This window comes from Viridibacillus sp. d25.2, from assembly GCF_055456015.2.
In genome coordinates this window covers 3748231-3805901 of record NZ_CM196652.1, presented here as the reverse complement: position 1 = coordinate 3805901, position 57671 = coordinate 3748231, and the positions used below count along the sequence as shown (strand labels likewise).

54 protein-coding genes, 1 tRNA gene and 1 pseudogene (2 of these 56 only partly in view) are annotated in these 57671 nt (G+C 34.2%); 39 read left to right on the top strand and 17 right to left on the bottom strand.

Annotation, left to right across the window (positions count from 1 at the left end; genetic code table 11):
• From ACZLO7_RS18750 to ACZLO7_RS18740, 3 genes are all read right to left on the bottom strand, one after another.
• Positions 1-1018, bottom strand: the 5' portion of a protein-coding gene (locus tag ACZLO7_RS18750) for an ABC transporter permease (protein ID WP_464938324.1). Its footprint begins 20 nt before the window's first position; only the first 1018 of its 1038 coding nucleotides appear in the window; it begins with the start codon at positions 1016-1018; the stop codon falls past the left edge of the window.
• Positions 1015-1737: an ABC transporter ATP-binding protein gene (locus tag ACZLO7_RS18745; RefSeq protein ID WP_464938325.1), complete on the bottom strand. Its 723-nt coding sequence runs from the start codon at positions 1735-1737 to the stop codon at positions 1015-1017. The genes ACZLO7_RS18750 and ACZLO7_RS18745 overlap by 4 nt, the downstream gene beginning before the upstream one ends.
• A 928-nt stretch (positions 1738-2665) precedes the next feature.
• A complete protein-coding gene (locus tag ACZLO7_RS18740; RefSeq protein ID WP_464938326.1) occupies positions 2666-3649 on the bottom strand; it encodes a diaminopimelate dehydrogenase in 984 nt (327 codons plus the stop codon).
• A gap of 419 nt (positions 3650-4068) precedes the next feature.
• Here ACZLO7_RS18740 and ACZLO7_RS18735 point away from each other — a divergent pair.
• From ACZLO7_RS18735 to ACZLO7_RS18725, 3 genes and pseudogenes are all read left to right on the top strand, one after another.
• A pseudogene (locus ACZLO7_RS18735) lies at positions 4069-4201 on the top strand (IS1595 family transposase); the annotation flags it as partial.
• Positions 4202-4385: 184 nt separating this feature from the next.
• Positions 4386-4814: a MarR family winged helix-turn-helix transcriptional regulator gene (locus ACZLO7_RS18730; protein ID WP_464938327.1), complete on the top strand. Its 429-nt coding sequence runs from the start codon at positions 4386-4388 to the stop codon at positions 4812-4814.
• Between the two features lies 1 nt (position 4815).
• Entirely contained in the window at positions 4816-5202 is a 387-nt protein-coding gene (locus ACZLO7_RS18725) for a rhodanese-like domain-containing protein (RefSeq protein ID WP_464938328.1), read from the top strand.
• A gap of 243 nt (positions 5203-5445) precedes the next feature.
• Here the strand turns inward: ACZLO7_RS18725 and ACZLO7_RS18720 are convergent, their stop codons facing one another.
• Complete coding sequence (locus ACZLO7_RS18720; RefSeq protein WP_464938329.1) at positions 5446-6708, bottom strand: exosporium glycoprotein BclB-related protein; 1263 nt, start codon at positions 6706-6708, stop codon at positions 5446-5448.
• An 831-nt stretch (positions 6709-7539) separates the two neighbouring features.
• Between ACZLO7_RS18720 and ACZLO7_RS18715 the strand changes: the two genes are divergently transcribed.
• From ACZLO7_RS18715 to ACZLO7_RS18700, 4 genes are all read left to right on the top strand, one after another.
• Complete coding sequence (locus tag ACZLO7_RS18715; protein WP_464938330.1) at positions 7540-8511, top strand: S66 family peptidase; 972 nt, start codon at positions 7540-7542, stop codon at positions 8509-8511.
• Positions 8512-8757: 246 nt separating this feature from the next.
• A complete protein-coding gene (locus ACZLO7_RS18710) occupies positions 8758-9315 on the top strand; it encodes an NAD(P)H-dependent oxidoreductase (protein WP_464938331.1) in 558 nt (185 codons plus the stop codon).
• Positions 9316-10079: 764 nt separating this feature from the next.
• The gene (gene cls, locus ACZLO7_RS18705; RefSeq protein WP_464938332.1) at positions 10080-11597 is read left to right on the top strand and encodes a cardiolipin synthase; all 1518 of its coding nucleotides are present in this window, start codon (positions 10080-10082) and stop codon (positions 11595-11597) included.
• Between the two features lie 48 nt (positions 11598-11645).
• Positions 11646-12179, top strand: a complete 534-nt coding sequence (locus ACZLO7_RS18700; RefSeq protein WP_464938333.1) for a DUF1572 family protein — start codon at positions 11646-11648, stop codon at positions 12177-12179.
• A 158-nt stretch (positions 12180-12337) separates the two neighbouring features.
• On the opposite strand, the gene ACZLO7_RS18695 is transcribed toward ACZLO7_RS18700, so the two are convergent.
• Positions 12338-13099 carry a hypothetical protein gene (locus tag ACZLO7_RS18695; RefSeq protein WP_511261361.1) on the bottom strand — a complete coding sequence of 254 codons (762 nt, stop codon included), beginning with the start codon at positions 13097-13099 and terminating at the stop codon, positions 12338-12340.
• 280 nt (positions 13100-13379) lie between these two features.
• On the opposite strand from ACZLO7_RS18695, the gene ACZLO7_RS18690 reads away from it, so the two are divergent.
• Positions 13380-14453: a CotH kinase family protein gene (locus ACZLO7_RS18690; protein WP_464938336.1), complete on the top strand. Its 1074-nt coding sequence runs from the start codon at positions 13380-13382 to the stop codon at positions 14451-14453.
• A 186-nt stretch (positions 14454-14639) separates the two neighbouring features.
• Here the strand turns inward: ACZLO7_RS18690 and ACZLO7_RS18685 are convergent, their stop codons facing one another.
• The 5 genes from ACZLO7_RS18685 to ACZLO7_RS18665 all read right to left on the bottom strand — a co-directional run bounded on the left by ACZLO7_RS18685 (position 14640) and on the right by ACZLO7_RS18665 (position 18599).
• Positions 14640-15323, bottom strand: coding sequence for a YwrJ family protein (locus ACZLO7_RS18685; RefSeq protein WP_464938337.1), 684 nt, complete (start codon positions 15321-15323; stop codon positions 14640-14642).
• A gap of 130 nt (positions 15324-15453) precedes the next feature.
• The gene (locus tag ACZLO7_RS18680) at positions 15454-16542 is read right to left on the bottom strand and encodes a hypothetical protein (RefSeq protein ID WP_464938338.1); all 1089 of its coding nucleotides are present in this window, start codon (positions 16540-16542) and stop codon (positions 15454-15456) included.
• Positions 16543-16594: 52 nt separating this feature from the next.
• On the bottom strand, positions 16595-17113 hold the full coding sequence (locus tag ACZLO7_RS18675; RefSeq protein ID WP_464938339.1) for a hypothetical protein: 519 nt from the start codon (positions 17111-17113) through the stop codon (positions 16595-16597).
• Between the two features lie 351 nt (positions 17114-17464).
• Positions 17465-17968 (bottom strand): ImmA/IrrE family metallo-endopeptidase, encoded by a 504-nt coding sequence (locus tag ACZLO7_RS18670; protein WP_464938340.1) that lies wholly within the window; start codon positions 17966-17968, stop codon positions 17465-17467.
• A gap of 271 nt (positions 17969-18239) precedes the next feature.
• On the bottom strand, positions 18240-18599 hold the full coding sequence (locus ACZLO7_RS18665; protein WP_464938341.1) for a helix-turn-helix domain-containing protein: 360 nt from the start codon (positions 18597-18599) through the stop codon (positions 18240-18242).
• 368 nt (positions 18600-18967) lie between these two features.
• Here ACZLO7_RS18665 and ACZLO7_RS18660 point away from each other — a divergent pair, with 368 nt between their 5' ends.
• The 25 genes from ACZLO7_RS18660 to ACZLO7_RS18540 all read left to right on the top strand — a co-directional run bounded on the left by ACZLO7_RS18660 (position 18968) and on the right by ACZLO7_RS18540 (position 44819).
• Positions 18968-20152, top strand: a complete 1185-nt coding sequence (locus ACZLO7_RS18660) for an IS256 family transposase (RefSeq protein ID WP_464941454.1) — start codon at positions 18968-18970, stop codon at positions 20150-20152.
• A gap of 232 nt (positions 20153-20384) precedes the next feature.
• Positions 20385-20651 (top strand): hypothetical protein, encoded by a 267-nt coding sequence (locus ACZLO7_RS18655; protein ID WP_464937900.1) that lies wholly within the window; start codon positions 20385-20387, stop codon positions 20649-20651.
• 204 nt (positions 20652-20855) lie between these two features.
• Positions 20856-21035, top strand: a complete 180-nt coding sequence (locus ACZLO7_RS18650; protein WP_464937899.1) for a hypothetical protein — start codon at positions 20856-20858, stop codon at positions 21033-21035.
• A 102-nt stretch (positions 21036-21137) separates the two neighbouring features.
• Positions 21138-21344, top strand: coding sequence for a hypothetical protein (locus ACZLO7_RS18645; protein WP_464937898.1), 207 nt, complete (start codon positions 21138-21140; stop codon positions 21342-21344).
• A gap of 90 nt (positions 21345-21434) precedes the next feature.
• Entirely contained in the window at positions 21435-21914 is a 480-nt protein-coding gene (locus tag ACZLO7_RS18640) for an RNA polymerase subunit sigma-70 (protein WP_464937897.1), read from the top strand.
• Positions 21915-22230: 316 nt separating this feature from the next.
• Positions 22231-23064, top strand: a complete 834-nt coding sequence (locus ACZLO7_RS18635; protein ID WP_464937896.1) for a chitobiase/beta-hexosaminidase C-terminal domain-containing protein — start codon at positions 22231-22233, stop codon at positions 23062-23064.
• Positions 23065-23108: 44 nt separating this feature from the next.
• Positions 23109-23531: a hypothetical protein gene (locus tag ACZLO7_RS18630; RefSeq protein WP_427753382.1), complete on the top strand. Its 423-nt coding sequence runs from the start codon at positions 23109-23111 to the stop codon at positions 23529-23531.
• A 32-nt stretch (positions 23532-23563) separates the two neighbouring features.
• Complete coding sequence (locus tag ACZLO7_RS18625; protein ID WP_464937895.1) at positions 23564-23935, top strand: hypothetical protein; 372 nt, start codon at positions 23564-23566, stop codon at positions 23933-23935.
• Entirely contained in the window at positions 23925-26858 is a 2934-nt protein-coding gene (locus ACZLO7_RS18620; protein WP_464937894.1) for a hypothetical protein, read from the top strand. The genes ACZLO7_RS18625 and ACZLO7_RS18620 overlap by 11 nt, the downstream gene beginning before the upstream one ends.
• Complete coding sequence (locus ACZLO7_RS18615) at positions 26855-27577, top strand: hypothetical protein (RefSeq protein WP_464937893.1); 723 nt, start codon at positions 26855-26857, stop codon at positions 27575-27577. The genes ACZLO7_RS18620 and ACZLO7_RS18615 overlap by 4 nt, the downstream gene beginning before the upstream one ends.
• Positions 27574-29220: a hypothetical protein gene (locus ACZLO7_RS18610; RefSeq protein ID WP_464937892.1), complete on the top strand. Its 1647-nt coding sequence runs from the start codon at positions 27574-27576 to the stop codon at positions 29218-29220. The genes ACZLO7_RS18615 and ACZLO7_RS18610 overlap by 4 nt, the downstream gene beginning before the upstream one ends.
• Before the next feature lie 11 nt (positions 29221-29231).
• Complete coding sequence (locus ACZLO7_RS18605; RefSeq protein WP_464937891.1) at positions 29232-29717, top strand: hypothetical protein; 486 nt, start codon at positions 29232-29234, stop codon at positions 29715-29717.
• Complete coding sequence (locus tag ACZLO7_RS18600; protein WP_464937890.1) at positions 29717-30115, top strand: DUF8551 domain-containing protein; 399 nt, start codon at positions 29717-29719, stop codon at positions 30113-30115. Before ACZLO7_RS18605 ends, ACZLO7_RS18600 begins: the two co-directional genes overlap by 1 nt.
• 4 nt (positions 30116-30119) lie before the next feature.
• On the top strand, positions 30120-31502 hold the full coding sequence (locus ACZLO7_RS18595) for a hypothetical protein (RefSeq protein ID WP_464937889.1): 1383 nt from the start codon (positions 30120-30122) through the stop codon (positions 31500-31502).
• Between the two features lies 1 nt (position 31503).
• A complete protein-coding gene (locus tag ACZLO7_RS18590) occupies positions 31504-33225 on the top strand; it encodes a hypothetical protein (protein WP_464937888.1) in 1722 nt (573 codons plus the stop codon).
• 14 nt (positions 33226-33239) lie between these two features.
• Positions 33240-36728 carry a hypothetical protein gene (locus tag ACZLO7_RS18585; RefSeq protein WP_464937887.1) on the top strand — a complete coding sequence of 1163 codons (3489 nt, stop codon included), beginning with the start codon at positions 33240-33242 and terminating at the stop codon, positions 36726-36728.
• An 11-nt stretch (positions 36729-36739) separates the two neighbouring features.
• Positions 36740-37777 (top strand): hypothetical protein, encoded by a 1038-nt coding sequence (locus ACZLO7_RS18580; RefSeq protein WP_464937886.1) that lies wholly within the window; start codon positions 36740-36742, stop codon positions 37775-37777.
• Between the two features lie 10 nt (positions 37778-37787).
• Positions 37788-38366 carry a hypothetical protein gene (locus ACZLO7_RS18575; protein ID WP_464937885.1) on the top strand — a complete coding sequence of 193 codons (579 nt, stop codon included), beginning with the start codon at positions 37788-37790 and terminating at the stop codon, positions 38364-38366.
• 39 nt (positions 38367-38405) lie between these two features.
• Complete coding sequence (locus ACZLO7_RS18570; RefSeq protein ID WP_464937884.1) at positions 38406-39542, top strand: hypothetical protein; 1137 nt, start codon at positions 38406-38408, stop codon at positions 39540-39542.
• A 671-nt stretch (positions 39543-40213) separates the two neighbouring features.
• A complete protein-coding gene (locus ACZLO7_RS18565; protein WP_464937883.1) occupies positions 40214-40771 on the top strand; it encodes a hypothetical protein in 558 nt (185 codons plus the stop codon).
• A gap of 45 nt (positions 40772-40816) precedes the next feature.
• On the top strand, positions 40817-41902 hold the full coding sequence (locus ACZLO7_RS18560; protein ID WP_464937882.1) for a hypothetical protein: 1086 nt from the start codon (positions 40817-40819) through the stop codon (positions 41900-41902).
• A gap of 74 nt (positions 41903-41976) precedes the next feature.
• Positions 41977-43071: a hypothetical protein gene (locus tag ACZLO7_RS18555; protein ID WP_464937881.1), complete on the top strand. Its 1095-nt coding sequence runs from the start codon at positions 41977-41979 to the stop codon at positions 43069-43071.
• A 338-nt stretch (positions 43072-43409) separates the two neighbouring features.
• Positions 43410-43766 carry a hypothetical protein gene (locus ACZLO7_RS18550; RefSeq protein WP_464937880.1) on the top strand — a complete coding sequence of 119 codons (357 nt, stop codon included), beginning with the start codon at positions 43410-43412 and terminating at the stop codon, positions 43764-43766.
• Between the two features lie 11 nt (positions 43767-43777).
• Complete coding sequence (locus ACZLO7_RS18545) at positions 43778-44029, top strand: phage holin (RefSeq protein WP_464937879.1); 252 nt, start codon at positions 43778-43780, stop codon at positions 44027-44029.
• Between the two features lies 1 nt (position 44030).
• On the top strand, positions 44031-44819 hold the full coding sequence (locus ACZLO7_RS18540; RefSeq protein WP_464937878.1) for an N-acetylmuramoyl-L-alanine amidase: 789 nt from the start codon (positions 44031-44033) through the stop codon (positions 44817-44819).
• A 67-nt stretch (positions 44820-44886) separates the two neighbouring features.
• On the opposite strand, the gene ACZLO7_RS18535 is transcribed toward ACZLO7_RS18540, so the two are convergent.
• Both ACZLO7_RS18535 and ACZLO7_RS18530 read right to left on the bottom strand, forming a co-directional pair.
• Complete coding sequence (locus ACZLO7_RS18535; RefSeq protein ID WP_464937877.1) at positions 44887-45354, bottom strand: DUF2691 family protein; 468 nt, start codon at positions 45352-45354, stop codon at positions 44887-44889.
• 167 nt (positions 45355-45521) lie between these two features.
• The gene (locus ACZLO7_RS18530; RefSeq protein ID WP_464937876.1) at positions 45522-46553 is read right to left on the bottom strand and encodes a YdcF family protein; all 1032 of its coding nucleotides are present in this window, start codon (positions 46551-46553) and stop codon (positions 45522-45524) included.
• Between the two features lie 585 nt (positions 46554-47138).
• Here ACZLO7_RS18530 and ACZLO7_RS18525 point away from each other — a divergent pair.
• Positions 47139-47459 carry a hypothetical protein gene (locus ACZLO7_RS18525; RefSeq protein WP_464937875.1) on the top strand — a complete coding sequence of 107 codons (321 nt, stop codon included), beginning with the start codon at positions 47139-47141 and terminating at the stop codon, positions 47457-47459.
• Between the two features lie 19 nt (positions 47460-47478).
• A complete protein-coding gene (locus ACZLO7_RS18520) occupies positions 47479-47616 on the top strand; it encodes a hypothetical protein (protein ID WP_464937874.1) in 138 nt (45 codons plus the stop codon).
• Between the two features lie 52 nt (positions 47617-47668).
• Here the strand turns inward: ACZLO7_RS18520 and ACZLO7_RS18515 are convergent, their stop codons facing one another.
• The 4 genes from ACZLO7_RS18515 to ACZLO7_RS18500 form a co-directional block, all read right to left on the bottom strand.
• Positions 47669-48229, bottom strand: a complete 561-nt coding sequence (locus ACZLO7_RS18515; RefSeq protein ID WP_464937873.1) for a DUF5067 domain-containing protein — start codon at positions 48227-48229, stop codon at positions 47669-47671.
• Between the two features lie 257 nt (positions 48230-48486).
• Positions 48487-48559: transfer RNA gene (locus ACZLO7_RS18510), tRNA-Val, on the bottom strand.
• 142 nt (positions 48560-48701) lie between these two features.
• Entirely contained in the window at positions 48702-50870 is a 2169-nt protein-coding gene (locus tag ACZLO7_RS18505) for a YhgE/Pip family protein (RefSeq protein ID WP_464937872.1), read from the bottom strand.
• Positions 50871-51342: 472 nt separating this feature from the next.
• Complete coding sequence (locus tag ACZLO7_RS18500) at positions 51343-51495, bottom strand: hypothetical protein (RefSeq protein ID WP_464937871.1); 153 nt, start codon at positions 51493-51495, stop codon at positions 51343-51345.
• Between the two features lie 191 nt (positions 51496-51686).
• Between ACZLO7_RS18500 and ACZLO7_RS18495 the strand changes: the two genes are divergently transcribed.
• Positions 51687-53078: an aldehyde dehydrogenase gene (locus ACZLO7_RS18495; protein ID WP_464937870.1), complete on the top strand. Its 1392-nt coding sequence runs from the start codon at positions 51687-51689 to the stop codon at positions 53076-53078.
• 105 nt (positions 53079-53183) lie between these two features.
• On the opposite strand, the gene ACZLO7_RS18490 is transcribed toward ACZLO7_RS18495, so the two are convergent.
• Positions 53184-54761, bottom strand: a complete 1578-nt coding sequence (locus tag ACZLO7_RS18490; protein WP_464937869.1) for a two-component system sensor histidine kinase NtrB — start codon at positions 54759-54761, stop codon at positions 53184-53186.
• 101 nt (positions 54762-54862) lie between these two features.
• Here ACZLO7_RS18490 and ACZLO7_RS18485 point away from each other — a divergent pair, with 101 nt between their 5' ends.
• From ACZLO7_RS18485 to ACZLO7_RS18475, 3 genes are all read left to right on the top strand, one after another.
• On the top strand, positions 54863-55930 hold the full coding sequence (locus ACZLO7_RS18485) for a M42 family metallopeptidase (RefSeq protein ID WP_464937868.1): 1068 nt from the start codon (positions 54863-54865) through the stop codon (positions 55928-55930).
• Positions 55930-57408, top strand: coding sequence for a UDP-N-acetylmuramoyl-L-alanyl-D-glutamate--2,6-diaminopimelate ligase (locus ACZLO7_RS18480; RefSeq protein WP_464937867.1), 1479 nt, complete (start codon positions 55930-55932; stop codon positions 57406-57408). The genes ACZLO7_RS18485 and ACZLO7_RS18480 overlap by 1 nt, the downstream gene beginning before the upstream one ends.
• 251 nt (positions 57409-57659) lie before the next feature.
• A protein-coding gene (locus ACZLO7_RS18475; RefSeq protein ID WP_464937866.1) for a muramidase family protein crosses the window boundary here: on the top strand, positions 57660-57671 show its beginning. 1851 nt of this gene lie beyond the right edge of the window; 12 of the gene's 1863 nt are visible here — the first part of the coding sequence; the start codon lies at positions 57660-57662; its stop codon lies beyond the right edge, outside the window.

Genomic DNA, 57671 nt, shown 5'->3' with positions numbered 1-57671 from the left:
TTAATGCGACGAAATTTAAGGTTATGAATAGGATTGAGAATAATAGTAATACACCTAGATCAATAGAGATATCTGTAAAAGTAAAACCTTTATACATAACGCCTGTTAGTGCATCTGCGGCGTAGTAAAGAGGCATAATTTTGCCAACTGAAAGCAACCAATCGACCATGCCATCCAATGGAAATAATCCTGTAAAGAAAATTTGCGGAACAATAACGAGCGGTATAAACTGTACCATTTGGAATTCTGAAGATGCAAAGCTAGATAATAGAATGCCTAATGATAAGGCAACTAGTGCAAGTAATAAATTAATTAGTAGCACATACCATATGGAGCCGATTAGAACAATATCAAGTATTTTCACCGCATATAAAACGACGATTGATGTCTGAATGATTGCAAAAAGTCCGTAGCCTATTAAATAGCCAAGTACTACTTCGTGACGTCGAATTGGTGTAGCTAATAATCTTTCTAATGTACCTGTTGTCCGTTCCTTTAATAGTGCAATTCCTGCAATGAGAAATACGAAAAAAAATACAAAGAAGCCGACTAGAATCGGACTAATAATATCAAATAACTGTGTATCTTCATCTCCATATACATAATTTGTAGTCACGGCTAGCTCTGGGATTTTACTGGGAATACTGGTTATTTGAAGAGATGTTAGTGCTTGTTTTACCTGCATTTGTAATGCTTTTGCTTTACTAGGTGAATCATTTTGTAATGTTAAAGAAAGCCGCTTATTTTCAATCGTTAGCCAACCATCTAAGTTTTCGGCAAGTGCCTCTTTTTGAGTTAGTTGGTCATACTTTTCTACTTCTATATTTGCTTTTTCTAAGGTTTTAATAATTGTCGTCTCAACACCAACTACTCCAAGTTTTGGAGAGCTATCTTCAGTGTGAAAGATAAAATACATTAAGCTCAAGATGAGTAAAGGTGCAAGGAATAAGAGGGCGAGTGTTCGTTTATCTCTTAGCATTTGCTGAATAATTCTATTCACTAAAGCAATAATTCTCATATCTTGGCACCTCCAGCTCGTAAAAACACTTCATCAAACGTGTCTGCGCCATAAAGTGTTTTTAATTCAGAAGGCGTGCCAGTAGCAATAATTTTACCCTCTCTCATTAAAGAAAGTTCATCACATTTTTCTGCTTCATCCATAACATGGGTTGTTATTAGGATGGTTTTCTTTTCTACTTTTTTCAGGCGTTCGAGCTCTTGCCAAATAGTGAGTTTTAATGCAGGATCAATTCCAACAGTAGGTTCATCTAAAATAAGAATATCTGGATTTTGAAGAAGTGCAATGGCCAGTGATAATCTGCGTTTCATACCACCAGAATAGGTCTCTACCTTTTGGGAAAGAGCATTTGTAAGTTGGACAATATCTGCTGCATAAGCAATGCGTTTGTACCTTTCTGCTTTATTTAAAGAATATAGCTTAGCGAAAAATTGCATATTTTCCATTCCTGTTAAATCGCTATATAGTGCATCAGATTGTGCCATATAGCCAATTTTTTTGAGTAAATTGTAGTTCGGTACAGTTTGCTGCAAAACTTCTATTTGACCTGCATCAGCTTTTAACATTCCTACTATTAGTTTGATTAATGTTGTTTTACCACAACCGGATGGCCCGATTAGACCAAAAATTTTCCCTGAATCAATTGACAGACTGACATTTTGAATAATGGATCTTTTTTGAAAGTGCTTTTGCACATCTGTTAATTGGATTGAAGACATAAGATTCACTCCCTTTTACACATAAATGAATTGAGTTGATTGTACACATAGTCTAATGTAGGATGGAAGATATTACAATGTTAATCTTTGAGTCTAGGGATACTAAATGGATGGAAAAATAATAGAAGAAATTGTGAGCTAAATGGCCATATATGGTGACGTTCGTACAATTAAAATAATCCAAACTAAGCATCGTCTAAAGTTAAGGTAACAAGTATTAGACAATATCCTCATCTATTACCAGTATTAATTCAAGCTCAATATGAAGTATTTAAAGTAACGAGTTTCTCAAATATACGCATATAATTTAAAGCAGGGGATATTAAGAAAATCATAAAGCAAACCGGTTGGGAAATCCAAAGGGAGAATACTATTTATTTTCCTGAATTACTGGATGAAGAATGGGAAGTGAATTTTACTGTAAATGACTATGTTAAGGCGCTTACGGTTGTTGATAGTATCCCAGAAAAGTTTGTCGAATTACTGCAAATAGAGTTTTTAATACTTAAAGAGGTATCAAAAAAACACCATTAAACCAATGCCTTTGAACTTATCCTTCAACTGTACATGACATAAATAGCATCGTCAATAATGATTGAGTTGTCAGTCATTCCAATTCGGTGGAATAACAAAAAACCTTATGAGCCCTTCATTTGATAGAATGGTAGCACAAGGTTTTTTGTTTGAGATTATTGAGTCTTTTGTAAGAATCACTATTCATCATAGTTGTCGAGCGAATAAAAGTCAATATGACTGAACACTTTTAGTGGATTTTGATATTATAAATAATTTAAAACCTCCGGCGGATGTCACTGAATCGGAAAGGAGTTCTTTGTACAAGTACAAAGCCGATTCCGGACGCAATTATGCCGAGGTAAAATTGATTAAAGGCTGACTTGTTATGAAGACAGGGCCAGCCTTTTGTATCTTATAATAATTCTTTACGAAGTTCTGCTGCTGATTTTGGTGACAACAAACCAAATGGGACATCAAATACTGTTTTAGCTCCTCGGTCGCCTGCTTTATTTAATTTGTAAGCGGCACGAGCAAAGGCTACCAATACGCTTGATGTAAAGTATGGATTACTTTCTAAGTTCAAAGAGAACTCCATAATTTGCGTATCCAGCGAATTGGATTCACCACTTCTAATAACGAATCCGCCATGTGGCATACCACCATGATTTAAAGCAAGCTCATCTTCAGAGATGAAATTTACAGTTGTAACAAAATCAGAGAAATAGTTTGGCATTGTTTTTATTTGTTCTTCGATTTGCACTGCATCTGCGCCTTCTCCTAAAACAACGAAACATTCACGAGTATGTTTTTCACGTATAGTCAGTTCAGGATTCTCACCATTACGTACTAGATTTACTGCCTCTTCGATTGGCAAAGTATATTGCACCGCATTTTTGACGCCTTCAATACGGCGAACTGCATCTGAGTGTCCTTGGCTTAGGCCGTTACCCCAAAAAGTATAAGTATTCCCAACAGGTAAAACGGCTTCTCCTAAAAGACGGTTTAATGAAAATAGGCCTGGATCCCATCCAACTGAAATAATGCTCACTTTATTTGCAGGTTCGGCTATTGCATTTACTGCGTCAAAGAAATCGGGTATTTTGGCATGTGTATCAAAACTGTCAATAGTATTAAACCATTGGGCGAAATGCGGTACCTGTTCCGGTAAGTCCATAGCAGATCCACCACATAGAATCATAACATCAATGGCATCTTTAAAGTTTTCTGCATCGTTCACAGCATGTACTGGCACATTAGCACTCGCGATTTTTAAAGAAGAAGGGTCTCGACGAGTGAACACTGCCACTAGTTCCATATCGGGATTTTGTGCAATGGCCCCTTCAACACCACGTCCTAAATTACCATAACCAACAATACCAATTCGAATTTTGCTCAAAGTTGTTCCTCCTAAAAATATGTATAGTACTATCAAATATAATCCCAATTGTACTTTTATTTTTGAAAATTCACAATCATCTAAATAGATTAGTAGTGATTGGTAAGGAAGGTAGTACTTCTAGAGAAGAGAACTTTGATGGAAAAAATAGTGAAAAAGGAGCGTGGATAAAGGCAACTTTCTATTCAATTATGAACGAAAAGTTGCCACTATCCATTTATTTTTAATCTACGGTACTAGGAGTGTAAGTATGTTGCGGTCTAGCTTAACGCCGAAGTCAGTTGATCGTAGCTTAGACAGTATAGATACTTTTTTAACTATCTATTTTCAAGGGGACACTATAATGTAGTGAAGGATCTGCTTTTCAAATCATATATGTTTGTATTATTTAAATTCATCCAGATTTGCTGAAAGATTATTATTTGGATAGTTACCTCTACTGGTATCGTTGGCTTGAGTTACATAAAAGTTTGACATTTGAAAATCGAGTTGAGCAAATGCTTATTTCAGCTTGTAAAAAAATCTAACTATTTTACTGTAGCATCATTACGAGAAAACAAAATCAACTGTTTTCAGTATATGCAACAGATTCATTTGTTGGAAAATGGCTATAAAACATCTGTAAGAAGGGAATGTAAATAATTTACTCGATTTATTATTCAAAATATTTACATTTGCCATATAGTCAGTTATACTGATTATCATATCAGTTGACTATTCGATGGGAGGTATAAAATTGAGTGATATATTTAAATCATTTGGTTTTTTAACTGGAAAAGTAGAACAAATGTTAGAAGAAGATTTTATAGAACAGTTGAAGCCTTATGGTATAAATGCAAGACAATTCGGAGTCCTGATTAGAATAAAGGAACGTCCTAACACATCTCAGAAAGAAATTGCAGAAGATTTAAAAATAGACAGGACATCTATGGTGGATCACGTAGATCGTTTGGAATCTCTTCACTATATAAATAGAGACAAAAACTCAAATGATAGAAGGTCTTACTGTCTTAATCTTACGGAAAAAGGTAAAAAAACCGTAGATGATTGTTTGGAGTTAATGAATCAGTCTGAGCGAGAAGTATTGTCAGCATTAGAAGATGAGGAAAAAGATGCGTTTAAAAAGTATTTAATAAAAATAGTGAAAAGAATAGGAGAAAAATAAAATGAATCAAATCTCATATTTTAAAAATCGCGTTGAATCAACGTTCAGTCCTATGGATTATATGACGGAGAAAAAAAGCCAACCAGAAAATTATTTATTAATTGATGTTAGGAATGGTGCTCCTGCTTTGAAAAAAGAAAAAATACAAGGTGCTTTAGAAATCCCACTTTCAGAATTAGAAATTCGGTTAGATGAACTACCTAAAGACAAAGAAATCGTTTTGTATTGTTGGGATGTTTGGTGTAATACAGCTGCAAAGGCTTCTATAATATTAATTGAAAACGGATACTCAGTAAAAGAGTTGAATGGTGGTATAGCTGCTTGGAAGACTATGGGGTTCCCCTTGATTCCATTGATAAATAATGAGGAACAGAATTGTGGTTGTTAAAGGATACTAAAGTTTTGATTTTTTCTTTAATCAACTAAAAAAGAGATTTAACTAAACAAACATTAAGTTAAATACTTGAAATAAAATAGAGGTTTAATCTACACAATTTGTGGATTAAACCTCTATTCTTATTTTAAATCTTAATAGCAACAATCTTTGAGAAAACAGCCTTAAAAAAAACTGCTGGCAAAATAATGTATAAGGTAAGCTTCAAGATATTTAAGGCGAGAATTTTTTTATAAATTAACTAATTGATAGTCCTGCGTTTGCATAACCCTCAATAGTATTAATAAGAGAAACACCAGTAGCGGTTACAGTAAAGACCATTAATAGTCGTGTTTGTGCAGTTATTGGTATGTTTAATCCTGTAACGATACCACTGCTCGTGGTACCAATGGAGAGAATACCTGTTAGAGATGGAGCCAATGTTACAGAAGCTCCTGCAACTGGACTGAAAATAGTACTTGTTGGGGTTGATTCATATAATTGAGCTGTAATTGTTGCTGTTGATCCAATAAGGGATAGCGCTAATGTAGTACTGAAGAAAGCATCCATCGAAGTAATTGTTCCAGCACGAGGAACCGGAATTGCAAAGTTAGTAAGCGTGCCAGCAGGATTTGTTAAATCTATTGTTCCTCCTACTATACTAATACCTGGTGCAGAGCTTCCAAACCCAATAAAACTTGGCGTACCAACATGGCCCCCTGCAATAGTCGTGAGTGAAACAGGGATTCCTGATGCGAATGGAATTATTACACCAGATCCAGCAACGCCCTGAGGTCCTTGAGGTCCAACAGCCCCGTCAGCGCCAGCAGGTCCTTGAGGCCCAATAGCCCCGTCAGCGCCAGCAGGTCCTTGAGGTCCAACAGCTCCGTCAGCGCCAGCAAGTCCTTGAGGTCCAACAGCCCCGTCAGCGCCAGCAAGTCCTTGAGGTCCAACAGCCCCGTCAGCACCAGCAGGTCCTTGAGGTCCAACAGCCCCGTCAGCACCAGCAGGTCCTTGAGGTCCAACAGTGCCGTCAGCACCAGTAGGTCCTTGAGGTCCAATAGCGCCATCGGCACCAGCAACCCCTTGAGGTCCTTGAGCCCCATCAGCGCCAGCAGGTCCTTGAGATCCGATAGCGCCATCAGCACCAGCAGGTCCTTGAGGTCCGATAGCGCCGTCAGCACCAGTAGATCCTTGAGGTCCAACAGCTCCGTCAGCGCCAGCAGGTCCTTGAGGTCCAACAGCCCCGACAGCACCAGCAGGTCCTTGAGGCCCGACAGCCCCGACAGCACCAGCAACCCCTTGAGCACCATCAACGCCAGTTGGCCCTACAACCCCCTGAGGTCCTTGAGGTCCGATAGCGCCATCAGCGCCAGCAGGTCCTTGAGGCCCGATAGCCCCGTCAGCGCCAGCAGGTCCTTGAGGTCCGATAGCGCCATCAGCACCAGCAACACCCGGAATACCAATAAAACCTCTTGGTCCGCGTTCACCCCTCGGTCCGGTTACGCCTCGGGGACCCACATAACATCTACGTCTTCGCGTAATGCTTTTATTGCAAGTACAGAGGTATTTCCTACACTTGCAACATCTTTCTTTTTTATTATCCATTTTTCTCCTCCTAACTAACATACTATTCATACCAAAATAATTGATAAGGGGCAGATTCCATGCTTATCTTAAATTTTATGAAAAAGTTATTTTATTTGTACCTAGAACTAAAGTTTATAACTTAGATTTTTGTAAAAGTACTTTTTGTTGTAGAGGAAATTTAAATCAAATGGCATATGTTTTCTTATTTCTTTGTAATGTCCATAGAATATTAATCGAAGAGAATACGAAGTTAAAGATGGGGGAAAACAACAATTAAAACTTCGGATAATAATTGAGCTTTAAAGTATCTCAATTATTATGTTTCAGTCTTTACAATCTAGTTTTAATAGGATGGACTCCATGTGAAGATTGCTTTTATTTTAATTACTAAATTTTCCATTAAATGTTGTGGCACCTTGCTTTTACAGTCAAAGAACAATCAGCAAGCATATATAATATAAATATTTTAGTAAAACTGACAAAAGGTATATAATTACATTTGTGTGGGTTTTCTGTATTATCAACCCCATTATTCAGATGATTGAAACATAGGGAAGAAAAGGACTATTTCTTTTTTATAGAGAGAATCGGCTGTTGAAAGACTTTATGAAAAAAAGCTAAATACTTCCTATTAGGGTGATTTTGAAAGAAAACTTGGCAGCAGTAGTTAACATGTATGTGTGTAAGTTTGTATCTTGAAATATAGGGAATGTGTTTGTGAAGTAGGACTTTTTATTTTAAAAATAGAAAGAAGGTTAAAGAATGATAGCACCTAAATTAAAAAAAGGCGATGAACTGCGTATTATTGCACCTAGTCGTAGTATGCAAATTTTATCAGAAGAAGGTATTAAAGGAGCAATTGAGCAATTAAAAAAGCTTGGTTTAAAAGTAACATTTGGAGAGCATGTATCAGATTGTGATTTGCATTACTCATCTTCTATTCAGGCCCGAGTAGAGGATTTACACGATGCTTTCCTAGACCCACAAGTGAAAGGGATCTTGACCGTCATTGGGGGTTTTAATCTTAATGAAATCTTGCCTTATGTTGATTATAAACTCATAAAGGACAATCCAAAAATCGTTTGTGGATATAGTGATATTACTGCGCTAGCGTGGGCTATTACTGCCAAAACGGGTTTAGTTACATATTCAGGACCACATTTCTCAAGCTTCGGTATGCAGAAAGAGCAGGATTATCAAACCGCTTATTTTAAAAAATGTTTAATGGAAGATGGAGCTTTTGACGTGGAACAATCAGTAGTTTGGAGCGATGATGCATGGTTTATAAATCAGGAGAATCGTAATTTGATTCTAAACGAAGGATTGAAAGTTTATAACGCTGGGCGTGCTCAGGGTGAATTATTTGGTGGTAATTTATGTACATTCAATTTGCTACAAGGTACCCAATTTATGCCGGATTTAAATGATGTGATTTTATTTATAGAAGATGACGAATTAACAGATCCACTGACATTTGCACGCGATTTAACATCATTACTACAGCAGGAGAAATTAAAAAATCTAAAAGGAGTCGTCATTGGCAAATTCCAAAATAAATCTGAAATGACAGAGGAGCATTTGCATTTTATTTTTGACAAACATCCAACTTTAAAAGACATTCCTGTAATGTATAATGCAAGCTTTGGTCATATACAGCCAATGTTTACATTCCCAATCGGAGGATTTGTAGAGATTGATACGGAGTCGAAATTGATTAGAATTATTGAGCACTAGTATAGTGAATGAAATAAAGAAATTACTAAAACAAATCAAAAACCTTTTCGTTAGCATACTATGTATGATGTATGTTAACCAGTTAGCATAGTGTTAGAGGCGAGTGAATTTGCCCAAAAGATGTGAAGAAAATTTAGTACTGTAATCCCTCTGTTCTCTTTGGTTATCTGGTTAGGGTTTTAATTGTTTTTCCAAAAAGTTAAAAAACGTCGGTACATTATTATGAATAATGTGAGGAGATTGTAAATGGATAAAATACTACTAATTGATGGCCATGATCAATTTGAACGCGCGCCTGGAAATTTAACACAAAGTCTTGCTCAAGTCATACAGAGTGACTTAAGTGAAAAGTATGAAATTCAGACAACTATTGTTAAAGAAGGGTATGAAGTTGATAAGGAAATTGAAAAGTTCCTTTGGGCAGATTGTATTGTTATACAAACTCCAATTTATTGGTTTAGTATTCCGGGGGTTTTGAAAAAATATTTTGATGATATTTTCCTCCCTAAAATCTTTTTTACGAAAGGGACTGAATTAGGAAGAGGCGGATTATTGAAGGAGAAGAAATATATGTTTTCTGTTACATGGGGAGTTAAGAAGACCTCCTTTGCATCTTCCGAACCTACAGCATTTTTGGAAGGGAAGTCAGAAGACGAGGTACTGTTCCCAGTACATAAAACCTTCGAATACTGTGGCATGCAGCAATTGCCTACCTTTTCTTTATATGGTGCGATGAAGGAACGTATATTTGAAGAAGATTTGGAGCAAATACAGGCACATATTAAAAAAATATTTATAAAGTAAAAGATCACCCGATTCGATTGTCTACTGACAATTTATTCGGGTGATCTTATTTTTACTATTCAATACGTCCTATTTCAACGAAGCCATACATTCTCCTAGCAAAAAACATATGATTTGGTATTTGCCTTTGTTTTTTCGCTAACTGAGTTTAGTAGCTTGCTTCGAGAAGTTGTGGAAAGTAAACAAGTTAAGGACTAAGGTTGGTGAATATTTCCTGTTTGAAAATCATATACAGCACCACCTGAATTAGTCCTTTCATTATAAAGGGGTATGTGTGACTCGGAGAGAATGGAAAACTCAGAAAAACGATAAAACTAGTTGATTGGAGTGCAGGCGGCGACTCCTTGGGGAACTAGCGAACATCTTGAGACCCCGCAGGAGCGTTAGCGACGAGGAGGCTCAAGGTTCGTCCCCAGGAAAGCGTCCGCCGGAGCGGAAATTAACGGCATCGAAGAAAAAGCCATGGCAAAAACGATTAATCGCTTCCACCATGGTTAGAATTCATTTTATGGACTTTTTCAGTGCCCTCCTACTTGACAGAGTTTTTTTATTGTTCATAAAACATTTTTTATATTGATTGGAATCATACCTCTAGTTGAGACTTTTTTAGTTTTGGTTTGTGTCGCATTTTTAGAGTTGTTCGTGATGGATTTTTTTAATGTTCAAATTCTCTTAAGAAATAGGAGCTATTTATAAAAAAAATCACATAAGTTGTAAGTATAAATTTATTTTGTATTAGGGGAAGGGAATGTGGAGGGGATATTATGCAGAAGGTTTTCCAATTTATAGCTATTTCAACAGTCGTAATCGGCATTGGATATATGTTTTCTATTTGGAATATGAAAGTTACATATGTAATAGGCATAGCGATTGAATTATTTGGACTTTCAATCGTTATTAAGTTGATTTTCTTTGATATACGTAATACTTCATCGAAAGTCGTGTGGATTACAGTTATTTTAGGTCTCCCAGTCATTGGAACGGCGTATTATTTATACTTTGGGAGAAATCCCATAACACGTAAATTCTCACTTTCACAAATACAAGAAACAGCTAAAGTAGTTAAAGTATCACATGCGATACAAAAAAAATATCATTCTAGAGATACTCCTCGTTTATCAAAACGTATTGCTAATTTATCGAATATCAAGTCACTGAAGGGTAATAAGATTGATGTTTTAACAAATGGCGCTGCAACTTTTTCAGCTATTATGGAAGCGCTAAAAAATGCCAAATGTCATATTCATATGCAATTCTATATTTATAAAAAAGATAATATTGGTACTGAAATTAGAGATTTATTAGTTCAAAAGGCAAAAGCGGGTATAGAAGTACGTTTTATGTATGATGCAATAGGTGCGAAGTGTTTAAACTCGACTTTCCTTAAACCCCTGTCTGATGCAGGAGCGGAGGTCATAGCGTTCGAGCCAATATTATCATTGTGGTTCTTGCATAAGGCAAATTTTCGAAATCACAAAAAGGTAATAGTTGTAGATAGTCATATTGGCTTCACTGGAGGTCTGAATGTTGGTGATGAGTATTTATCTAATACGAATACCTTTAAAATTTGGCGTGATACACATCTTCGTATTGAAGGATTATCAGTTTGTGAATTACAAGAATCTTTTATAAATGATTGGGTTTTTATGAAAAATGAAAAGGGTGCTGCTACTCCTTTTATAAATGAGCAGGGAGTACAAAAGTACTTCTCCCCAATTGAACAAGGTGATGATTGGGCTCAAGTGATTTATGGTGGACCATATGATAAAGAAAATATCATACGTGATGCCATGCTCAATCTAATCGAATCAGCAAATGAAAATGTATGGATTGCAACTCCTTATTTTATCCCAGATGCTGAAGCTTTAGCCGTGGTAAGACGGGTAGCAATGAGTGGTATAGACGTACGAATTATTCTTCCAGGAAAAGGAGATATGGGTATTTCTTATCATGGTAGTAATGCTAATATTAAAACTTTACTTGAAGCTGGTGTCCGCGTATTTGTCTATGATGAAGAATCGTTTTTGCATTGCAAAATTATTACTGTAGATGGTATGAATGCTACTATTGGAACCGCCAATTTTGACATTCGTAGCTTCCGCCTTAACCATGAACTCATGGTTTTTTTATACGAGGCTTGTGATGCAATTCATCACTTATTGCATGATTTCAAAATAGATTTCCAAGCGAGTAGAGAGCTGACAATGGCTGATATGAAGAATAAGAGTTTAGGGAAACAATTAAAAGAATCAATAAGTAGCTTGTTTTCACCAATCTTGTAGTTGGTAATGGGTTACTGTATGTTTAGATAAACTTAGGGGGGATTTATAATGAATGTGGGTGAAACTTATTTAAACATAATAAATAAAAAATTTTCGGAAATAAAGAAGCTAGGAGATCAAACTTTTCAACAACTAGATGATAAGCAATTAAATTGGTCAAATCACGAGGAATGCAATAGTATTGCTGTTATTATAAAACACGTTGGGGGTAATATGATTTCTCGATGGAGTAATTTTCTTTCTACAGATGGAGAAAAGCCAACAAGAAATAGGGATTTAGAGTTTGAAGCTTCGTATTTGTCAAAAGTGGAATTATTTCAAGTTTGGGAACAAGGCTGGCAAATTGTTTTTACTACACTCGGCGAATTGACAGAACAGGATTTACTGAAAAAGGTTAAAATACGAGGGGAAAATCATCTTGTAATGGATGCGATTGAGAGACAAGTTTCACATTACTCTTATCATGTTGGCCAAATTGTGTACATTGGCAAGCTTTTAAAGACTTCCGAATGGGAATCGCTAAGTATTCCAAGAGGATATTCTGAACAATTTAATAAACAAATGTTTAATAAGAATAATTAGTTAACGTTAAAATTAGAATTAGTATATGAATTAATAAATATTAGAAATTGAAACGCCCTTTAAAATAGATTGGCATTGAAGGTATTCATATAAGTTTAACTTTTAGTAGCTAAAAAACAATATCCCTCCAATTGTTAATTTCGCCTAACAATTGGAGTTCACATCTTTCTATTGCGAGACTTATACAAGTCTAAAGAAAATAACTCCAGCGCAATGCCGAAGTTATTTTTTTGCTGCAATATGGAAGGTTTAAATTCTAGATATTCTTTAAAAACGTTTTCTTCTACAGCCGCAATTTCCTCTTCTACGAGAACCTCTGCTACCACGAGAACCCCTGCTACCACGAGAACCCCTGCTACCACGAGAACCTCTACTACCGCGAGAACCTCTGCTACCGCGAGAACCTCTGCTACCGCGAGAACCTCTGCTACCGCGAGAACCTCTGCTACCGCGAGAACCTCTGCTACCGCGAGAACCTCTGCTACCACGAGAACCCCTGCAACCACAAGAACCTCTGCTACCGCGAGAACCTCTGCTACCGCGAGAACCCCTGCTACCGCGAGAACCTCTGCTACCACGAGAACCCCTGCAACCACAAGAACCTCTGCTACCGCGAGAACCTCTGCTACCGCGAGAACCTCTGCTACCGCGAGAACCTCTGCTACCGCGAGAACCTCTGCTACCGCGAGAACCTCTGCTACCGCGAGAACCCTTGCTACCGCGAGAACCTCTGCTACCGCGAGAACCTCTGCTACCGCGAGAACCTCTGCTACCGCGAGAACCCCTGCTACCACGAGAACCTCTGCTACCACGAGAACCCCTGCTACCGCGAGAACCCCTGCTACCACGAGAACCCCTGCTACCGCGAGAACCCTTGCTACCGCGAGAACCCTTGCTACCGCGAGAACCTTTTCTACCACGAGAACCTCTATTTATGATTGTATCAAATTCTTCAGGTTCATCTGTCGGATTGTTAGTCATATAGTGTAAAACACCATTTGTTTCTGCAATTGATGAAAGTCTTTTTACATCCTCAAGTAAGGTATTATTCACTTTTATCCCTCCTTACATTTGACATCCATATAATTTATGCAAAGGAGTGTTAGAAGGAATGGGGAAAATGATTACTATAATATACAATATTTTCTTTTCTACTACGAAAAATCAAAGTGTATAAAAAATTGGAGGGAATAAATATAAATGAAAAAGTATTATATTGAAGTACCCGAAAACGAACTTTTAAGAATACATCATGATATTTGGGAGCATGATTATGTCGATGCAAAATTAAAAACAGCCAATCAGAGACTCTCAATTAAAATAGCCCTACGAGGAAACCAATTACGAAAACATAAAAAAAAATCCTATCATATTATATTTGAAAAGCCTTATTTTATGGAAGGACAGCACGAAATTCATTTAAATGCTGAGTATAACGATCCCTCTATGATACGAAATAAGCTCTCTTTTGATTTTTTTGAAAGTATGGGTGTCCTTGCGCCACAATCTACTCATATTCTTCTTTATATTAATGATGTTTGCCATGGGGTGTATTTGCAGCTGGAGTCGTTTGATAAGTATTATTTGCGCAATAGAAATTTACCAGATGGAGCCATTTACTATGCAACGAACGACGATGCAAATTTTTCATTATATACCCCTGATCACAAGTTAAAGTTAACATTAGAAGATGGTTATACAAAGAAGTATGACTTCCAGCGTGATAGCTCTCTTAAAAAATTACTTATTGTAGTTAATACATTTCAAAAAGAGAAATTCGATGAAGAAATAGAAAATATTTTAGATGTTCCAAAATATTTAAAGTGGCTTACAGGTGTCGTCTGTACTCAAAATTTCGACGGATTTATACACAATTATGCACTGTATCATAATAGTGATAGCGAGTTAATCGAAATCACACCATGGGATTATGATGGAACGTGGGGGAGAGACTTACATGGTAGGCCTCTTGATCATGATTATATCCCAATTGAAGGGTATAATACATTGACAGCTAGATTACTAGATTGCACTAAATTTAGACTTATGTATGGAGCGTTTCTTGAAGAGGTTTTGCATACACAATTCACTGAACAATTTCAGAAACCTCTTATAGAAAACCTCTATAATACTATTCGACCATATATCCATAAGGATCCAAATTTAAAAAATAAGATAACAATCTTTGATGACGAACCACAATATATACTACGATTTATTCGAGCACGAAATATGTATTTGGAAAGTAAGTTAGATGTACTAATTAAAAAGTAAGGTATTTATCCTTTATGAAGCTAAATTATTCCTAGGTTTCAAAATTAAATTTTTTAGCTCATATTATTAATATAAGTACCCTATAAAAAATAGAATTATTTTAGTAGTTATTCTATTTTTTATAGGGTACATTTTAAAATTGAAATAGATTCTTTACTGTGAAAATCAGCTATGGGAACAAATGATTTACACTCTGTGTATGGTTTTAATATGAAGTAGGTTAAGAAAAATAGAAACATTCCTTGCTGTTTCAACCTCAACGACTAGCCCGTTAATGTTCTTTACTTTTCCTACATGATGAAGCTTTTCACCAAGGTTAAACACCACAAGTTCATTTTGCATTTTTTCTACTTGTTCTTTTATTGTCTTTAATAAAGGTTTAGTAAAAGGTTTAACTGAAAAATTTTGATCAGTTAATCCGAAAGGACTTTGATTATGGGAGTAAGGAATCAGCCATTTCAAATGCTTTGTTGCAATAATCATCGTTTTATAGATTGGGGAATGGAATACGAAATAGTCATCCATGATATGAGAGATATAACCGTGAAGCGGTTGGTTATTTGTTACATAGATTTCGACAAATATTCCTTGTGCTTGTGTAAGAACGTTTGTTAGAGTCAAATCATTTTTGTTTTCTTTTGATGTTATACTAGGCGATTCTAAAGGCTTGGAAATTGCATCTTTATGATCTTTATCAATAGCTATAGCTAAATTTAAAATATGCTCAAAGGGAATATAAATATAATCAGTTCCATTAAATAGGACAATCAAATCATTGCCGAGTTCAATGATATTACCAACGTGATGATTTTTCCCTGATAAATCCAATTTCACAATTTCGTTATTAAAATCTTGAAATGTAGTATTCAAGTTTACCCTCCTATTTAATTAAATAGCAGTTTAATCTATTACCTGAAAAGAGATGTTAGAAATAATTTAAAAAAGTTAGTTTATTACTGAAATAAATATCTCTGCAAGCATTTCTCTTTATGTTTAAATATTACTTTTTTAATCGTTCATCTCTTATTTTATGATACATCTTTTCAGCATGTTTCATTAAAGCAAAGTATTGCTTTTCTAAAATTATTTTTTCTTCTTTTGAATTCATTTCTTCGGATGGTAGTTGAGCAAATTTTCCATTGGCAGAATCATTTTCGACTAAGGTTTCAAAATCTCTTTTAAATGGAGTTAGTTCATCACTTATTGATTCCGTATCATTAATTGGAATGTTTTCTTTAGTATTTGAAAGTGGATCATTAAAAATAGTATTGAATGTAATGGGTACTCTTTTTTTGTTCGTTTGTACCACATTCGAAATTTTCCCTTCACCCGTATAATCGACATTAGAGCGAAGTAAAGAAGATGGATTTAAATCGATAGAAGAATCAACCTCCGAGAACAGCGAAGGAGGTTGATCTACATCGATAGATAATGTTTTATCTAACAAATATTTATTATTTGGAATTGTAACATTAGGTTCATTTATAAAATTAACCATTGGACTGGATTCAGGATTATCAATTTGGAAATCATCCACATTTGCCTTTTTGCTATTTGTCTGTACGCTAATTTTATCTTCAAGAGGATGTTCGTGTTCTTTTTCAATAGTGGATAATGATGCTTCTTCATCATTTGATTGTATAAGGGGGATTTGAGAAACTTCTTCAATTTTATAATTACCTTTATATATATTTGATATAAATGAATTCTGAATATATAATTGCTCTCCATTGCTTATTAAGATGATATGATCATCCGCGATTCTACTTAGTAATCCGACAAAAAATTGTTGACTCAAACTATTAATTGTGACCCAGTTGTATTTTAAGTCTTTTAATACATCAGTCAAACGATCCCTATCAAAATAAGGAATCGTTTTGGGGAAATTACGAATGTCGGTAGCGTCTTTTGAAAGTACATGGATTTGGTGAAGTGAAAAATAATGCACAATGTCATTCACATCAACAACAAGGTGGTCTTGTTTAACTTCCAGTAAAGTGCCTTTTATAAATTGATTGCAATTTAGATATAAACCAATTTTAGCACCTTTAAGTTCCCCTATTGATCGTCCAAAGCTCTCCTCTTTCAAATAGGGGTCTCCTCTCATGAGTTATTTTCACTTGCGAATAAAATACTAATGGTTATTCATGTTCTCCTGAAGAGCTGCTTTCTGAATTATGTTCTTTTTTCTTTGCTGAAGAATCACTTTCTTTTTCTTCTTCTTCCTTTACTTTTTCAACTTTAGCCCCATAGCTTAAGCTTCGAATATGGAACTTTGAAAGTCTGATGATTTCTAAGTTTGAAATGATTATTACATGATCTTCACCAACTTCATCAAGCACACCCTCAAGCATTTCTGGTCCACCACGATTAACTTTGATCCAGTAATATTTTAAGCTGTTTAGAATACTGAAAAAGTCTGCACCTGTTATATATTCGAAGTTTTCCGGAATGTCTAGTTCAAATTTTAAGCCATCTTTTGCATCTATTGTTAAGCTTTTAACGTGTTGTGTACTGTAATAGATAACGCCATCTTCTTCAGTAAGTAATGTAAAATAATCATTTCCTACATCTAATAAAAAACCAATGCGAGATTCAGGCCCCCCACGATCGACCTTAATGACTTTATGCAATAAAGAATTCATTATTTCTTTATTCATCCACTTTTTGCCCCCTGTTTTCATTGTCTTGCTATCTATATGTGCCAATAAATAACGGGTTATGGTCATAAGCCTAATTTTGGGGAAAAAGGTTTGGTTTTCAGAATAATCAATTTGGCATGAAATAAGTTAAGTCTAGTTTATTAAAAGTTACATAATAATTATCCAGAATAATGTGCTATATCGTATATCTGGTATGCAAGGCTTAGAATATCGAAAAGGGTGGTAGCCGATTAATGGCCACCACTATCTTTTGCTTGCAGTAAATACTCTTATAACAAATGTTTTTTATCTGCTTTAAGATTTTACTTATTATTTTCTTTTTAAGAGAAGTCTTAATGGCTATTTTATTTAGTTATAGCTTGTTAAACAGGTGTTTGAATTATCTAAATACTTCATTAAGTAACCTTCTAATCTTTTTTTCGCAAAATCTCCTTCAACATTAAAAGTATCTTGAATAATAAGAACTGCTTGGTAAAAATCATTAGGTAGCTTAATTTGTTCGAGCATAAATGTGGGAATAGCGGTATGTAAAGAAAAATTGTTTGCTTTATATTCTTGATATTCACGAAATAAGGAAGGAAGATTCATTTGATCTCCTCTATGAAAAAGAACATGGCATAATTCATGACAAAAATCCTGCCAATGCCGTTGCGATGATAATTGATTATTTAAAAAAATATAACCACTTTGACTAAAGTACAATGATTGACTAGGGTTGGGCCAGTAAAAGACTTGAATATGTAATTCTTTAGCGATTTGAAGCATGTTAATATCAATCGGTTGTAGAATATTTAATTTTTCATAAAAAACTCTAACATATTCTTCAAGATGACTGTAGTAATATGTGTTCATAACTCTCTCCTTCAAAAACAGAACATGTGTTCCTTAGAGTATAAAATAAAATGTAACAGATTGGAAGTGTTTTTTTTTTGAAAAATATGCTCACTAATAAAATTTCAATTATATAAGTTAATTAATTGGATATTATATATTGTTTTTTTAGTCAATAAAAGAAGACAATTCAGTTGAGATTGAATAAGAATTATTAACCAGCTAAATGGTTTGTAAATCAGATATATATAAGAAAAAGGCTCCAGTTTTTACTGAAGCCTAAGTGAATGATTTAATGTTTATTTCTTTTTATTGTTTCCCACATTTCTCTCAATAATCGTAAATCTTCTTCCTTAGATTTTGGAAGCTCTTTGTACCACTTTTGTAAGTCTGGACTATTTGCAAATGATTGAAACTCTTCTTCATTCTTATCAAAAGGCATTAAAGTCTGAATATTGGACTTACCCAGAAGGTAATCGGAAGTACATTCTAGAACATTTGACAATTTTAATAGTTCCTCATCTTTTATAGGACGATTTTCTGATTCAATACGATTCATTACACTTGCATTTATTCCTATCTTGTTAGCCAGATCTCTTTGATTCCACCCCTTTTTTTCACGCAATACGATTATTCTTTTTCCTATATTCATAAAATCACCCCTTCACAATAAATGATTTAAAATTCCTTATATCTGGATTCTATCATGTGTCTACTTTAACAATATAATAATAAAATTAATTCTTGCATTTCTAAAATAGCAATGATATAGTCTCATTAATTGCTAAAACAGAAATTAATGAGGTGAGTAAAAACGAAATAGTTTTGAATTGTACTTTTCTAATAATAAATTGAAATACATTAATAATTTTATCTATATTATTGCTAAAATAGCAATGTTTTTTAAATGGAAAAAGAGAGCGTAAAATATCTTGTGTAAATGAATAAATAGAAAAAGGAAGACCTTTTCTTGTAGAATTAAGTCACCACAACACAATTCACAGAAAAGAGGTCTTCCCTATGAATAAGTTTACAACAGATATTGTCCAAGCTCTAGTAAAAAAAGAAGATATTAAGGAAGTTTTTCGCACGCACCTAGAATCGGCCGTAAACGCGCTCTTAGCGAGCGAATTGACATGTTTCTTAGATTACGAAAAGTATGACCGTATTGGCTTCAACTCTGGCAACTCTAGAAATGGCGCCTATTCACGGACGCTTCACACAGAATTTGGTGATCTTCAAATTGCCATTCCACGTGATCGCAACGGTGAATTTAGACAACAGACTGTGGCTCCATATAAGCGTTCAAATGATACGCTCGAATCGTTTGTCATTCATATGTTCCAAAAAGGTGTAACGATGACGGAAATCTCTGATTTAATTGAGAAAATGTATGGTCATCATTACACGCCACAAACGATTTCGAATATGACGAAAGTGATGTCTGAACAGGTAGAAGCTTTCCAAGCTCGAGCTCTCTCTGCACGTTATGCGTGCGTTTATTTGGACGCGACATATATCGCTCTAAAACGTGAAACAGTCGCAAAAGAAGCCGTCTATATTGCCGTTGGTATTCGTGAAGATGGTTCTAAAGAAGTCTTAGCTTACACAATCGCACCAAATGAATCAGCTAGAGTTTGGAAAGAACTTTTGGAAGATATCAGAGATCGTGGCACAGAAGAAATATTATTATTCATTTCAGATGGTTTAAAAGGTATTACTGATAGTATTTTCTCCGTCTTTCCCGAGTCAAAATATCAATCGTGTTGTGTGCATCTTGCACGTAATATTGCACATAAAGTACGTGTGACAGATCGAGCTGAAATTTGCGAGGATTTTAAGACTGTTTATCGTGCAGACAACCTCGAAATGGGGCAAAAAGCATTGCAAGAATTTGTGGAGAAATGGAAATCCATTTACCCGAAAGTAACGAAGCCATTGCTTGAAAATCCGTATATTTTCACGTTCTACAGCTTTCCAAAAGGTATCTGGCGCAGCATCTACTCCACAAACTTAATAGAATCCTTTAATAAACAAATCAAGAAATACAGCAAGCGAAAAGAGCAATTCCCAAACGAAGAATCGTTGGAACGCTTTCTTGTATCTCAGTTTGATCAGTACAATCAACGCTTCGCTACACGATGTCATTTAGGGTTCGACAAATCGCGTGCAGAGTTGGAATTAATGTTCAAATCAAAAGAATAAAAGAGCATCTACAAGAAAAGGTCACACTCATTTACACATAAATATTGACGGTCCCTGGAAAAAGAAGGGGGATATAAATTCGATTAATCTATTAGCAATTAAGTATTTATATCTTAGTAAGAATAATATCTAATTAAATGAATCTATATTATTTTTTGGGTTTCGGTTTAATAGTTTTAACTGATTACAAATTTAACTAAGAACAAATCTTACTAGCGAAAGGAAATAATAAATGATATCTACTTTAGTGAGAGATGAAGATTATAGAAATGCATATAAGGAACAAAAGAATATAGAAGAAATACTTTTAGAATTAATTAATCATACTAAGCATGGTAATTATGCAGCTGCTGAGCTTTGCGCAGAAGAAATAATTGAATCTATAAGAGTGATTCGTAAAATGCAAAGTATAAAACGTGAACATGACAAGTTGGTTAAGCTAGTTGAAAACTTAACCAAACAGGGTATTGAGATAGAGTTAATCAAAAAATATGGATGAAGTATCATACCAAGTACTCAACGGGACGTGCAGGATAGGAGTGTATTAGTCTAAATTATATTTTAATGATATTTAAAGACTACTTGTTGTATTAAGTTAAATTATAAAAATACAAGATTAATAATCTTAGAGAGAAAATATGAATTTCTAAGAAGAATAATAATTGTATTAGTTAATAGCTTTAGAAATGGAGAGGTTAAAAAAGTGATTAAAACACAATCAATTTACTCAACTATAGATACTAAATTAAGTGAAAAAATAAATGAATGGCTAACTATGAATTTAAATATTGAAGTTATTGATATTAAGTATTCTGCTGTAATGGATGAAAAATATGATTTATATGAATCAGCACTAATTATTTACAATATGCTTGAGAAATGAATGTATAGGTAAAACTATTTTATGTGACATGTTAAGTACCTACATAATTATCTTAATATTGATGCTGAATAATGTTGAATATATAAACTCTTAGGGGATAGAATGTTGGATATAGAAACAAAAAAAATAGAAGTAGATACAAAGACTTTAACTGCTAAAATAGATGCAAGTGAAAATAAACTGATATATATTGTAGAGGATGGTAAAGTTGAAGCAATTCCTTTACCAGCATATGGTGTTTTAGAGATTCCATGCCAAAATTATAAAATTGGAAACCCATCATATAAAATTACATTAAAAAGAAAATAAAAGCTTAGTCGAAAAAATCGAGAGCATCAGATAAACGTGTAAAAGCGTTTGTTTGGTGCTCTTTTACATTTTAAAAAAGGTGGTTATTAAATGAATTGGGCGCATGATTTATTGATTGAATATTCAAAAGGTAAAAAAGAATTACAACGTATGAAAGGTCAACTAAAGAAAGATGACCGTGAAGTTGAAAAACAGATAAATAGCATGATTGATAGCATGACTTTTGCAATAAATTGGATGGAAACAGGTAGGAACCCTGATTCACAACGTGGTATTGATAAAAAATCCATTTATCATAAGCAATTTTTTGAGAGCATCGATGTCATTCCAGATATCACAGATCAGCTATATGATATAGATTCAAAACAGTTGTATATGACTAGTGAAGAAAAAAGCATACTTGCGGATATATTTACTTCTTGGTCACTAAAAGAACGTCATTGTTATATTGAGCATGTTGTTAATAATAAAAGTTTACAAACTATCGCTAATGATTTGAATATAGGGAAAAGTACAGTTCAAAAGTATATTGAACGGGCGAAGAATAAAGTGAATAATAGGGTTTTCTAAACAGCTATTGTCGTACATTGTCGTACGTAGTTCATATATGTGAGGAGGTATTTTTAAGTAAGCTTGTTTTCATTTCAAGAATCTCTTTATTCAGCTAAAACATTTTCAAAGTAGCAATAAGTAATATTACAGTATTTATTAAGGCAAATGTTGAAAAGTGTAAGGTGAAAAAATGAAGTTTTTGAATTTTGTATTGATCATGAGAAAAGCTTATTCAAATGTTTTTATTGAGATAGGAAGTAAGTTTGTGTTGCAAATTTACACAAGTAAAAAAGTAGCAGAGTTTGAATTAAAGAAATAGGGAGGAAAACAATTTATGGCATATGAAATGTTGAATGGAGCACGTCCAGGCTCTTCACGAAATTTAGTAATTGGACCGGGACTTATTACGAGAGGATTTAATCCAATTACATTTGACCCAAAAGACCGTTCTACTTGGGGTGAATACATCGGAGCAACTAAAGGTGGAAATGAGATTAGTGTTGAAACAGAGTGGCATTCTGTTGAAGTAGATGGTGCACTAGGGACTATTGAGAATATGGAGTGGTTAGTAAAAGCAAATGCAAAACTATCTACTAATATTCTAGAAATGACAAAGGAGAATCTTCAATTAAAGCTACCTGTATTCAATGTAAAGTCTCATGATAATAACTACGATATGATTCGTCATGAGGGTTCAATTGCACCGAGTAGCTCTGATACATTAGCAATTTTTGGTTCAATTACAGGTAAATCTATACCTGTTGTATTTGTATTAGAACGTGCTCGTTGTATTGATTCATTCAATTTGCCTTTAGGTACAGGTAAGGATGATATTGTATTAAAGGCCGAGTTTGTAGCTCGTTATGCTGAAGATAATTTTACGCGCATTCCGTTCTATATACTTTATCCAAAAGGTGGCTCAAATGTTGTTGCACCTGTTGCAACACCAGCTCCTGGAACATATTCGGAAGAACAATTAGTTAGCTTAAATGCAGATGTAAATCACGAAATCTACTATACGTTAGATGGCTCATATCCTACTCCGAATAATGGGATTAAGTATAAAGGGCCAATTACAATTTCAACGACTACAACGATTACTGCAGTTGCTACAAAAGGTCATGATACATCTACACCTGTATCATTTGCATATTCAATTAATCAATAAAAAAACCCCCTTTAAGGGGGTTTTTATTATTAGGGGGAATCACAGTGGAGACACTAATCGGTATCGAAAAAATGGTCATTATTAACGGTGAGGAGATAAAAATTAAGCAACTTGGTTTAAAACACCTATTTAAATTTGTATCAATTCTCAAAAAAGCAAAGATTGTTGGTTATTTTATGCAACTGATGACGGACTTAAATTCCGTTGAAGAGGAAACAGAAGAAGAAAAGAGAGTGAAATATTTACAAGTCGTATTTAATTTAATCTTCGAGTTGGTTGAAGCCGAAGGTGAAATTTATGAATTTATAGGCTCAATTGTAGGTAAGAAAAAAGAAGATGTTGAGAACTTGCCATTAGATGCATTTGTTGAAGTAATTGAAGCCGTCTTTACATCCAAGGATTTAACGGATTTTTTCTCGGCGGTCCAGAGAATTCTAAGCAAACAAACGGACCAGAAAACAGTTTAAAAAAAAGCACCAATATAAACGAAATAAATCCCTTGGACGATTCTGATACACTATATCGAGCAATTGATCGTGTACAAAAGCGTTATAAGTGGACTGATGAATACATTGTTGAAATGCCTTATTCTCGTCTATTCCAACTTATGGTGGATACTGCTTTATGGGAAACTGAAAAAAGCCGTGAAGAATATCGTAAACAAGCGTTTTTAACATGGCGAATTGAGGGAATGTTTGCAACGGAGAACATTCCAACATTTGAAGAATACTGTAATGAATTTGGGTTTGGTGATGTACAAGGAGAAAACAATACTGAAATTACATCATCACAAGAAGCGTTAGATTATATTGATGAGCTATTCAATTGTGCACCACTAAAAGATAGAGAGGAGGATATAGTTGGCAAATAATACTGGTTTTATAGGCTTAGTTGAAATGGTTGGAACGACTATTATTGAAACGGCCAAACATTTAAAGAAAATGGATAATCTAGAGAATAGATCGTTACTATTGGCAAATAAGCTAGAAGAAAAATTAAAAGAGATTTCAGATATTATTACACAGATAGAGTCTAAACCTCATATTACTGTAAATATGAAAGATGCAAAAGAAAATATAAATGCATTAAAAAAAGCTCTAGATGTGTTGTTTGATGAAGTGCATACTAATAGATATTTACAAATCGATACAACCAACGCAATTACTAAAATAAACGCATTAAATACTAAAATAGCAACACTTGAACTTGCTATTAAAATTAATACTTCACAATTAAAAACGCAGATAAATCAAATCAAGGACCAAGCTAATGCGCTAAACGTTATTTTAGAAGATAAAACAATTAATATAAAAATATTAAGCGATAAAGGTTTTAGTAATTTAATAAAAAGTTTTGATTCGTTTAGTGCCAAATTAGATGGATTGTATTCGAAATTAAATATTCTTAGTAAAAAAATAGCAGCAATTGATCTTCAAGCGGCTAATAAATCTTATCCAAGTTATGGATCAATAGATCAGCAAACTACGCCGAATGGTACTCCACCAGCGAATAGTCCTCCAAGGAGTACCAGTTCAAGTTCATCCTTAGCATCGAATATTAATTTGGATGAACTATCGAAGTTAGAGCAATTAAAAATACTCGGACAACAATTGAACGAAATCGTAACACCTGTACTTATAGATATTTCAAGTAAATTTGGAGTAGTTGTTAAGGATGCTGAAAAAGGTTGGGGCAAATTTGCTTCACAGACACTCATAAATACTAAATTGATGGGTGAATATAAGAACCAAATATCGGATGTTTCAGCTGAAACTAGACAATCACAAGAAAAAGTTGGTGGATTATTCGCAGTTTTACATAACAAAATGGGTAAAACGAAGAGTAATATTGCCAACTCTGCAAAAATTGGCTTAAACTTTGCAAAAGTTTGGGGCGTTGATGCTGTAAGTGCAATTTCATCTGTAGATAGAATTTCAAAGAAACTAGGAGTTTCACAAGGTCAAGCTGCGGATATCATGGCTGCTGCAATGAAAAAGTATCAAGGGGACATTAATAAGGCTACCGAAAGCGTAATGGAGAATCAAAACGCATGGAAGAAGACCGGTAAGGTATTAATTGATGGTCAAACCGCATATCAAAAAATGGTTAATAGTATAGATGGTGGTGGTCTTGCTCATTTAGAAATAACAGTTGGTAAACTTGGCAACCTGCTATTAGAGTTATGGAAGGCTCTAGAACCAACTATAATAAAAGTTGCTGACGGACTGTCCATACTTTTTGATAATCTAACAGCCTTCTTACGAGCTCATCCAGGTATAGCTAAAATAGCTGCTCATTTCGGAGCGTTAGCTATAAGTGTAGCTTTAACTGCTTCTAAATTATTACCACTAATAGACATATTACGTAATGTTTCTGGGTTATTTGGAAGCACTGGGACGAATTCAGATAAATTAAAGACCGTATTTTCTAGTTTAAGAAAAATTCTAGGAGGGGTCTTGCCATTAATAAAGAAATCTTTTGGTGGTATTAAAGGCGCCTTTGCCCGCTTCTTGCCAATGCTGTTACCTTTACTAACAAATCCCGTTGTTTTGTTAGGTGTAGCCATTATAGCTGCTTTTGCTATTGTTGCTCGTTATATATACAAAAACAGGAAAGTACTAGGTCAACAAGCAGCGAAGGTTGGTAAGGCCGTTGTTGATGGTCTTATTAAAGGCATAAACTTTCTAAAAAAATGGAACCCTATCTCGCTGTTTAATAAATATATAATTAAACCGATAAAAAAACTTTTCGGAATCAACTCACCGTCGAAACTATTCTATAAATTTGGGCGTTGGATTATTGAAGGTTTAGTAAATGGGATAAAAGGTGCTGTAAAGTTATTAGTAAATATTTTTGCACCATTAGGTATGGCAATAAAAAATTTCTTTAACAGTATCCGTCGTGTTTTAAGTCGGTTTGTTCGCTCTATAACTAGTTCTTTAGGACGTGTTAGAAAAGCATTTTCTCGGATGGCAACGTCTATTTTTAACTCGATAAAATGGGCCTTTAATGGGATATATAATTTTATTATTAAAATTATGTCAAATGTTTGGGGTTTCTTATCAAGAATATTAAGACGTATTCGGAATTTTTTCTCAACAATTCTGGGCAGTATATTAAATAGTGTTGTGACTGTATTCAACAGCATTTATAGCAAAATACGTACAACTCTATCTAACGCCTATAAGTATATCCAAAAAATATTTGGTAAAATTGGTTCTTTCTTTATTGGGCTAGCTAAAAAAGCATGGGACTGGGGTGCCAACATTGTTGAAGGTATCATAGGCGGTATAAAAGATAAGGTTTCTGGTGCAGTAAGTGCTATTAAGGAATTGGGTGGAAAAATCGCAGGTGGCTTTATAGGGAAAATGATCATCCGTTCACCTTCTCGTGTAATGTACGAGCTTGCTTCATTTATTCCTGATGGCGTACGTAATGCTATTCTTGATGGACGAAAACGTGTTGGTAATGCTACGAGAGACCTTGGCAATTCGATTAAAGATAATTTTATTCCGGATGTTGAAGGTGTTCGTTTCGACACTGGTAATATATCAACGGCAGCAATCATACAATCATCGATTTCCCCGAGAATTCGAAATGCTAGTAAGACAGTAGATTTCAAAAATAGATTGAACGGCAAGAAACCTACGTCAATTAAAAATTCAGGAAAACAAATAAATGTCGGGGATGTACATGTACATGTCAAGAAAGCTTCGACTAATGCAGATATCGACTTCCTAAATACAGCGTTAACCGATAGGATTAATAAGGAGGTTCGACGTAAAGAACGATGAAAACAATATTATATACGAGAGACCAAGAAGTAATAATGTATGATCCACAACAGACTGTTTGTGAGGGGCCCTCTGCAACTTGGTTTTCAAGGACTATCTCAGTGGCTAGTGATAAACTAGTCATGATTGCGCTCGACTTCGCTTGTTCGGTTGCGTTAACAGCGACTGGTGAAGTAAGAAAATCACAAATGATAATTGTTGTTAAAAATGTAGATACAGGAAAAATTGTAGAACGTATGAAGGTACGAGGTTCAAGAACATGGACACGTGCCTTTTTTCCATTAGATCATGGCAATTATCAAATCGGTTTTATAACAGATGAAAATTACCGTAATGCCGACAAAGTGTACATGAAAGACTTCTATTACCATGACTATATAGCGTCACCAAACATTGATGCAATTGGTTCTTTAAAGCCGCCAAAGCAACTTGCGGGTATTCAAACTTTCGATACTTTAGAAGGTACAATGAGGTTGCAACGTATTGGGAACAAGGGTTGTGAAATCGAAATGACTCTATACTTTAAAACCGAGACACAATATAGAAATTTTGTACGCTCAAGACACGACAGTTACATGGTTCTTGAATGTAACTATGGCGTTTATGGAGGGTATTTGGCTGGAACAGAGAGTGACCCGAGCACCGATGGGCCATTACGATTATTACGAGTCAAATTACTATCTCCACAACGAGCTGGTGTGGGGGTCGATGGCATGTGAGAAAAACCAATCAAGCACTAATAAGGGCACTCACAACACAATTCCAGAGCGGTAATAACAATTTTCGAAGTCCTACTGAATATGTAAATATTAAAAGGCCGATAACAGCTGAAAACTTTTTTGTCAGTCAAGGAAGACTGCCAAATATCATAAGTATTGAAATCGATGAAGATATAGAAACGACAGCGAAAAGCTTTACAATCGTTTGTTCGAATGAAGATGGGCAGTTATCGCCGGATTACAAAGAGGGGAAGTTTGGTGAACGGAGATTAAATTATCAAATCCCACTTAGTTCACCTTGGCGTAATGTACTAGTACCAGATACTGAACTTGAAATTAGTCTTGGTTATGGCGACAACCTTCTAAAAATGTTGATTGGCTCTATCGATGAAGTTAGCATTAGCGCCGATGGTCGAACAATTACAATCACTGGCCGTTCAAATTATAAAAAAGCACAAGTAAATACATGTATGCCAAAATCAAAAAAATATCTCATCGATGATGTAGATATGAATGTTGGTGTGGCTATAAAGAAATTCTTAGATCATGTTAATATTCCGAATGATATTGAACCAAATATTAAAGAGCCATTCACCGGTATGAGCTATAAAGTTGGTGAAAAGATGGGGATTAGGGGAGAATATCCGCATGATCACGTCGGTAATATGGCTTTTACAACATATTACGCACTAATCGAAAGTTCAAACGGTAAAGTAAAAACAAAAAAATTACCGGATTTTAAAAAGTTAGGTAAAGCAGTAGTTACTTTTGATGATTATATTGATTTAACAGAAGCAGATTACTCAATGGACAACAATGAGGTTTTTGATACGATTACTGTCGTTTCGAAATACAAAGAATTTGAAATTGTGAATGGTAAACGTAAAAAAGTTACCCGTACGATAAAAAATCGATTTACTTCAGCTAAAATTCGTTCGGATATATTGCAAGGCAAACGACGTGAGTTAATCGTTGAAAGCAGCTGGGCAAATACGCCAAAGAAGCAATTTAATACAGCAAAAGCGCTATTTACAAAAATGGTCATGGGTTGGAAGCGTCTCAGTATTGGCGTACCAGCCTATTTGCCGTTGGAATTATTAGATGTCGTATCTGTCCGTGAACGCATTACACAAGTGACTAAGCGTATGTATGTACGCGGTATTCGTACCTCTTATTCAGGTACAGGCTTAACACAAGTAATTGAACTAGCTGATAACACACGATTTGATTTAGACATTATATTGCCACCAACGCCACCTAGTGATATGCCGGAATTTAGCACTACTGAAAGCCGTTTAATAATCAATATATTCGACTTCAAAATTGAAGATGGTGATCGAATGAATATTTATCTAAACGGGCGTAAGATTGTAAACAACTTATTTGTTCGAAACAAGGGAACTGATATTAAGATTGATCTTGAAAAAGGAGCAAATGTAATTAAGTTTGTCGGCATATCTGCTGGCAAGCTTCAGAAATTAACAGCAAATTTCAAAGTGGCAGGTGGATCAGGAAATATTATTTATCCGGTTGGCAAGTTACCAAGTTTAAATATGCCACGGGAAAATATAGCCTCTAAAAGTACCGGACGTTATATCACAAGTAAAAGACCTGTTCGAAACTGGGTCATTCATAGAGTGTAAGAGGTGAGGGAATGACATCAAGACGCGATAATACGTACACGCCAGTCAAACGGATGATTGAAAATAGTATCCGAAAACGGTTATTAACAGGCGGTTTGGATACAGATACAATCAGTAAAATAAAAGATGATGACACGATTGAAGGTGTAACTCTTCACTACGATGAAAACGGCCGGTTAGCGATGGTGGAAGGTGATGAGCGACAGCTTGCTACGCTTACATTTGATAATAAAGGATTATTAGTATCAGTCCAAGATGAGGATATGATAGCCGGAGAAGTGATAGATTGGAATCTATATTACACAGAAAATCGATTAGTCCAAGTTGTCCCTGATATTATTTCGGAAGGCGATGAGGAAGAGGATGATTTCGAAGAAGAAGTATTTAACGATACGAGTAGCGGTGAAGATATAGATGAATCAGACATCGATTTAAATCCAATATCAGATAATGAGAGCGAACATGACTTCTCAGATGATGAAAGTGAGGATATTTGATGGCAAAACAAGGTTTTATAACCACCTATACAGCAGGTGGGCGATTTGATGCACCTTTCTTTCCGACATTGACCGAGCCGTTTATTAAAGGTATCAGAATTGTAGTAAATACAAACGATGCATTTGTTACTAACACATATACAATAACGAAGAAATCTGAGTTAATCAGCATCGCAATAGCTTGTGATCGTTACGATGATTCTGATAACTGGGATTTAATTGTAAAAGGCAAGGCGATTGTTGAATCCGTATATACTAAAGAGCTCCCAGAGGGGCTTTTTTTAATGGTTGCCCATCCTCTTAAATCGGGGGATATAGTCGAATTACGTTATAAGAATAATTCAGGTAGATCAAAAAATGTTTATATTAACTATCAATTTTTAATAGGAAAAGAGTGATAATATGCCATACATTAAACCCGTATTTTTTCAAGAACAAAGCCTTGCAAATGATCTAGTCTCGTTAGCCACTAAAAATGGATGGGTAAAAGTAAAGACATTCCATAAAGCTTCATATACATTTACAAGCTTTTTTTATGGTCCAAGAAGTTTTACAGAACCAGATGAAGTTGTATTTCCAATCAAAATTACAGAACATAACATTATTAGAAATAGTGTAGGTGATTTGTTCGGTATCGCACGCATTTGCGATAGATCATATAAATACAGAGACTTACCTGTGAAATTTAAAAGTGGATCTGTTCCTAATCAAGCTAAACTAAATTCTGATGCTACTTTACGCAAAGAGTTACATGAATGGATACATAATCAATGGGATACAAAGTTCATTGATACGTCCAAAATTTATGTATATATGCTAGATGAAGTGCCTGATGTAAAGGAGAATGCAGAAATCACATATCCTTCATCTTCTGTAAAAGCTGTCGACGTATTAGATATTGAATTGCAAGATTATACTCCTTACGAGCTAAAATCAGGATCCGGATACTCGTACGATGAAACTGCAAATCAATCACAGATGATGCAATCACCAATAACGCCTATTTCAACACGTGAAACAGGTACAAATGATAATGGCTGGTTAACTAACTGGTGGCCTGACTCAAATGTGAAAGTGGAAGGATATATTGATGATGAAGTATTAGCATTAATGATACGTGCAGATAGTGCACCAGCACCATTTGATAATCAAGTACCATTGATTCCTTTGTATTTTGGCTCGGTCGTTTCTTTGAGTGCAAGGGATACAGAGACTGCAGCATTATTTGCAGGTACAGCTACTAGTTTGCCAAATTACAAGTATGATTCAACAACACCACATATCGCAAAGAGTAACATTTTAATGCCATTAAATAAAAAATACCCTCAATACCCAGGTAATGGGATTGATAATATCATTGTAAAACGCGGAATTCAAGGTGCTTACTATCAGGGGTATTATTTCAAAATATATAATGGTCCAGAGCTAATGCCACCAGATAGAAAAGATAATGCGGGGCGACAATTTGTAAGTGCATGGAAAAACGAACAGAACGACGAGTACACATATCCCCCGAAATCATCGTATACGGACAATGCAGCAGTAACAAGAGCACATATTACGCATCCGGATGAACGAGACCGAGGTTATTTAAAAAAGTTAATAATCGCGTCATCCGTCGGGATCCGTAACGGTACAAAATTAAAACTAAAAAAAATTGCTTGTCCAGATGTATTCGAATACTACAAGTATTTTGTAGCCGATGCAGTATCACCCATAACAAAACGCCCTGGTGTTGTATCGCGTCCAATGGGATTAGCTATTTACGAAAAGGAGACAAACTAAAATGACATTACGATGGATAAATGAAAAATTCATGCTTCAACGTTTTCCTAATACTATTGCCGAGATTTTGGAATCTGTTGGTTGGGTAGAATTCGCACAGTACAGATCGAAGAATGCTACGAAATATGCGGAAGTTCGATTGTTTAAAACTATCGGATCTGACAAGGTATTGCGTCAATTCGGAATAATCAATGCATACGATCTAGATAAGCCGACCTTCCCGGATAATCGTTTAATTCCTTTTACATCAAATCTTGCAAATATCGGTGTGGGTGACGGTGTAAAAAAGACTTTTAATATTCTTTCCGAATACGTACTACCTGGAACTGAACGAATTCAGATCAATGATGCAGATATCGCTGATACAGAATACAAAATAGACCGTTTGGGACGAACTATCACGTTTAATACGCCCCCTACAGGAATTATTAAAGCGACATATAGCTTATCAACTAAAGCATTTGAACCTACAAATACATTTGGTATTTTCCTGTTCGATGATGTGTCGTTTGATATTACAACTTTAAAAAAGGGGATTGGTACATCAAATGGGACGCTAAAGGTATTTAACTTAGGTGTGACAAATATAAAACCTGGTAGCGTAAAAGTTTATGTGAATAACGTACTCGCAGATGACTTGTCTTATACTGTTAAAAATAGTACTGGTGAAGTGATCTTCTACGATGCGCCTAAAACAGGTGAAGTTAGTGCATCATATACAGAAATTCGCCAACCAATTGAAGGTAATGACTACGGTGATTTAATCGCAACGGGAAGTGGCGATCTTAATACTTCAGATGGATTAGGAAATTTAGCTTTTAGCGCTGCGACATTTATAAAGCCTTCTGTACCAACAGTTATGACGTTTACGAACGAAGATAACTTTAATCCAGCGTTTGGACGGGACTCATTATTACATGCTTGGGGATCTGTTAACAAGGATCGGTTAATTTTATTTTTACGCATGGATGCTGCAAGTGATCCAGATAATATTTGGCATGTACCGTTATACCTAGGCCGCTTAAATAATGCAGGCAAAAAACCACGTCAAAACACAGTGTTAATTGGTGGATGTCGTACAGGAAAAGCCGGTGTATGGACGAAGGACAAGAAGTTAGGCAATCATTTAGTTGATTATGGAATGGATACAGCAAATGGAAATAACTTTGCAATGTTACAGCAATCAATCGGGGGCTCTTATTATCAAAAACATTATCTAGCATTTATTACTCATGACAAGGCAATTGAACGACCCGAATCTGGTCGCGGTCCATCTGTATATGATGATATGTACCACGATTCTTTAATGGGAATCGTTCATCCATATGACAAAGAAGTTGGAGTATTGGATGATGTATATGCAGTGCATCCAAGTGGTTTGGAACACGACGCGGAGCTCGAAGTCGAAAAAACAGTTGTGCATGAACGAATTGGTATAGGTGATGGTATAACTAAAGTATTTCATCTATTTCAACGCACGGCAGATACTAAACCTTCAATTTATTTCGATTGCAAAGAACAAACTAATTTTACTTATTCAAATGATTATAAAGCAGTGGAATTTTCAACAGCACCGCCAGTGGGTACTGAAATAACTTCTTCCTATATTGCTGCCAATATGTATCAGTATAATTTAGCTGAATCACCCATTACTCCAATGCGGTTAGAAAGCACATCACCTTATGCGCCAATCGGCTGGGGAATCTTTAAAGAAAAAATATGATTGAGGTGGAGTGAATGAAAAGTGCATATCCGTTCAACGCACAATCAAGTCGAACCCATAGTCAATATGGGTTCGTCGCTCCACTTAATCATAAAACTCAGAGATATTTAATTGATGTAGAGCTGGAAGAGATTCTTAATGTGATACTAGTAGAGATGGATTATGAAAAGTTAACAATGGTGTTAAATGTTGTTGAGATACCTTTTATTGAGACATTTGAAAAACAAGTAATTGAAGTGAATCTAATTAATATAGAAGATAACATTGTCCAGGATAATGTCATAACTACAAAATTATTAGATTTACAGAGTGTTTTGATAAATACTGAACAAGAAGTTGCTTCAATTCGACCCGAAAATCTCGACTATAAAATACCATCCATTGTAGCTACTGAAAATATGTTGGAAAGATTTAAGTATCAAGTACCGGTATTTGAAGTTACTGGACAAGATAAAAGAAATTTGTCAAATAGACAAGTTATATTAGAAAAAAATCTTATAATAACTGATGATTTTAACTCCGAGAATATTAACAAAAGTGTTTTGAATATTTATAACAGCTACAAACAACAGCATTTCCCTCTACACATAAATGTTGTCGATCTAGATAAATTGTTAGAAGCTACTCTCGATGTGCAAATACTTGGATTAGACCATTATTCTACAGAAAATAAAATTGATGTATATAAACAACAAGAAATTAAATCAATGTCACGAAAATTGATAAATATTATTGTAAAAAGAAATAATAATTATACAAAAAAGATTGTACTCGATGGGGTTAGTTATCAAGAAGAGAAAACGGCTCAAAGAGAAGTAGTAATGAATGGTAACCAAATATATGTAGACATTGCAACTACAGATAAAGTTATTAAAATAATTGAAGAAAAAGAAGCGTTATCTTCAAGTGAATTATTTGTTAATGCGAATCCACTAGAAAATGAAAAAACATCATCTCAAAAAACGATCAATACAGTTTTAAACGACTATGAAGGTCAAACATCTCAAATGACGATAGATGTAATGAATCTTGACGTAGATGACTATACAAGTGCAACTTTGTTTGACTTAGCAGTTATTTCGAACGACACAAAAAAAGCGAACCAGAGAGAGAGAGAAGCGAAAGAATTTAAAATTGCGTCTTATTCAAATGACGGTAATTTAATTAATCTAGGTATTTTAGACTTATCATCTGTACTTTCGGAAAATGAGTATGAAGTAAACAAGATAAATTGCGTATTTGGAAATGCCATTAATAATCTTAATGTTGATATAGTCAATCTGGATGATCAACAAGAAGCTGCGCTTGATACTCAGCTGATTAAATTAGATCAGTATTCAGTGAACACGGTTCTAAATACAAAACTAGAAGAAAAAATAAAGAATACAGTACGGCAATTTTTTGAAGTCAATTTAAGTAATATAGATAATTATACAAAAAGCGAAGGAATTTTAAGAGCTTATTCATTTTATCTAGAAGGCAAAATAGCAACGGATAAGATTTTTGAATGTATTAAAAAAACAGAAGATAATTCTAAACTTTATGAATTAATTATAGAAGGCGATAGAAATTCAAAAGATAAAGCAATTCAAAAAGAATTAGTTATTATGAGTAATGAAATAACTTCAGATAGTTCAATTGTGGGAAAAGTTATTAGTATCGAAAAGAAAGAAGAAGATATTTTTACCATTGAATCATATTTAAATGCGGTTCAACAAAAAAACGAGAATACTTCATCAGAATCTACAGCTAATGTTGTTGTAAGTAATTATGACGGCCAAACAACAGAAACAGCCATGGATACATCCGTACACATCACAGATGCATATAAAAATGAAACAACGATTAATTCCGTAGTCTCATCAATAGATACACAAATCACAAATCAAAGTGTATTAGAAACAAGTGAGATGAATGTTGATATTTATTCAAATGATAGTGATGTTATTGAATCAGATGTTGTTAAGCTTGTCTCATTTAGTAATTCGATTAATTCTTATCAAGGAAATGAAATTGATAGTGTGTTCTTAAAAGTTGTTAACGACATTCTTTCAGATATCGTTGAGCTCCAAGGTCAACAAGAAGCTACCCTTGATACACAAATTATCGAGTTAGATGTAATCAACACGACAGAGCAGCCAATTGAAACAATAGATGAGAATTTGGGTGTTATGAAATCAGACAAGAAGATAGTTGATATCGATGTCGCATTAAAAGATACACAAATTAAAAATCAAAGTATTTTAGAATCAAATGAAATGAACATCGAAATTTATTCAAATAATAGTGATGTTATTGAATCAGATGTTGTTAAACTTGTCTCATCTAGTAATTCGATAAATGTTTATCAAAGTATTGAAATTGATGGTAGTTTTGGGAAAACTTTAAACGAAATTATTTCGGATATCGTTGAGTTCCGTGGTCAACAAGGAGCCGCAATTGATACACAAATCATCGGTTTGGATGAAATCAACGCAACAGAACAGCCGATTGAAGCAATCGATGAAAATTTAGATGTTATGAAATTAGACAAGGTGATAGTGGATATCAATGTCGCATTAAAAGATTTACAAATTAAAAATCAAAGTATTTTAGAATCAAATGAAATGAACATCGAAATTTATTTAAATGAAAGTGATGTTATTGAATCAGAAATTGTTAAACTTGTCTCGTCGAGTAATTCGACTAACGTTTATCAAGGTGTTGAAATTGATGATGGTTTTGGAAATGCTGCTAGCGAAATTTTTTCAGATATCATTGAACTCCAAGGTCAACAAGAAGCCGCAATTGATACACAAATCATCGGTCTAGATGTAATCAACACGACAGAACAGCCGATTGAAGTAATAGATAAGAATATGGGTGTCATAAGATCGGACAAGGTGTTAGTTGATATCGATGTGTTAGAATCTAATTCCAGTAGTATTATTTTGCAGAATATCTTGGGGGAACTTATAAAGGAGCAGTTAGTCGTTACTGAAAATTTATACATCATTGCAAATTTAAAAGAGTCTGATATAGCTTACTATGTTACGGAATTATTAGCATCAAAAAATAAGGGAGATTCAATTGGATCTATTGCAACTTTGGATGTTATTGAAGAAACACAAGGAACTTATACGCCACTAAATATATTAACTGCTGAGGGGTATTTAAAAGATAATTATGTTGCACCAAGAATTATTGATGTTCTAAATCAATTAGACGAAAATATTAATTCTGTTACAACGATTGATTCATTAGTAAATTTATTAGAAAAGGTTCGTAGTGAAAAGACACTCAATACATCTCAATATATTCCTGAATCATTAGAAGCCAAAAATGATCTACCCGCACTTATTATGGAAAATGAAGATGTTGTACTGCGAGAATCTGAAACTGGTGTGGATGCTGTTGATTCAGTTGATTTTGAACAGCCTGAAGCTAAAAAGAAAAAGAAAATATGGTTGATACCAGCACGCGCGAATTGGTATAGCAAATGGTTTAATAAAAAAACGCGCTAGGAGGTGGGTTCTTGTTAATAAAAAAGAGTAGTGGTCTTGTTTTTGATGAAGAATTTAATTTACAAACTTGGGATATTACTAATCCTATTAAAACCAGTTCCAAGGGCGGTATATTATCGCTTTCACATGACACTACAAAAGATACGATAGTATTAAGGGATATACCAAACGATGTAACAGTTTTTGAAGCAATAGTTGAATATACCCCAACCGTCAGTAGAGATGCTGGCGGTTTAATTTTGTATAAAAATAAAGAAGAATACATTGAATTGTTAGAAGTAAAGGATTTTGCGCAAAACAATCTTGAAAATATTAAAGTTATTCGCAATGGTAATCAATATGATTTATATATGTATCGTAATGGAGCGTTTGAATTCATTGACTCAATTGAATTCGAGTTTTTAAAGATAGGTTTTGTAGCTAAACAAGGTGATGTTAACTTTGAACAATTTACCGTTAATAGATTTATAGCTGCATCTTCCAGCAATCTAAAGATTACTGGGTTACAAGCAGATACAAGTATTAAATTAGTAACTGCCGGTGGAACATATAACGCTACTCCAAATCTCGAAGGTATCGCTTTTATCGAATTACCACATATCGAAATGATAGGAACTCTATTTTATTTAAATAGTAAAGGAGATGTCATTGATGAACTGACAGATACCTTTATTACAGGTGATGAATATTATATTGGCTCGCAGTTAATCGTCTGTAAAACGGGTGTTGAATTAAGTACATGGCATCCTAATAATATTGGAACGATTCAAAACGACAAGTTAGAAATGCAATTGGAACTATATAATCCAACAACTATTCAAATAAGAAATGCTAAATTAAAAATAGAGCAGTATAGTACTGATCTTGGATACACGTGGACAGAAATCGCGCTAGATGATAACAGTTCGCCAACTACATATAAGGATGAACTTGTTATCAGAACAGTAGCATCTAAAGCAACAATTAAATTTTGGGTAAAGTTGGTTAACCCCATACCATTTACAAAAAAAGAATCATTTATGTTCTATATTGATATAACACACGATTAGAGGTGTAAAAGTGACAAAAGTTCAAGTAATAAAAAATATACCAAATAGCAGTGGAGAATTAAAAGAAGTGACATTTGTTGATAATCGCGATGCCTTACCTGATATAGGAACTCTTAACATGCTATATGTGATTAGAGTAGATGTAACAAATAGTAATAGGCAAACCTTGTGTATTTGGAATGGTACCGAGTTTATTCCATTCTCCAGTGGGGGTAGCAATAATAATGGGGATGAGCTGGGATATCAACAAATTACGAAATTAGGAGTAACAGCATCAACATCTGCGCCTCGTCAATATCAAATCCCAATTGACTATACAACATCATTTATACGTGCTCCTTTGGAGATTCTCAAATTTACATCGGGTAAGAAAGATGTAGTAGCAACACAAATTGATTTCAATAATACAGATGCGGTCAATTTCATTGACAATAATAATGTTATTTTTGACGGGAAATTGAAATTAAAATTAGATTTCAACAAAGAGATGGAAATAATTGATAGAGAATGGACGGGAAATGGAACTGTTCTCGTAGTAGAAATAAAAAAGGAAGAATTTAAAAAAATTTGTAATTTACTTATAAGTTAGAAATTTATATTATATAATTTAAGGTTGAGGTGAAGGTGAATGGCTGGTTCAGCGATACCGAATTACAGAGTTAAAAAAGAAGCTAAATATACTGTATTAGCAGGTGGTGGTACAGGTTCTTATTTGGGGTTGTTTGATGGGACAACTCCACAAGAATGGAATACTACACGAGTTTTTTATTGGAACACTTTAACTGCATTCGTCGAAATAGAACTTTCCAGTTTTGCATATATTCATAGATATTATTCGTGGAATAATAATAATAATCAAAGATTGAAAATTCTGAAACACGATGGGATTGGATATAATTTAGATTTTACTTATGCACATTTAGATATAGGTAAACAAATTCCGTATACTTGGCAACGATTTACAGATCGGCTACCAAAAGGACGATATAAATTTATTTTAGATACTTCCAACACTGGATTCCATTATAGATGTGATGGTGAATGGTACATTGAAGAAGTAATGGTAAATAAAACTCTAATCTTATGTGGTAGTGATGCTTTTAACTATGATGGCGTTAGTTGGGTAAATGTGGGCACTATTCCTTCATCAATTGTCGATAAGAAAATATTCTATGAAACTCATGGTATGGATGAAGTTCTACCAGAATCAATTGAGTTATTACCAAATAAAATTACTATTAGTACATGGACTGATGAAGAACATGCAAACAGAACGCTTAATGTTAAAGCTATTCCATCAGATCAACTCATTTTACCAACAAAAGATGTAAGTATCCGTTTAATAGAGAATATAGATTTTGTAAAACTTACTTCCAAAGAAGTAAATAAAGGCAAAGTAAGTGTCATCACTTCATTTGACGAGGGAATTACATGGTATGCACATAACGGAATGGAGTGGATTAATATTAATCCGAAAACGGAGGATGTTATCTTACGTGGTATGTCCCCAGAAACACTAGAAACTATTACATCGGCACAATGGACTGATCTACGGGGAGATAGTAAGACTATGCGATTTGCCTATGCTATATCTATGGAAGATATTACAGATTCAGCAGAAATCGATGCACTCATTACACAAGTGGACATGAAAGGCACGTGGAAAAAAGCTGTACACGGCAAAGACTATGACTACGAATATCCAAATAACGACGAATTGCTAGTAACGATCTTTTCAAATGGCGATTATAAAATAAATTATTAATAATAAACGGAACAGCAGGCGCTCATATGAGGCCTTTTTATTTTCCTGAGAGGGTGGATATTGAAAGTAAGAAAAGTTTTACGCTGGGTATATTATTGCAGCTCTATTTATATTCACATACGTAGATTCCATCATTGCTACTGGTGAATCAGTTTTATTTGTAGCACTAAATTGAAAAAGTGGTATCGTGCTTAGAATTCACGTTTCTTATACATCTTCATAAGGAGTTAATGATTATCGAACAGTTTGTATATTTAATTTTCTAATATTAGGTAATAAAGTGAATTCCCATTTTGGGTATGCCCAATCTAGCTTTTAGTTTTATTCTTTTAGTTTTTAGTATAGGAGTCTGTGACTGCTAATATAATTTGTGGTTTGAGTATTGCATCCGGCGAACTAGCTAAAAAGACAGTTCAAGAACAGAGGTGTATAGAAGAAAAAAATATTTACTACGTAAGCTGGTGTGATAGAAGACATAAATATTGCCCATTTAAAAATCGTACTTTGTGATAATGGTTCATCAGCTACATATAAGGATGAACTTGTTATCAGAACAATAGCATCTAAAGCAACAATTAAATTTTGGGTAAAGTTGGTTAACCCCATACCATTTACAAAAAAAGAATCATTCATGTTCAATATTGACTTAACTCACGATTAGAGGTGTAAAAGTGACAAAAGTACAATTAATAAAAAATATCCCAATAAATGATGTATTAAAAGAAGTTACATTCGTAGATAATCGCGAAGTTTTACCTGGAGAGGGACAATTTAACATGTTGTATGTTATCAGAGTAGATATAACAAATGGAAATAGCCAAACCTTATGCATATGGAGTGGCACTGAATATACCTCGATCAATGGCGGTGGTGGTGGTAACCAGGATTACAAACAAGTTATGAAATTAGGTGTAATAGCTTCCGCATCCGTACCACGACATTATAGCATTTCGATTGACTATATTTCATCATTCTTACGTGCTCCATTGGAAATTCTTAAGTTTATATCTGGTCAACAAAATATAGTAGTGACGCAAATGGGATTTGATAACACTGACTCAACTGATTTTATAGAAAATGCTCATGTTGTTTTCGATGGAAAAATGAAATTGAAAACTAAATATGAATATACAATGATGAAGGGTGAAAATTTCACACATGGCACATTGTATAGGACAACAATTGATACTTCGATATTTAAGGAATTGATAGGTATTAATTTGAAATGATAAAAACGAAAGTAACTATAACGTGACAATATAGGAGGGTGAAAAATGGGAGAATTAAATAAAGTAGATTATATTAAGCATGATAATGAATATTTTAATAACACTATTCATTCAAAAATGAGACGAGTTGCTTTATCTCAATCAGGTGAAGTTGTAGGTATTCACCATACAAATAGCACTGACATATGGAAAGATGGAAGTGAAGTAGATTGGAGTACATATGAATCTAAAGGGTGGAACTGCATGGTTCAAATCCCTAAATTTTATTATAAAGTTGAAATTGGATCATTAGTTAGTTTTAATGATGTGTATAGATGCGAGGTAATCGAAAAAGAAAAAGATGGATATAAAGTCCATCCTGCATTCAATCGCGAAGAAGGTATAGTTGAAGATTATCAATATATTTCTGCATTTGAAGGATGGGTTGATTCTTCAGGAAGATTAAGAAGTTTACCTAACAAAACTGTTACTGTGAATAAAACTAGAGCGCAATTTAGAAGTGCGGCTGAATTAAATGGTTCTGATTATAGACAACAAGATTTTTACTTAATAAGTGCTGTTCAAATGTTATTCATTACTGAATACGGCAGTTTAAATAGTCAAGTAGCATTAGGTAAAGGTAGAACTGTTACAGGTAGTGCTCCATATATTAAAACAGGCATAAGTTTAGTTTATGGGAACAATTCTTATGGGAATAAAACTGCAAATACAGATGTAGTTAGTTATCGTGGGATTGAAAATTTATGGGGGAATTATTGGAAATTTTTAGACGGATTAAATATTTCAAATTATATTCCATATGTAAGTAAGAAAAAATTTAATGATGATGTTTTTACAGGTAATTATAATAGAGTGGGTAATTTTACGTTACCTTCCACAAGTAATTATATTACTAATTTTAAGAAAATAAATGGAGATTTTGACTTTACATTCTTCCCTTCTAGTGTAGGAGGAAATGAATCAACTTATTTTGGAGATCAACTATATGTAAGTAGTGGGGATAGAGTGGCTTTATTTGGCGGCTATTCGTCGCTTACTTCTAGTTGCGGTGCTTTTTGCATTGATTTAAAATGCATTGCTTCATATGAGGGATCTACTGTTACCGCTCGCCTTACTTATCTAATTTCATAATTAGACAAATAATAAATTCAAAAAACGTCACTGGATACTGGTTATATAAAAATCAACTATCTAAAATAGAAGGGATGATACAACTGAACGAAAGTACGAATTTCCAATGGATATTTGATGAAGATTACTCTACACAATATGTTGAATGGTATAATCCAAAAAATGAAGTGACGGCTATAGACGAAAAGATCGAAAGTGTGAATTTTCAATCGATATTAGATGCAGATCATTCTACACAATATGTTGAATGGTATAATCCAAAAAATGAAGTGACGGCTATAGACGAAAAAATCAAAAGTACAAATTTCCAATGGATATTAGATGCAGATTATTCTACACAATATGTTGAATGGTTTAATCCAAAAAATGAAGTGACGGCCACACACAATTCTATTACATGCCTAGAATATAGACGAGATGAAGATATTCTTAATTGGTACCTTAGCATTATGTATAAATCTTTTATTTTGTCTAAAGGTGAGTATAAGAAATGGCATAAAGGAAGTTCAGAAATACAACCATCATGGCAATTAGTATCGACAACATTACCCACTGAAACTCAATTCCAAGAAGAAGGAATGAGTGATTTATCAGTTATCCCAAAAGAAGCATGGAAAGAATTATTAGTAGATAATACTATACAATTAGTGAAATATACCGAAGTTGAAGAATCTCAACCTATAATAGTAAATGCTATTCCAACAGATCAACTTGTTTACCCTACAAAAGACATTAACATCCGTTCAATCGAAAATATCGACTCTGTAAAGCTGACAGCGACTGCATTAGGAAATGGAATGGTCCGAATAATCGTTTCTTTTAACTCAGGCGCTACTTGGTACGCTCATAATGGTACAGAATGGATTGAAGTAAGTCCGATAGTAGATGAAGCGATTGCAAAGGGCATGACACCGAAGTTGTTAGCAGGAGTAACATCAGAGCAGTGGGAGAAATTACGAGGGAATTGTGATACAATGCGTTTTGCTTATGCCCTTTCAATCAAAGATATGTCAGACGTTGCAGAAATCGATGCACTCATTACACAAATGGACATGAAAGGCACGTGGAAAAAAGCTGTACACGGCAAAGACTATGACTACGAATATCCAAATAACGACGAATTGCTAGTAACGATCTTTTCAAATGGCGATTATAAAATAAATTATTAATAATAAGTGGAACAGCAGGCGCTCACATGAAGCCTTTTTATTTTGCCAAAAAGGGGGAGATTGGATGTAATACAAATTATACGCAATTATTTAGCGTAATTATCTGATGGTTAGAGGTGCTAGATTTATGACGGAAAAATAGGAGATTCCTCTAGCAATAATGAAGAAAAGAGGACGAGAATAAGATAGTGATTTAGTTCTTGGTCAAAAGCGATGCAGTATTAAAAAAAATTTGGAATGTTAAATATGCTAATGAGGCAACTAACAAAAATTTATTTAATTCTAAAGATATTCGCTTAGAATATCTTTTTTATTTTGTCTAAAATGGGAGAGTGTCGATGGAAAATCTATTTGATGAGCGCTTAGGAAATCACGAAGAGCGGATTGTTGCGCTCGAGGAAAGTGATTTGAAAAAAGAACTACGATTAAAGCAAATTGAACAAAATTATGTGAAGTTAGAGAATATCATTTTACAAGAAAATCGTGAAACCCGCTCTTTTTTACAATCTACTATGGATAAACAATGGGATCTTATAAAGTCTAGAGATACTGCATTGGAGAGTGAAAAGGTTCGTACTTATGATTTGCGTAAAACCAAAATGGAACGCAATGCCGACCTGCTATTAAAATACGGTGGGGCAGGAAGCGTTCTTTATTTATTTTTACAATCATTATTCAATATATTAGCGCAATAGGAGGTCATTTAATGACAACGGAAAAATTAACACAATATATCGCACTATTTGGGGGTCTGCTATCAGCAGTCCTTTTATTTTTGCAGACGTTAGGAATCATAGTCACCTGGTTTACCAATGAAACAATAGACGCTTTTGTAAATGCATTGTTAGCAGCAGTACCTTTCGTATTGGTTGTTTATGGTATTTACAAAAATACTTATTTATTAACAAAAAAAGCACGTGAACAAGAAAAAAAATTAAAATCTGAAGGATTGAAATAATATGGTGAGAAAATTTGTAATTTCAAGTGGACATGCATTAAAAGTATGTGGCGCAAAAGGGATTCTTGATGAAGTGAATGAGGCACGTAAAGTAGCCAATCGCGTATATGAAATATTAACAACAGGATATGATGGTAGTGGCTATACTTTCAACGATGATACATCTATCACACAAAATCAAAATTTAAATACTATTGTCAAATACCATAATAGTAAAGTACGAGATTTAGATATTAGCTTGCATTTTAACGCAGCATCTAAAACTACCGAACCACGAGGTACCGAATGCTTGTATTACAATGCAATAGCATTATCTAAAAAAGCTAGTGCTGAAATTGCGAGTGTGAGTGGTTTAAAAGATCGTGGAGCAAAAGAGAGAAAAGATTTATGTTTTTTAAATAGTACCAACAGGACTGCTATTTTAATTGAAGTTTGTTTCGTGGATAGTGCAGCTGATGCGAAAATTTACAATGATAAATTTGAATGTATCTGTCAAGGTATTGCGTCAGTTATTGCGGATTATCTTGGCTATTCTAAACAGGTGTCAACCGTCGGCAAACGAGTAAGTTCTAATAGTTATTACAAAAATGGAACGGGTAAATATAAAGTCATCAAAGATTGTCATGCTTATAATCGAGTGAAATTTGATAAATCTGAACGAGTGGAGAAATGTAATAAGAATACCATTTATACCATCGTGGACATTGTAAGGTATGGAAACGCTTATCGACTAAAAACAAAAAGCGGATTGTACATCACCGCTAAAAAAGAATACGTTGAAAAAGTGTAAGCTCATTTTTACAACTAAAAACTACAAGCTAAATAAGTGATGCTTGTAGTTTTTAGTCATTTATCAGCTATATTGATAAGCTTGTTCTTGTATCATTTTCATCAGTTATATATTCAACAAATTCAAACCCACAATCATTCGCATTCTTATATAGTAATTCGATTGCTTCCTTATTTTTGCAATATAGAGTGCCATAACTGCAATCAACGACTAATAGAATAAGTTCACACTTGCTTTCAATAAATTCAGCATAGGTCTCAATTTCAGAGAACTTGCCTTTTGGATATGCTTGTAAGTCAGCGAAAATAATATAATATTTATTGTTCTCTAATAGATCTTTGAGCTCGGCACCATCAATAACGTTTTTATCTTCCGAGAAAAGATCCTCTTCCAATCCATCATCCATTTTCGCTGCTTTATATGACTCACCACTGCCAATTTGCCAACTAAAAGCAGTAATGTCAATCGGCTTGAGAACTTCTCCAAGAAAACTTCCACGTTCATTAGGAATTTCAAAACTGATTCCTCTTTTCATAAATTATACCCCCTGAAATTAGTACATCTATTATACAGAAAAACAGACAGCCCATTCTTGATAAAATCGAGAAGGGGCTGTCTGTTTAAGTTTAATGGATTATTTCAATGGTCTCGCTTTAAGTGCTAGGTGTTTCAATCTTAAGGTTATCCATACATTAAATCACTTTATAAGAATATATAGTTTATTACAGTTGCTAAGATTGATAAAAAACAAATAACGCCTATTACAATACCATGACGCTTACGATTCATAACAACAACTGCGATATATTCTCGAATCATAGCGTTTGGCCAATAATAGAAAGCTGTTTTTGAACCGATTCCTTGGCTAGTTAATCCAGCTTGTCTAGCAAATAATCCAGCACGGAAAAGGTGGAAATTGTTTGTTGTAAAAATACTGTTGTAATTCTTTCCCTTTAATGATTCCATAATTTTTTTTGAAAAAAGCAGATTCTGATACGTATTCACAGAACGATCTTCTTGCATCGTGTGTTCGACAGGAATACCTTTTTCTACAGCATACATTTGCATAGCTGCGGCTTCAGGAAGGTTTTCATCCGGTCCTTGTCCCCCGGAAAAAATGATTGTAGGCGGAGATGCGACTGCAGCTTGCTTCCAATAAAAATCTATAGCCTTATTGATTCTGCTAGCTAAAAGTGGTGGCACTTTATCATTTATTAAGCCACTACCAAGAACAATTATGAAATCTTGATTGTATTTGGGTCTATTGAATTGATAAAGAAAATAGGCTGTTAGAAAATTTGATAAGTTTACAAATAAATATAAAACAATAAAAAACATTCCTTGGTAAAGTGGCTGGAGTTTAGCAGATAAGAATCGAGATGGCTCGACTATGGAAATTATCATCCATAACAAAAGACAAATCCCAACAATAAGAGTTAAATAATTTGAAAAACGCCGGCCCTCTTTTCTCATTAGAATCCGTGCATTTAGAAACATTCCTATCATTAAGGCGAATAAGCCAAAAGTTAACATAAAGGCAACAATGATAACACCAAAAATTATTAAATACTGATTATCTAAGTAAAATGCTAAACATACGCATAGAATACCAAATGAACAAAAAAATAAATTAAATAGAAAGCCATTGATTATCCTTCTAGGGTCTTTTAAATAAAAGAATAGAAAAATTGCTAATAAAGTAATTGTGATAGTGGTAATGATGCCAAGAACCATAAATTTTGTACACCTCAATTTTTTTTGTAATCGATTGTAAAGGTAGAGTATTTTTTTATCGCGTCTTACATATTCTTTTGAAATTCATCATATTTTCTGTTTTGCTTATTCTTTTATAGAAAAAATGAAAGAGTAAGACAACGAAGGGTCTTACATACGGGTTTGTTTGCAAAATCGATTTCTTTATTTATCGTCTGTGAAATTGTTTGGAAATATAAAAATGGTGCTCCAATCATATATCCTGCAACTCTATCAAGTATGAAAACATTAAATCATCAGCATCAAAAAAATATTACATTTATTATTATACTAAAAATTATATTCTTTGGTATATCTTTGATTTATCTGTTTTTAATAAAATTGCAATTCATCTTTAAAACTTTTATATATTGATTTACTGATACTATTACTATTAAAAAGGTACGTGATTAGCATGAAAAAGCAGAATTTATTCAAGTGGGTAGATAGTCGTTCTGAAATTTGTTTTAGTGACAATGAATTGATATTCTAGGTACGAGATTTGAGTGTTCTAAATGTAGGGAAATTGATGGAAGAGAGTCAATTATCAAAGGCTCGCTTTAGCAAATGACGAAAGAAGAGCAAGTGTTGCTCAAAGAAGGTCTTGTAGACAAATTGCCAACTCCGGTAAAAGTATTTTCACCATTTTTCAAATCTAGCGAATTATATAGATTCTCTGGAATAATCTTCAAAGCAAAAGCATCTATTGATAGAAACATAGTTTTAGAGCATCACGAAAGTAAATATCGTAAAGCTTTATTAAGTGTTATGAGTGCGTATAAACAGGGGAAAGTAGAGTGCTTAGAATCAGTCATATATACAGCAATCAAACGTGTAACACACAGTATCAAAGTTAAATCAATAATGAATGAGGCTTGGGAAATCTAAACCATAGGGGTGTATGGCCATGAAGATTTTGTTGAGTATTTACTATTGTTTTGTAGATGAAGATATTGCACCTGAAGATGTAGCGTTAGGGGAATGGTTGTGGATAGCGTTATTGCCTGTTGCAGGAGTAATAAGTTTGTTATTGGTACTTTCATAAGATACAGCGGCATAAAAATTGCCACTCGCAATGAGTGGCCTAATTTTCCTCTTTATTTTTTCACTTTAAATTCTTGTCGTCCTAATTCTTCGCCGCCAATACCTTGATTCGCTACTAATGTGACAGGCGTTTTTAAATCATCAAGCTCGTATGCAATGGCATTTTCTACGGTGCCGTTCTTTTTAATTGTTTCTAACTGCGTATCTAAAAATCTATCGTCTGGAAGGCTGCCTACCTCAATATTATTAATAGAGTTTGGATTATTGTCTTGAATCGCGGTAAACACAACTGACCATGCTGTTGTCGGGTCGATATCTTTATCACTTAAGTTTGTTGTATTGTACCAGATTGCTAATACTGGTTTTTCACCATGTTCGTTACCTTTTTCTCCTACTGAAATTACTTTAGTTTTAGTGATTTTTATTTTTACATCCTCTAATTTCGCTTCATTATCTTTAAAATAAACGTCATTACTTTTCTTTGTATCTGTTTTGTCCGAAGATTTAACTGTTTGAGCATTATCTTTTGGAGTTTCTTCCTTTGCATTGTCTTCGCCGCATGCAGCCAACAATATCATAGTAGCCATTGGAGCTAGTAACCATTTCTTTTTCAATTAAAAAACCCTCATTTCTATAAATGTGTATATTTAACTATACAGGAAATTGTAACTATTGTGGAGGCTTAATAAAAAGACCATTCGGATGAACGGTGAAAAATCGTTATATTATGTCTTTTTTAATCAAAAGATAGTATCGCATTTATCGTTTATTCAAAATTGGTCACAGCTTGGTCACGAGTAGGTATAAATACAAGAAAACACGCTGCCTAAGATGTACTTAGAAACAGCGTGTTATCAATGTTTATCCAATATGATTCCTACTGGGTTCGAACCAGCGACCTCCACCCTGTCAAGGTGGCGCTCTCCCAGCTGAGCTAAGGAATCGGGAGAAATTCAATTCTTAATTCTATGTAAATATTACTTAATATCATATGATGGCAAACAGTAAATGTCAATAATTGTTTTGTTTTTCGTCAATAAAATAGTAGCGGCTTGTTAGGTTAACACAACCAAACAAGCCGCTAATTTAGTGAAATAATCCTGATTTTCTGGATTTGAGTAGCATACGTGACGTAATAACATTTAAACGTTTTTTCAAGATGGCGCCAAATAAAAGGGCGACGATTAGAACTATTCCGAGTACGATGACATCTACGATAATTTTGTTCCAAATGATACCACCGATTGCTTCTCGAGCCATTCCAATGGCGTATGTGAAAGGTAAGTAAGGGTTAATCACTTGGAAGAACTTCGGTAGTAAAACAACGGGATAAGTCCCACCTGACCCTGCTAGCTGTAGTACAAGCAGAATGATTGCCAGTGCTTTTCCGACATCTCCGAAAACGGACACTAATGTGTAGACAACGCTCATAAATACGAGACTGATGAATAAGCAAAATAACACAAACCATACAGGATTATGGGCAGACACTTTAAGAATGAAAAGGTCACCCATAGTAATAATAAGCGTTTGTAGTATGCCAATGGTCCAAAATGTCAGTAGTTTTCCGAAATATACTTGACGAGTTGTAAAATCTTCTTCATTTTTTGCTCCTACTGATAGCAGTGAAATTAAAAGTAAGCAGCCAACCCAAATGGATAAAACAGTGTAGAAAGGTGTCATACCTGTTCCGTAATTTTTGATCGGGAAGAGGGCATTTTCATTTAGCTTAATAGGTTGTTCGAAGAAAGACTTCTCAGCGTTTGGATCGTTGATAAGTAATTGAATAACGCTATTTATATCCGTTTCTTTTTCGAAGGCCCGGATTTTATTGGCAAGTTCTTTAACTTTTGTATTTACATAAGGATATTGGCCGATAGCTGTATTTAGGCCAGATTTTGCATCTGAGATGTAGCCATCGGTATTATTAATGATACGCACAATTTCTGGTATTTGAGTTTGGATTATGGTTAGCTTATTCTTTGCGGTAGATAATGTGTTTTGTGCATCATCAATAGCTTTAAAAACAGTTGGTTCAATAGATTGTGCATATTCTTTTATGAAGCTGTCGAGCTCGACAGAAGTGTTTTGTGCAATAGTTTGTAGTGAGTTGATGGCATCTGCAACATCTTGTTCTTTACCAGCAAGCACTGCGTTAATATTGCGGGCATTTTTTTGTGCTTCTACTAATAAGGCTTTTAAATTTTTTGTATGCTCTATTGCAGAAGAGAGAAGTTGTGATTGATCTTTAATATTATTTTCATCATTAAATTGTTTTAAATCTGCCAATGCTTTCTCGACATTAGAAACTTTATCGATAGCAGTAGTAACCTGATTGTCTAAAGTCTCTTTTGCATTATTTACCTCAGTAAAATCAACCTTTGTATTTTGTAGTTGTTTTAACAATGTATTTGCATCAGTTGAAATTTTTTGGATGGTTTGTAAATCTTGTTTGATTTTTGGACTCATTTCATTAAGACGATTTTTAGCTTGAGCCAAGAAAGACAACGTATTATCAATTGTTTTTAAACCGTCAGATGTCAGTTGTTTTGCTTTGGGAATTTCATTTTTAGCATCACCAATCATAGTACTTGCTGAATTTGCATCTTTTTGTGCCTTCTTCAATTCTGTATGAATACCAGGTAAGTCCTTTTCTAATGTAAGTACAAAATCCTTGAACCTTTCGATATCCGGTAAGTTAGTTTGCATTTCTATACCAATTCGATTGAACATCTCGAAGATTGTACCGTTTACTGTGCCAATAAATTTACTACTCATTTCTTCAGCAAGTACACTAGCGCCTTTACTTGTAATTTTAGGAGCAATCGAATTAATTTTTTCATTAACGTAATATTCCATTTCAGCTTTATGAGGTTTGCCGGAAACAACTGTAGCAAGGTCCTTAGAGAAGTTTTCTGGAATAATGATTACAGCAAAATAGTCTCCGTTTCGAACATTCTCCATTGCTGTTTTTCGATTTGTAAATTGCCAGTTCATATCTTTATTTTTATGTAACGTTGCAACTAGCTCTTTTCCAGCATCAATTTGTTGGTTGTGTATTTTTGCACCACTATCTTCATTTACGATACCGACGGGAATTTGATTGGTTTGTGCGTAAGGATCCCATGATGCCGCGATGTTTAGCCATGCATATAATGAAGGTAAAATAATAAGCCCGCCTAATAATACTGCGGCTACCCAGTTAGAGAATATACTTTTAATATCCCTCTTATAGAGCGCCCATATATTTTTCATGTCAGTCCTCCTATGGTAAAAAAGTTAAATAATCACCTTATAAATGCAATACCCTTTTTGAAAAAATTCAAAAAATAGCTTTAGGTTTTTAGTTTTAAAAATAGAGGGAATATAAAGAATTGACAGTTTGGTGTATTGATAGAGAGGAGAAACATAATAAGGAGTTAAAAGTTAATTGGAGGAAGGATGATGGTATGATGGTTTATTAGATTAACAATTAGTGAGATGGTGTTATGTTTGAAGTTTCTTTCTATGTGAGAGTAACTATTGAGAGGGGATGATGGTTTTGTAATTTAAGGAAATTAAAACGAAGTAGGTAAAAAGTGTCTATAACAGTAATAATTTGGGTAGGCTGTTACTATACATACATTGTATTAATGTAATGTTGTTTTTAATTCAAAGAGCTTGGGTAAGAATAAATATATAAAAGTACGAGCTGCCCTTTTCATCAGACAGCTCACTTTGCTACACTTCATTCAAGATGCTGATCATTTTCTGAGGCTGTATCTTGGTATTGAAAGAATAAAAACGATTCATCCTCTAATTCCTCTTGTTTTTGCGGATGTAAGCCATGTGCTAATGGTCCTGTGAAAATTGGTTCCCACCATGTTTCTGTTTTCAACATGTAACATTCCCCCTTTTAGAAGTCTTCAACATTTGACAGCAACCTTCTTAAAAATGGTACAATTTGAGTCAGATAAGGCTCTTTTTCTTATGAAATTATGTAACACTTTTATTATGGATAAATCACGATGTATTTATGCAAGCTTATGAACAAATTTAGATAAATATTTTTTGTAAAATGGAGGTTATTTTATGGCTAATTTAAATACCTACGATGTAGAAGCAATGATTGCAGAACAACGGAAATTTTACTTTTCAGGAGCAACAAAAAGCTTGGCATTTCGTAAAGAACAATTAAAAAAATTAAAAGCTGCGATTGTTAGTCATGAGAAAGAAATTTTAAAAGCACTGCATAAAGATTTACGAAAAAGTGAATTCGAAGCGTATTCCACTGAAGTTGGGATTGTGCTAGATAGTATTAGCTATATGCAAAAGTATTTAGAGGAATGGTTACAACCAGTATCGGTACCAACTCCTTTTCATTTCCAACCAGGGAAAAGTTTTATCGTACGTGAACCATATGGGACAGTGCTTATTATTGGACCATTCAACTATCCATTTCAACTTGTCATGGAACCATTAATTGGTGCCATTATTGGAGGGAATACTGCTATTGTAAAACCTTCTGAAGCATCGGTACATACTGCTGAAATTATAAAGAAAATAGTGCAAGAAACTTTCCAAGGAAATTATGTAAGGATTGTTGAAGGAGAGAAGGAAGAAACAACTGCATTGATACATGCCTCGTTTGATTATATTTTCTTTACGGGAAGTGTAGCTGTTGGGAAAATTATTGCGAAAGCTGCAGCTGAACGCTTAACTCCACTTACGCTTGAGCTAGGTGGGAAAAGTCCTGCAATTGTAGATCAAACAGCCAATTTAGAAGTTGCTGTAAAACGTATTGCATGGGGGAAATTTACGAATGCTGGTCAAACATGTGTTGCACCGGATTATGTATTAGTACATGAGTCAGTAAAAGTACCTTTTATCCGTATTATGAAAAAGACACTTCAAAAATTTTACGGCAAAAACGCGCAAGATAGCTTGGATTATGGTCGTATTATTAACGAGCGTCAATTTAAACGTTTGCAAAATATTTTAGAGCGTGAACAAAGCCAAGTGCTATTTGGTGGTAACTATGATCGTGATGATTTATATATTGAACCGACCGTTCTACAAAATGTTACGTGGAATAGCCCTTCTATGGAAGAGGAACTATTTGGACCAATATTACCGATCATCGTTTACGATGATTTGCGAGTAGCTATTCACCAAATTCGACAATATCCGAAACCATTAGCTGCATACTTTTTCTCTGAAACAGAGAAAGCAATTCAGTATTTTCTTGATGAATTACCGTTTGGTGGTGGTTGTGTGAATGATGCAGTTACGCATGTAGCAAGTGTCTATTTGCCATTTGGAGGGGTCGGCAATTCGGGCGTTAATGCTTATCATGGTAAGGCAAGCTTCGAATGCTTTACGCACCCAAAATCCATTTTGAAAAAATCAACGAAGTTAGCAAATAATTTATTATTTCCACCTTATAAACAGAAAGTGAAATTAGTGAAAACCCTTTTAAGATAAGAATGGCGAAGAGCGTCTATTATTCGATTTTACTTACAGATAGTTAGTATAAATGAAAAAGCATTTCTAACGTGGTGTAACCACAAGAAATGCTTTTTATGTACATTAAACGTTAACACAAGGCAATTTAATTGTAATACTAGTACCTTTACCGTATTCACTATCAATTGTAATATGACCTTCATGTTCATGAATAATTTTCTCAGTTATCATCATGCCAAGACCAGTACCCTCAGCTTTTGTTGTATAGAAGGGTTTGAAAATGTGTTCAACAACTTCTTTTTTCATACCGCCTCCATTGTCCATAAAACAGATGCTACAAAATAGTTTGGCCGTTTTTTCTATCGTAACGATAATTTTTCCGTTTTTTTCTATAGCTTCTACTGCATTTTTTATTATATTAATAATAACTTGTTTTATTTGATTGGCGTCACCTTTGATCATCATATTATTAGTGTGCCAATTTTGAAGGAGTTCAATATTTTTTAATTGCAGCTCAGGTTGATATAACGTCAAGATATCTGAGATGACTGTATCGATTTGGAACACTTTTGGTTGCATTGCATGAGGTTTTGAGAGAACTAAAAACTCACTTATTATTAAGTTAATGCGGTCTATTTCATCATCAATTAAATTTGTATAAAATGCATACGGTGAATTCTTATCATTATTCATCATTTGGACGAAGCCAGAAATAACAGTTAATGGGTTACGTACTTCGTGGGCGACACCAGCGGCGATTTCTCCTATTGCTTTTAACTTTTCTGCTTGAATGATTAATTTTTCTGATTCTTTTTTATAAGAAATATCACGAGCAATAATGGATGTCGCAATAATTTTCCCATTATAATCATAAATAGGTGATAACGTCATTTGTACGTCGAAATAAGTGCCGTCTTTTCTCATATCTTTTGATTCAAGCATATCAAAGCTGCCACCATTCAAGAGCTGTTTACATCGTTCTTTTGCTTCGTTCACATATTCAGGAGCTACTAAAGGAACAGATTTTCCAATACATTCTCTCTTTTTCCAACCATATAGTTTCTCGAATGCGGGGTTAACGGTAATGATTTTATTATTTAAATCAAAAACAGCAATACTGTCTTTCGCATTTTCAAAAAATAGATTCAAGTAAGCTTCCTTAGACAGGAATGCCTTCTCTAAAGAATCTGAATGATTTTCCATCTTTTTCCATGAATTATTAATGTAAAAAGCTTGCATAAAACCTATTACAGCTACAAAAAGCAAGATTAAAGTAAAGAGAGTAATATCTGTATCAGTAATAGAACTACTGAAAGCTGTATAGCGATATTCTATTAGTAAAAAAACCTGAATAATAGTAACGATAAACATCGTTAAATTGATCCAAAAAGATCGATATATTGCTAGTAAAAAAAGTAGTAGAATAAGATAGATTAAATGATAAATATAATCAGTTTGCATAATCAATAATATACTAGAACCATTTAGTCCGATTATTAATAGTATCCTCATTACATATTCATTTATATGTAGGGCTGAACAAACAAGTAAAAGGACACAATAAATACTTGCAGTAAAGGGGAAAGGTATTTCATAATTCATCAAATGAATGCTACTAATAATGGCATGAATTATCATTCCAGCTATAAATAAAAATAGTACAAATTGATTTCTTTTGCGTAAAATAGTAGAGTGCTTCATAAAGACACCTCGAATTTGGTTATAATACCATCATACATTATTTAACGTTGTCGTAAAATGTCATATTTTGATATGATGAAAAGAATAAGGGAGGCTTTCAATTGACAAGCGATTTTAAAGAACAAGAAACCATTGAATTACTAAAGGAATTAGTGAATATTGCTAGTCCATCTGGGTATACAGAAGACATTATGAAATATATGTCTAGCCTATTAGAAAAGATGGGTGTTTCTTATAAAAAAACGAATAAAGGTGCAATAATTGCAACCATTTTAGGTAATGATGATTCTAAACATCGCCTCTTAACAGCACACACAGATACTTTGGGTGCCATGGTAAAAGAAGTAAAAGATAATGGGCGCTTGAAATTGTCTATGGTTGGAGGGTTCAACTGGAATGCTGTAGAAGGTGAATATTGTACCATCCATACGGCTAGTGGAGATAAGATTCGAGGTACGATTTTAATGCATGAAACGACAGTACATGTTTATCGTGAAGCAGGAAAATTACCTCGAAACGAAGATCATATCGAAGTTCGTCTCGATGAAAAAGTATTCAGTGCAAGTGATATTCGTACAAAAGGTATTGAAGTTGGGGACTTTGTATCTTTTGATCCGCGTTTTGAACTTACAGAGAGTGGTTTTGTTAAATCGCGTCATTTAGATGACAAAGCAAGCACAACTTTACTATTAAAATTACTTGAAAAATTATCAATAGAAAAAATTGAAATACCATATACAACACATTTCTATATTTCTAATAATGAAGAAATAGGTTATGGTGGAAACTCTAATATTCCATCTCAAACAGTAGAATATATTGCTGTGGATATGGGTGCCATTGGTGATGGGCAGACATCTGATGAATATACTGTTTCTATCTGTGCAAAAGATTCTAGTGGCCCATATCATTACGCATTAACTAGACAGCTTGTAGCACTTGCAAAAGACAATCATATAGATTATAAATTAGATATTTATCCATATTACGGCTCGGATGCATCGGCTGCAATTAGAGCAGGCGCTGATGTACGACATGCATTATTTGGACCTGGAATTGAAGCATCTCACGCATATGAACGTACACATATTGATTCACTTCGTCATACAGCAGATTTATTATTAGCATATATTAAATCGCCTATGATTGATGAAAAGGAGGCAGAATAATGCAAGCCACCGAATTACTACAATGTTTACCGATAAAAAAGGTAATTGGTCAATTACCCGAGAATGTAAAAGATATCGCGATTGATTCCCGAGGCGTACAACCTAAAAGTGTATTTGTCTGTATTAAGGGTTATACAGTAGATGGACATGACTTTGCACAAAAAGCGGTTGAAAATGGTGCAATTATTATTGTAACAGAGTACGAGTTAGAACTTAAAGGCGATGTAGCGCAAGTAATTGTAAGTAATACTAGTCGAGCTCTTGGACTACTTGCTGCGAAGTTTTTCGATTATCCTTCGAAAGACATGACAATGTTTGGTGTAACGGGAACTAATGGTAAAACGAGTGTTACATCTATAATTCGAGACATACTCCATGGATTGGGGATTAAAACGGCCTTATCTGGTACAATCGGTTTTAACTTAAATGGTGTCATGTATGAATCTGCAAACACAACAAGTGATGCCCTTAGTACACAGCAAATGATTTTCCGTGCAGCAGCGGAAGGCTGTCAAGGTATGATTATGGAAGTATCTTCACACGGTTTAGTAGAGGGACGTTTAGCAGGTGTCGATTTTGATGTTGCTATTTTCACAAATCTAACACATGATCACTTAGATTTTCATGGCACAATGGAAAACTACGGAAATGCAAAAGGTATGCTTTTCTCTCAACTTGGACAAGATCTTGAAAAGGATAAGGACGCCGTCTTAAATGCTGATGATCCATGGTCAGAAAAATATCAAGAATTAACACCATTCCCAATATGGACTTACGGTTTAAAAAATGATGCCATTTTTAAAGGTGTTAACTGTCAATATCATAATCATATGACTTATTTTGATATGGAAACGCCAGAAGGAACTTTCCCAGTTAAAATGCAATTACTTGGGGAATTCAATATCTATAATGTACTAGCAGCTACTGCCGCTTTATATGCAAGAGGCTATGCTATTGAAGATATTATTGAACAAGTTGAGGCAATCGAATCTGTAAAAGGTCGAATGCAAGGGATTCCAACAGGTGATTTGCCTATCTCAATTTTCGTCGATTACGCACATACACCAGATGCTATTGAAAAAGCAATTAACGCGGCAATGCCTTATAAAAAAAATAAAATGATTTTCGTCATTGGTACAGGTGGTAATCGTGATAAATCTAAACGACCTGATATGGCGAAAAAGGCTTCACTTTCAGATTACGTAATTTTAACGACAGATGATCCACGTTATGAAGAATATGACAGTATTTTAGCTGACCTTGAAAAGGGTATGACACATGATCAGTACACATGTATTGGTGACCGTGCAGAAGCAGTGAGAAAAGCTGTAGAAGTTGCTGAACCAGGGGATATAATAATTTTTGCTGGTAAAGGCCACGAAGATTATCAGATTATTGAGAATACAAAATATCCTCATAGTGATGCAGAAATAGCGCTAGAAGCAGCTCGTGAAAAATTTAAGTCATCAACTAAATAATGCTAACTATAATACGCAAACACTACAAATGTATTTATTTATTACATTTGTAGTGTTTTTTTAATCTGTCTGTAATAGATGGTAGGTATAATTACTTGTGGGATTATAGTTATTTTATATCTATATAATAATTTGTTTTTAGATATAAAGATGTTTTGTTATTTATGGTTTTTGGGTATAAGGGCGTGTATAAATGTTGAATGGGGGAGAGAAAGGTGTTTTGAAATTTATTATTTAGAACATCGTAAATTATGGATACAAAA

Bases quoted from the DNA above. Each gene is read 5' to 3' on its own strand.
- ACZLO7_RS18505 (WP_464937872.1), bottom strand. From the start codon at position 50,870: ATGAAAAATATATGGGCGCTCTATAAGAGGGATATTAAAAGTATATTC.
- ACZLO7_RS18530 (WP_464937876.1), bottom strand. From the start codon at position 46,553: ATGGTTCTTGGCATCATTACCACTATCACAATTACTTTATTAGCAATT.
- ACZLO7_RS18715 (WP_464938330.1), top strand. From the start codon at position 7,540: ATGATAGCACCTAAATTAAAAAAAGGCGATGAACTGCGTATTATTGCA.
- ACZLO7_RS18545 (WP_464937879.1), top strand. From the start codon at position 43,778: ATGACAACGGAAAAATTAACACAATATATCGCACTATTTGGGGGTCTG.
- ACZLO7_RS18710 (WP_464938331.1), top strand. From the start codon at position 8,758: ATGGATAAAATACTACTAATTGATGGCCATGATCAATTTGAACGCGCG.
- ACZLO7_RS18595 (WP_464937889.1), top strand. From the start codon at position 30,120: ATGCCATACATTAAACCCGTATTTTTTCAAGAACAAAGCCTTGCAAAT.
- ACZLO7_RS18550 (WP_464937880.1), top strand. From the start codon at position 43,410: ATGGAAAATCTATTTGATGAGCGCTTAGGAAATCACGAAGAGCGGATT.
- ACZLO7_RS18555 (WP_464937881.1), top strand. From the start codon at position 41,977: ATGATACAACTGAACGAAAGTACGAATTTCCAATGGATATTTGATGAA.
- ACZLO7_RS18745 (WP_464938325.1), bottom strand. From the start codon at position 1,737: ATGTCTTCAATCCAATTAACAGATGTGCAAAAGCACTTTCAAAAAAGA.
- ACZLO7_RS18640 (WP_464937897.1), top strand. From the start codon at position 21,435: ATGAATTGGGCGCATGATTTATTGATTGAATATTCAAAAGGTAAAAAA.
- ACZLO7_RS18645 (WP_464937898.1), top strand. From the start codon at position 21,138: ATGTTGGATATAGAAACAAAAAAAATAGAAGTAGATACAAAGACTTTA.
- ACZLO7_RS18535 (WP_464937877.1), bottom strand. From the start codon at position 45,354: ATGAAAAGAGGAATCAGTTTTGAAATTCCTAATGAACGTGGAAGTTTT.
- ACZLO7_RS18655 (WP_464937900.1), top strand. From the start codon at position 20,385: ATGATATCTACTTTAGTGAGAGATGAAGATTATAGAAATGCATATAAG.
- ACZLO7_RS18540 (WP_464937878.1), top strand. From the start codon at position 44,031: ATGGTGAGAAAATTTGTAATTTCAAGTGGACATGCATTAAAAGTATGT.
- ACZLO7_RS18605 (WP_464937891.1), top strand. From the start codon at position 29,232: ATGACATCAAGACGCGATAATACGTACACGCCAGTCAAACGGATGATT.
- ACZLO7_RS18660 (WP_464941454.1), top strand. From the start codon at position 18,968: ATGAATAAGTTTACAACAGATATTGTCCAAGCTCTAGTAAAAAAAGAA.
- ACZLO7_RS18635 (WP_464937896.1), top strand. From the start codon at position 22,231: ATGGCATATGAAATGTTGAATGGAGCACGTCCAGGCTCTTCACGAAAT.
- ACZLO7_RS18725 (WP_464938328.1), top strand. From the start codon at position 4,816: ATGAATCAAATCTCATATTTTAAAAATCGCGTTGAATCAACGTTCAGT.
- ACZLO7_RS18675 (WP_464938339.1), bottom strand. From the start codon at position 17,113: ATGAATAAAGAAATAATGAATTCTTTATTGCATAAAGTCATTAAGGTC.
- ACZLO7_RS18560 (WP_464937882.1), top strand. From the start codon at position 40,817: ATGGGAGAATTAAATAAAGTAGATTATATTAAGCATGATAATGAATAT.
- ACZLO7_RS18670 (WP_464938340.1), bottom strand. From the start codon at position 17,968: ATGAACACATATTACTACAGTCATCTTGAAGAATATGTTAGAGTTTTT.
- ACZLO7_RS18700 (WP_464938333.1), top strand. From the start codon at position 11,646: ATGAATGTGGGTGAAACTTATTTAAACATAATAAATAAAAAATTTTCG.
- ACZLO7_RS18570 (WP_464937884.1), top strand. From the start codon at position 38,406: ATGGCTGGTTCAGCGATACCGAATTACAGAGTTAAAAAAGAAGCTAAA.
- ACZLO7_RS18480 (WP_464937867.1), top strand. From the start codon at position 55,930: ATGCAAGCCACCGAATTACTACAATGTTTACCGATAAAAAAGGTAATT.
- ACZLO7_RS18690 (WP_464938336.1), top strand. From the start codon at position 13,380: ATGAAAAAGTATTATATTGAAGTACCCGAAAACGAACTTTTAAGAATA.
- ACZLO7_RS18615 (WP_464937893.1), top strand. From the start codon at position 26,855: ATGAAAACAATATTATATACGAGAGACCAAGAAGTAATAATGTATGAT.
- ACZLO7_RS18665 (WP_464938341.1), bottom strand. From the start codon at position 18,599: ATGAATATAGGAAAAAGAATAATCGTATTGCGTGAAAAAAAGGGGTGG.
- ACZLO7_RS18585 (WP_464937887.1), top strand. From the start codon at position 33,240: ATGAAAAGTGCATATCCGTTCAACGCACAATCAAGTCGAACCCATAGT.
- ACZLO7_RS18500 (WP_464937871.1), bottom strand. From the start codon at position 51,495: ATGTTGAAAACAGAAACATGGTGGGAACCAATTTTCACAGGACCATTA.
- ACZLO7_RS18495 (WP_464937870.1), top strand. From the start codon at position 51,687: ATGGCTAATTTAAATACCTACGATGTAGAAGCAATGATTGCAGAACAA.
- ACZLO7_RS18590 (WP_464937888.1), top strand. From the start codon at position 31,504: ATGACATTACGATGGATAAATGAAAAATTCATGCTTCAACGTTTTCCT.
- ACZLO7_RS18525 (WP_464937875.1), top strand. From the start codon at position 47,139: ATGACGAAAGAAGAGCAAGTGTTGCTCAAAGAAGGTCTTGTAGACAAA.
- ACZLO7_RS18600 (WP_464937890.1), top strand. From the start codon at position 29,717: ATGGCAAAACAAGGTTTTATAACCACCTATACAGCAGGTGGGCGATTT.
- cls (WP_464938332.1), top strand. From the start codon at position 10,080: ATGCAGAAGGTTTTCCAATTTATAGCTATTTCAACAGTCGTAATCGGC.
- ACZLO7_RS18490 (WP_464937869.1), bottom strand. From the start codon at position 54,761: ATGAAGCACTCTACTATTTTACGCAAAAGAAATCAATTTGTACTATTT.
- ACZLO7_RS18520 (WP_464937874.1), top strand. From the start codon at position 47,479: ATGAAGATTTTGTTGAGTATTTACTATTGTTTTGTAGATGAAGATATT.